Origin of the sequence: Martelella lutilitoris (genome assembly GCF_016598595.1) — a bacterium.
In the GTDB taxonomy this organism is placed as follows: Bacteria; Pseudomonadota; Alphaproteobacteria; order Rhizobiales; family Rhizobiaceae; genus Martelella; species Martelella lutilitoris_A.
Genome location: NZ_CP066786.1, coordinates 4,203,577 through 4,260,044, shown reverse-complemented (window position 1 = coordinate 4,260,044; position 56,468 = coordinate 4,203,577). Strand labels below are relative to the sequence as shown.

Below are 56,468 nucleotides of genomic sequence, written 5' to 3'. Positions count from 1 at the left end.
ACCAGACTCTTCAGGTCGGCAAAGTCGCGCGTGGTCTTGAAGATCGACAGCTGGCTCCAGCGGCCGAAACTGGCGTAATAGTTCGACGGCACGTCGAGGTTTTTGCCGAAGCTCCTGTAGGTCGTGCCCTTGCCGAGCATCGGGCTCACCACATTGTCGATGATGCGGTAGTCGAACATGTCGCCGGCCACGCCGACGCCGGAATGCGACAGGGGTTCGGCGGAAAGCTTGCCTGCGCTTTTCGAAAAGCGGATGATCGAATAGTCGGTAGTGCCGCCGCCGAAATCGGCGACCAGGACATTGGCATCGCTCTCAAGCCGGCTGGCGAAATACCAGGCGGCCGCCACCGGCTCCAGCACGAAGCGGATTTCCGGGAAACCGAAGCGTGAGAGCGCGTCATTGTAGCGCTCCAGCGCCAGCGTCTCGTCGGCGCCGATGCCGGCAAAGCGCACCGGGCGGCCGGCGACGACACGGGCAACATCGCGGGGCCAGCCATCGCCCGCATAGGCCATCAGCTTTTCCAGGAATACGGCCATCAGGTCGGCAAATGAGTGGCGGCGGCCGAGCACGGCCGTCTCCGAAAACAGCGGGCTTGCCGCATAGGTCTTGATCGACTGGAGGAAGCGGCACTCGCCGGGATGGTCGATCAGCGTGCGGATCGCCGCTGCGCCCGCTTCCGTGACAAGCGGCGCGCCGACGGCGGCCTGCCGGTCCTTCATGAAGGAAAGGCAGGTCCGCATCGTGTCGGTCGTTCCCGCCAGGCTCTCGAATGTCAGCGAACGGGTTTCGTTCTCACCATCCGCGGGAAGCGCGATCACGGTATTGGTCGTGCCGAAGTCCAAGCCGAGCGCGGTCATGACGCCGTCCTTTGATCTGAGGGAATGTCTTGCGAAGGGCGGCGGTTATACGCCTTTGGGGCGTCATGGCAAGACGCGGACATGAAAAAGCCGCCGCGGCTTTCGCCGCGGCGGCTTGGGAGTCGTCGGTTCGTCGCTGCTCAGAGCGCCGGGAAACGGCCGTTGCGGCGGGCATCCGCCATCAGGGCCGCAATCGCGCAGGAGCCGATACGGGCCTGCGCGCCATCGGCGCGGCTTGTCAGGATGATCGGAATGCGGGCGCCGAGGATGATGCCCGAGGAGGTGGCGCCGCCGAGAAGCACGAGCTGCTTGGCCAGCATGTTGCCGGATTCCAGATCAGGCGTCAGCAGGATATCGGCATCACCGGAAACGACCGACGAGATGCCCTTGATCTTGGCGGCCTCGAGGCTGATCGCATTGTCGAAGGCCAGCGGTCCGTCAACGATGGCATTGGTGATCTGTCCGCGATCGGCCATCTTCGACAGGCAGGCGGCGTCTATGGTCGACTGGATCGCGGGATTTACGGTTTCAACGGCCGAGAGCACGGCGACCTTCGGCGTGATCTCGACATCGGAGATCGCGATCATCAGATCGATGGCGTTCTGGGCAATGTCGACCTTGGCGGCAAGGTCCGGTTTGATGTTCATCGCCGCGTCGGTGATAAAGAAGGGCTTGGGATATTCCGGATCAACCATGGCGAAGACGTGGGATATGCGCCGGCCGGTCCTCAGCCCGGCATCCTTCTTGATGACGGCGCCCATATATTCATCCGTGTGCAGGCTGCCCTTCATCAGGGCTTCGGCCTCGCCCTTGCTGGCAAGGGCGACGGCCTGCGCGGCGGAGGCATGGCTGTGCGGCGTGTCGATCATCCTATAGCCGGAAATGTCGATCTCGTTCTCATCGGCGATGGCCTTGATCTTGCTTTCCGGGCCGACCAGAATCGGCTCGATCAGGTTTTCATGGGCGGCCTCGACGGCGCCCAAGAGCGCGTCGCGACTGCAGGGGTGCACAACGGCGGTCGCGATCGCCGGCTTCTGCGCGGCGCGCTCGATGAAATTCTTGTTGAAGCCTGCGACGTCGAATTTGTCGGCCATCGTGGAATACTCCTTGGGTGATCGGGTTATGCTCGGGAGGTTCGTGCTGAGAAGGGCTGAAAGGTGTTCATTGCGGACCCGTGCGTTCCCGCGTCCGCACTGCGTGCCGGGCAGACTGAGGCCTTTGGGAGGGCAAGGCTTTGGTCCGCTTCTTCTGCCATATCGGTCTCTTCCGGTTTCCGTCATGCGCAAGCCGGCCGGGTGGACTTCGGCAAAGCTGAGGGTTAACGTGAACCCGCTTCTGCCCGGATGCCGCCGCAAGACGCCTTCGACTTAAGGCTAAGTTTTTAGCGCGGCCTTGAGCAAGATCAATCTGGCATATTAGTCTGCCGCGGCTATCCGAAACGGCACCCCCAGCCGGTTGGGCGCTTCAAATCAGACCAATGATAGGGAAGGTTCATGTCGAGGAAAAGAAAAGTATTGATGTCCGTCATGTTTGCCGGGCTTATGGCCGGTGCGGCGCAGGCGCAGAGCGCGCTGTCGATCAAGGTGCCGGGCGGTCCGGACGCGATCGACACCGAGGCCGTGTACGATTGCGGCGGCTTCACGCTGAAGGCGCGTTACGTGACGAGCGGCGAGGTTTCGCTGGCGCGGCTCGAGTGGCCGGATCACCTGACCATCGCCGCCCAGGTGATTTCCGCTTCCGGCGCGCGCTATGCGGCCGGTCCCTATGTCTGGTGGACGAAGGGTGACGGGGCGACGCTCTATAACGTGATGAACGGCGAGAACGATCCGGGCATTGCCTGCGAAACCGCATCCTGAACGCCGGTGGAACGGTTCTTCGCCATTTCCGGCTGCTCGGGCGGCGGCAAGTCGAGCCTGATCGAGGCGCTTGCCGCCCTGGGCTTTTCCGTGGTTCCCGAGCCCGGCCGCCGGATTGTGGCGGAGGAACAGGCCGGCGAGGGCAAGGCGCTGCCGTGGGTGGACATGGCAGCCTTTGCCCGAAGAGCGGTCGCAATGGCCGCCGCCGACCACCGGGCAATGCACGATACAGCCGGGCCCGTTTTCTTCGATCGCGGCCTGGTTGATGCCGTGGCGGGCCTCGGCCATGCAACCGGAACAGTCGCAATCCCCGATATCGTCAGGCAGCTTCGCTACAACGAGACCGTTTTCATGGTCCCGCCGTGGCCGGAAATCTACGTCAACGACGCCGAACGTCGCCACGGGCTGGAGGAGGGAATCGCCGAATATGAGCGATTGCTGAATTTCTACCCGAAACTCGGTTACCGCCCGGTTCTCCTGCCCAAGGCCGATATCGAGACCCGCACGCGCTTCATTCTGCAACAGATCGGCGCCTACTGAAAGCGGCCGCCGCGTTCGAGCACCTCGATCTTGTAGCCGTCGGGGTCCGTCACGAAGAAGAAGCGGGCAAAGGGCGCGCCCTCGCGCTCCATGGCGACCAGCCTGCCGACGGGAATGCCGAGTTCGGTCAGACGCCGATGTTCGGCCTCGATGTCTGCCACGCTGACGGCGAGATGGCCATAGCCATCGCCGAGATCATAGGCCTCGCTCTGGCCTGCATTGACCGTCAGTTCCAGTTCGAAACCGGTCTCGGCATTGGCGAGATAGATGAGCGTGAAGCCGTCAAACGGGAAACGGTCCACCACCTCAAGGCCGAACAGCAGGTGGTAGAAATCGATCGACCGGGTCTCATCCAGCACGCGGATCATCGAATGGATCATCTTGGCCATGGCGACGGCTCCCTTGGTTTTGTCCTTCCATAGGTCATTTGCGATCGCCGGAAAAGGCCCGGAGGCATTTTCAGAAGGCGAACCGTTCTGCCCCTTCGACGGCTTGACCGCCCGAGGGACCGGGTCTATCGCCGGTGATTGAGCGCGCTGCCCGGAGAACCCCGGGCGCGTCGGCAAGGGGGAGAGCATGGCGTCACTGACCCGCACTTCGGGCATCGGCTTTGCGGTTGCGGCGGTCGCGACGCTGTCGGGCGTCGACGCGCTGGCGAAAAGCCTCGGGGCGGAGATGTCGAGCTTTCAGGTCACGTTCCTGCGCTACACGGTCTCGGCGCTGTTTCTTGGCCTGTTCGTTGCCGTCTTCGTGCGCCGGAGGCCGAAACCCGGCTTCATGAAGGACCATGCGCTGAAAGGGTTTCTCGCTGCCGCCACCGCCAGCCTGTTCTTCTACGGCATTGCCGGCATGCCGCTGGTCATGGCGCTCGCGCTGGCCATGACCGCGCCGATCTACATGGCCCTGCTCGGCGCGCTGGTCTTCGGCGAGCGGCCCGGGCGGGCGACCTATCTGGCGCTTCTGCTCGCGGTGTCGGGATCGGGGCTCATCGTTGCGGCGAGGGGCTCGGGGCTTGCCGGACCGCCAGTCTCGCTTGCCGCCATCGCAGCCGGGCTTGCCGCGCCGCTCGCCTATGCATTCACCGCGATCGCGATGAAGCGCTCGTCGGCCAATGACCATCCGATCACGCTCAGCATGATGCAGACAGCCTTTGCCGCGCTTTTCTCGGCGCCGATGGCGCTCTTGCTGTGGCAGGCGCCCGATCCGGCGCTTTCCTGGCAGATCGCCCTGATCGGGCTTTGCGGCGCGCTCGGCTTCATCTTTCTGGTCGCCGGGCTGAACCGCATGCCGGCCTCGCTTTATGCGGTGGTCGATTACTCCTCGCTTGTCTGGGCGGGGTTCTACGGTTTTGTCTTCTTCGACGAAATCCCCACATGGCCCACCCTCGCCGGCGGCGCGCTGATCGTGGCCGCCTGCGTGCTGTCTGCCGGGAGCCAGAGGAGCGCCCTGCCGGAAAGGTCTTGAACTTGACATCCGCCAGGGTCTAAAGCGGGTCCGGGAAAAGTGGAGATCGGTTTTCCGTCCGGACGCGCGGAAAAACAAAAGACAAGCGTGTCCGGCAAGCAAAGGGTGAAGCGTGAACGACATTCCGAGACATATCGACGATCAGCGGCGCGAGACGATCATGAAGGCCGTGAGCGAGATTCTGGCGGCGCTCGGCGAGGATCCTACGCGCGAGGGCCTCAGGGACACGCCCTCGCGGGTGGCGAAAATGTACATGGACGTCTTTTCCGGCCTTCATGAGGATGCTTCGGAACATCTGAAGACGGTCTTCACCGAAGACGGACACAACGAGATCGTCATCGTCAGGGAGATCGCCTTTCACACCATGTGCGAGCATCACCTCCTGCCGTTCTTCGGAAGGGCGCATATCGCCTATCTGCCGGATGGCGGACGACTGACCGGCCTTTCCAAGCTCGCCCGCGTGGTCGAAACGCTTGCCCGCCGGCCGCAGCTTCAGGAGCGGTTGACCGACCAGATTGCCGACGCGATCGAAACCGTCCTCAGGCCGAAGGGCGTCATGGTGCTGGCAGAAGCGCGCCACATGTGCATGGAGATGCGCGGCATCAAGGCTCATGGCGCCAATACCGTCACGCTGGTTTCGCGCGGCGTGTTCAAGACCGATCCCGCACAGCGCGCCGAGACCCTTGCCCTTCTGCGCGGCCCCGTCTGACGAAGACCGTCCGTCCTGTATCTTTTTTTGCCGCGCTGCAGGCAAAGACGCTTGAAAAACCCGCCAAGAGCCTGTAACAGCCCCATGCATCGCAACGCGCCAGCCGCGTTCGGGCCGCTTTAGCTCAGTTGGTAGAGCACATCATTCGTAATGATGGGGTCACGTGTTCGAGTCACGTAAGCGGCACCACCATAAGTTTGTATCTTTGCATCAAAGTTTCGCTGCCGTTTTCGGCGCCTCGCCCTGGAGCCTGAATTCCCCGGCGTTCCTTGCGCTTCCATGTGGTTGCAGCAAGGACGAAGCGCCAAAGCGGTTGCAGGAAAGGTGGATGCCGGTTTTCCATCCGCAACTGCACAAAACAAAGAGATAGAACGCCTGCGCGATTCAGAGAGAAGCGGAAGCGATCTAGCTCAGGAAGCAGGCAAGCCGCCTGGCGCCCGCGTCGGTGTGGCGGGCGGGCGGGCGGTCGTCCGCGCAGCGGCTTTCTGCAATGGGGCAGCGCGTGATGAAGGGACAGCCTTTCGGCGGATCGAGCGGGCTCGGCAGATCGCCTTCCAGAAGCTGAACGACCTTGTTGCGTTCGGCCACGGGGTCGGGCAACGGAATGGCGGCCAGGAGCGCCTGCGTGTAAGGGTGACGCGGGTCGGCAAAAAGCGTTGCCGCCGGTCCTTCCTCGACGATCGTGCCGAGATACATCACCACCACCCGGTCAGCGATATGGCGGACGACCGAGAGGTCGTGGGAGATGAAGATATAGGCAAGGCCCAACTCGCGCTGGAGCCGCATCAGGAGGTTCAGGATCTGCGACTGGATCGAGACGTCGAGGGCGGAGACCGCCTCGTCGCAAATGATCACGTCGGGCTTCAGCGCCAGCGCCCTTGCAATGACCACGCGCTGGCGCTGGCCGCCGGAAAGCTCGTTCGGGTAGCGGTCACGCTGGCCGGGATTGAGGCCGACCTGCTCCAGAAGCTCATCCACGCGCGCCTTGCGCTCGCGGGCGGGGACATTGTGGATGGCAAGCGGTTCGGCAATCGACTGAGCGATGGTGCGCTTGGGATCAAGGGCCGACACCGGATCCTGAAAGACGACCTGGAGATTGCGCCACATGGCGGCCCGCTCCATCGCATTCATCTCCGTCAGGTCGCGACCGCGGAAGAAGATGCGACCTTCGGTTGCCGGCTCCAGCCCCAGAATGGCGTTGCCGGTGGTCGACTTGCCGCATCCGGATTCCCCGACGATTGCCAGCGTCTCGCCTTCACAGACATGAAAAGACACGCCGTCGACGGCCTTCACCACCTGTTGCGGCTCCTTCGCAAACAGCGTCTTCCGGCCGGAAGGGAAGTGAACCTTCAGTTCCTCGATCCGGAGCAGAGGGGTGTGGCCGGTCTCGGTCTTCGCGCTCATATCAGTGTTCCGGTTTCTTCGTGACGCCAGCAGGCAACCTTGCGTCCGGTTTCGCCCTCGGAGGGGAAGGCGAGCGGCGGGGTCCGGGCGCAGATATCGGCCGCCAGTGGACAGCGGGTGCGAAAGCGACAGCCCTGCGGAAAGGCGCTGATATCCGGTACGGTGCCGCTGATGGAAAAGAGCTCGCGCTTCGGTTCGTCGGTGATCTTCGGGATCGTGGTCAGCAGGAGTTTCGTATAAGGATGGCGGGGCCCGGCAAACAGCGTCTCGACATCGGCCTGCTCGACGATCCGGCCGCCATACATGACGCAGACCCGGTCGGCGACGGAAGCGACCACGCCCATGTCGTGCGTTATGATCAGGATCGAAGTTCCGGTTTCATCGCGCAACCGCCGCATCAGCTGCAGGATCTGCGCCTGCACCGTGACATCGAGCGCGGTCGTCGGCTCGTCGGCAACCAGAAGGTCCGGGCGGGCAATGAGCGCCGAGGCGATCATCACGCGCTGGCACATGCCGCCCGAAAGGGAGGAGGGGAATTGCTTCGCGCGCTTTTCCGGTTCCGGAATGCCGACATCGGCGAGCATGGCGACGGCCTGCCGATAGGCGTCGCGCTCGCCGGCGCGGCCATGAACGACGAGGCTTTCGGCCACCTGCGCGCCGACGCTCATGAGGGGGTTGAGGGAGGCGACAGGCTCCTGGAAGATCATCGAAACCGCCGTTCCCCGCAGCTTTCGCATCGCGATATCATCAGCTGTATCGAGAGCGGCGCCGTTGAGGCGGATTGCACCGCCGGTCTGGGCGACGCGCCCGCCAAGCAGGCCCAGCAGCGAAAGCGCCGTCAGGCTCTTGCCGGACCCGGATTCGCCGACAAGCGCAACGATCTCGCCCTTGCCGATGTCGAGATCCACACCGTCGACCACGGAATAGGGGCCGACGGAGATTTCAAGGCCTGAGACTTCCAATGTGGGCGCTTTCCGGCTTTCAGCCATCCAGATCATCCTCCGCCACGGCCTTTGCCCACGGGTTGACCGGATGGACCATGCCGATATGCCCGTCTTCCCTCGCCATCACCGCGGACGGGATGGAGAAATTGACCGGGTGCAGGGTGTTGGTCACAAGGTTGACGGAAAAATCTTCGGCAATGGCGGCCGCGACATCGGCATCGGCCGCACGGTCGACGGCAATGGTCGGCGCGCTGGCGTCGATGCGCGGCGTGTGGAAGGCCGCGGAGAGATCCATGCCGCCATCAATCACATAGGAGAGAATTTGCGTCAGCGCCGGGAAGATCTGGCGCCCGCCGGCCGCGCCGATCGCCATCCACGGCCGACCCGCCTTGCGAACGATCACCGGCGCCATGTTGGCAAGCGGTTTCACATCCGGCGCGATGCGGTTGGGAACGCCGGGACGCGGATCGAACCACATCATGCCGTTGTTCATCAGCATGCCGCTTTCCGGCAGAACCACCTTGGAGCCGAAGCGCGACAGCAGCGTGTTGGTAAGCGAGACCATGTTGCCGGCGGCGTCGACCACGCAGAGATGGCTGGTGCAGTCCTGACCTTCCCCGGCATGGCCCATATGCGTCAGCCGGTCGGCATAGGTGGCGCGGATGGCGCGGGCATAGGCCTTTGCCGCAGGGGCGCCGGGAATGGCGGAAACCGGCAGCGTGGTTTCGAGCCGTTTCAGCGTATCAAGAAGGCTCGGCCCGCCGCCAAGGCCGGAGGCGACGTTGACCTCGTGGCCCCGGTAGTCAAGCGCCCTAGCCGCGATCCATTCAGGCCGGTAATCGGCAAGGTCTGCGGCATCGATCACAGAGCCGCCAGCATTGAGGTCGCGCACCAGGCCGGCGGCGATCTCGCCCTCGTAGAAGTCGCGCGCGCCGGCCTTGGCCAGTCGCTTCAGAAGCTTCGCCTTGGCGGGCATCGGCAGATAGGTCTCCGCGCCGTTCTTCGCCTTCAGCGCATGGCCGTCCTCATCGAGGAAGAGGCGGGCGGTCTCTGGAAACATCGAAAGGCCGCGTTGATCGATGGCCAGGCAGAGCGAGGTAAACCAGTCGACCAGCATGCCGCGCTCGGCAATCTCGATGGCCGGCTGCAGGGCTTCGGCAAGGCAGAGCGTTCCGTGTTTTTCAAGCGCTTCGGCAAGGCCTGCGACCGAGCCCGGCACGCAGATCGAGGAATAGCCGATAATGTTGCGATCGTCCTTTACCGCGGGCCAGTCGAACCAGTCGCCGTCATTGCCGCCGATCAGAGGATACTGTTCCGGGGCCATGTTTCGGCTGGAGCGCACGTTGAAATCGAGCGCTTCGACGGGGCCGCCATCGGCATCGCTCCAGAGCAGAAATCCGCCGCCGCCGATGCCGCTCAGCCAGGGCTCGACAATCGAGAGAACGAAGGCGGCCGTGACCGCCGCATCCATGGCGTTGCCGCCGGCAGCCAGCACCCTTGCGCCGGCTTCCGCCGCCTCGAAATGCTGGGCGGCGACAATGCCCTTGTCGCTCGCAACCGCCGATTTCTTGATATTCCAGGTTTGCATCATGCGCCTTTCCAGGCCGGGTGGTCAAAAAGCGAGGCCGGGATGTCCGGCGAAACGGCATCGCGGCCCGCGCCATGGTCACGGTAGTGGGCCGCGATCTCCCCTGCCGTCGCGACCCAGATGTTCCTGTCCGAAAGCACGTCTTCCAGAAGCCGGTCGAGCATGGTGATGCGTGAACCCCGACCCGAGATCCAGTCATGCACGGTCAGCATGAACAGCGTCGAGAATCGGCGGCTGGCGGCGAGCTCCTCTTTCCATGCTTCGAGCATCTGGTTGGTGCCGAGCGGCGCGCGCGCGTCGCGTCCGTCGAGAAACTTGAAGAAGATGGCATCGTCCGTTGCCCAGTTGACCGGCACTTCCGTGACGCCGTCAACCGAATAGGGTGTGTCGAAGCCCATCAGCGAGCTGTCGTAAAAGCCGTGGCGCTTGACCTCAGCCAGCATATGCGGCGTCATTTCCCAGGCCGGCGAGCGGAAGCCGGCCGGTTTCCTGCCCGTCTGGCTTTCAAACAGCGCGATGGACGCCTCGAGAACGCGGGTGAATTCCTCATCGCGCGTTTCGTTGACGATCTCGTGGAAATAGCCGTGCAGGCCGATTTCATGACCGGCTTCCGTGAGCGCCGGCAACATCCATGGATTTTCCTCGGCGACAGCGGCCGGCACGAAGAAGCTTGCCTTCACTCCATGACGGGCGAGAAGATCGGCAATGCGGCTGATGCCGATACGCGGCCCGTAGCGGCGCTGCTCCAGATGCGAAAGCAGTTCCGGCACATCTTTGCGGTTGCTCCACATCCACGGCGCATGGGCATCGACGTCGATGGAAAAGCAAAAGGCCGACTGCCTGCCGTCCGGCCAGGGATAGGGTTCAGGAAGGTCGAGCGGGCTCATAGCGGCGACTTCTTGTCCTGCGTGACTGTCATCGTGCCGGCGGAATTGCCGCCGTCGATCGTCAGCGTCGAACCGGTGACATAGGACGAGGCATCCGAGGCCAGATAGAAGAGCCCCGGCGCGATATCCTCGATCGTGCTGGCGCGTCCCAGGGGTATGTTGGAGACGGTGTTCCTCACATGCGCGTCGGTGAGCGGGCTGGCGGTGCTGCCGGCGGCAAAGCCGGGCTCCAGCGCGTTGACGCGGATGCCGAATTCGGCGAGTTCCAGCGCAAAACCCTTGGTCATTCGGTCCAGCGCGGTCTTTGAGGTGCAGTAGGGCACGACCGTGCGGCGCATCTTGCGGGCAGCGCCCGAGGAAATGTTGATGATAGAGCCCTTGGCACCCTTGTCGATCATCTGCCGGGCGAAGCCGCGCGTCAGGATGAAGGGAGCGCGCAGGTTGACGTCGAAGATGCGGTCCCATTCATCGGCGTCGATATCGAGCAGGAAACCGCTCGGATAGACGCCGGCATTGTTGATCAGCACATCGGCATGGCCCCATTTTTCGCCGACGGCGGCAATCAGGGTTTCGAGTTCCTCTTTCGAGGTCAGTTCGGCAGCGCAGCCGAACGAGCCTTCCGTGCCAAGTTCGCGAGCAAGCGCATCGAGGGCGGCCTGGTCGCGATCGGTGACGCAGACCTTCGCGCCGGCCTCGGCAAAGGCTTTGGCGATGCCGCGGCCGAAAACGCCGAGCGCGCCGGTGACGACGACGCCTTTTCCTGCAAACTGTTTCGCTGTTTCCATGATTTTCTACCGTGATTTCGGATTGAGATAGTCGCTGAGCGCGTCGCCGATCAGGTTGATCGACAGCACCAGGAGGAAGAGACAGATGCCGGGGAAGGTCGCGATCCACCAGGCATTGGAGACATAATTGCGCCCGACCGAGAGCATCGCGCCCCAGCTTGCCGTCGGCGGCTGCACGCCGAGGCCGAGGAAGGAGAGGCCGGCCTCGAACAGCACCATCAGCCCGAATTCCAGCGTGGCGACCACGGAAAGGGCGGCAACGATATTGGGCAGGACATGAAGGCCGAGCACCCGGATCCAGCTCGCCCCCATAGCGCGCGAAAGCCGGACATAGGGCATGTTGGCAACCGAGAGCGTCTGGCCATAGGCAACGCGCGCATAGCGCGGCCAGCGGGTGAGACCCAGAACCAGAACGACATTGATGAAACCGGGACCGAGAACGGCGACAGTGATGATGGCGAGAAGAATGGCCGGGATCGACAGGAAGATGTCGACCAGACGCATGATCACGGTCTCGACCGTGCCGCGGGAATAGCCGGCGGCCATGCCGAGCAGCGTGCCGGTGATGCCCGAGAGGAGGACCGAGAGCACGGCGACGGACAGTGAAATCCGCGTGCCGTAAATGACGCGGCTCAGGAGGTCGCGGCCGAGTTCGTCCGAACCGAGCAGGAAAGTGGTGCCGCGGATCTCCGTGCCCGGCGGTTTCAGCCGTCCGAGCAGGTTCTGCTTGTTGGGGTCGACCGGGGCAAGCCATGGCGCGAAGATCGCCATTGCGATAAGACAGAGCACGATGATGACGAAAACGCCGACCGGGATCGATCGGCCTGAGGCCGGCGCGAAGAGGGCCTTGAAGAAGCGGGAAGACGATTTCAACGGGTCGCTCCGTCAAGCCTGATCCTCGGGTCGACGAGGCTGTAGAGCAGGTCGGCGAGGAAATTCATGGCGATCGTCACCACCGCGCCGAGCATGACGACCCCCTGGACGATGACGAAGTCGCGGGCGACGACCGACTGCACGGTCAAAAGCCCAAGCCCCGGCCAGGCGAACACCGTCTCGACAATCACCGCGCCGGCAAGCAGCTGCGAAATCTCGATTGCGGTGATCGAGATCACCGGAATTGCGGAATTTCTCAGAAGGTGGCGGACCACAAGCCGTTTGGTGCCGACGCCGCGCGCGCGGGCCGAGCGGATATAATCCTTCGACATTTCGTCGATCACCGAGCTGCGCATGATCCGGGCGAAGGTCGCCATCGACAACAAACCGAGTGCTATGGACGGCATGATCAGATTGAGCCAGGACCCGGTGCCGGACGGCGGCAGCCAGCCGAGGAACACGCCGAAGAACATGATCATCAATATGCCGCTCCAGAAGGTCGGCAGGCTCTGGGCAGCCAGCACCACGCCCATCAGCGGGCTTGTCAGCCGCGAACGGTTGCCGATGGCCAGCAACAGGCCGAGCGGCAGACCGAGGGCGACGGCGACCAGAAGGGCGCCGCCGGCAAGCTGCAGCGTATAGGGCAGACGCGACAGGATGATGGTCGAGACCGGCACATTCTGGACATAGGAGGTGCCGAGATCGAACCGGACCATCTGCCAAAGGAAGTCGAGATATTGCACGACAAGCGGACGGTCGAGGCCCAGCGCGTGGCGAAGCGTCTCGATATCCTGCTGCGTCGCCGTTTCCGGCACCAGAAGATAGGTCGGATCGCCCGTCAGCCGCTGAATGAAGAAGATCAGCGTCATCACGCCGAAAAGCGTGATGAGGGATTGCCAGAGGCGACGCAGAAGGAAATAGCCCATGGAGAAAGCCTATTGCGACCAGCTCATGCGGTTCAGAAACATGCTTTCATTGGCCGTCGGCTGCCATTCCAGCGCATCGGCCGCACCGTAAAGGGCGGTCGCCTGATAGAGAGGCAGGATATAGGTGTTGTCCCTCACGATCTCGGCCACCCGGGCATAATCTTCGAGCCGCTGGTCGCTGTCGACCGTGGTGCGGGCATTTTCCAGGAGAGCGTCAAGTTCGGGATCGTTGACGCGCGACCAGTTGGATGAGGAGTGCAGAAGCGGGAACGCAACGCCGTCGACATCCTGGCAGGCGCAGGACCAGCGGCCGAAATTGAGCTGCGGACGCTGTTCGGGGTCCGCGTTCTGGGCCTTCTTCAGGTAGGTCGCCATGTCGGTGAGCCCGATGTCGACGTTGAAGCCCGCCTCGTTCAGCATCTGCTGGATGGCCTGGACGATGCGCTGGTCGAAGACCGGCGAGGTGGCGAAGGTCATCGGAACCGCGGCTGCATCGCCCTTGGCCGCGACGATTTCCGCCGCCTGTTCGGGATCGTAGGGGATCGGGTCGATACCATCGACATAGCCGAAATGCGCCGAGGTCGCCATCTGGCCGACGACCTGTTCGCCGCCGCCGAGCAGGCCGAGCGCGATGCCTTCGCGGTCCACCGCCATGGCGGCAGCGCGACGCAGTTCCGGATCGTCGAGCGGCGGCACCAGCGTGTTCATGCCCATGAAGGCGACCCGTTCGGTCGGCGCTGTCAGCACCTTCACGTTTGCCGCGCTCTCAAGTTGCATGGCCTGGTCGCTGTCGATGGAGACGATAAGATCGGCCGTGCCGGCGCGCAGATTGGCCACGCGGGTGGAGGCATCGGGAACGGCCATGAACTCGACAGTTTCGAATTCGCCCTGGTCGCCCCAGTAATCGTCATTCTTGTCAAGCGTGACGGAAACACCGCGGTCCCAGGTCTCGAACTTGTAGGGGCCGGAGCCGATCGGATTGGCGTTGAAGTCCTGCTCGCTCACGGTAGCGAGGACATGTTCGGGCACGACCGAGAGCTTGACGAGCTGGGCGAGAAGGACCGGATAGGGGCCATCTGTGGTCAGCACGACCTTGTTGTCAGCCGTCTTCCGCGCATCGATGATCGCGGCAAACTGGCCGAGCTGCGGGCTCGCGAGCTCGGGGTCGGTGATGCGCTTGACGGAATAGACCACGTCGTCGGCGGTCAGCGCCTCGCCGTCATGGAAGGTGATGCCGTCGCGGATGGTGAGCTCCAGTTCGGTGTCGGACAGCCAATTCCATTCCGTCGCGACCTGTGGCGCAATCTCGCCGCCATTGTCGCGGGTGACGATGTTGTCGAAGATATTGCGGTAGACGTAATAGCTGTCCGGATTCCACTGCATGTGGGGGTCGAGCGTCGACGGTTCGTTGACGAGGTCAACCACGAGTTGGTCTTTGGCCTGGGCAATGCCGGCGCTCAGCGCGGCTGCGACGGCGGCAATGGCTACAGTCGTTCTGATAGACAAGATCTGACTCCGTGTTTCTTCAAAAGGCGTCCAAGTGTTCGGGATCGATGATGACGATGGCCTGCGGCTTAGCGCATCGGCCCGAAAATCGGAATCGATTGTCGGAAAGCACGATGCGTAGATTCAATAGGTTAGAGCGCCCTTTGTGCGTCCGAATGGACGCACGGCGCTCTAGGCGGCCATCAAAACGGCAATCGAAGCGCTGCCGCAAAGACTGTTCCGACCGGCTCATGCGGTTGGGCGACACGCTTTTGCCCGAGGTCGCCTGCAGCGCCGGTATGGTGGCGGCCTGGTCGAGCCGCGAAAGAGCGGGCGCGGTGCGGCGCCATGCCGGATACATAGGTCATGAACTGTTCCCCTTGCTGACGGTCAAGCCGCGGGAGGCCGCGCGGTCTGTACCTTGTTTGAGAGAACCGTCATATTGTCTTTGTGTCGACGTTTTCTCCCGAGGTTTGGAGCCTCCGTCCAGTGCCAGTTCGCTCCGGTTGTTCAAGAGCGCGTTGCCGGCAAAGGTTCTGAACTGGTCGATCGCCTCATCGAGAAGCGTGCGGACCTCATCGGTGAGGCCGGCATCGAGGGCGCGGGCAATGGCCGCGGCTTTCAGCGGCGGCATCGGCGTTGCGCCCTCGCTCTCGAAGAAGCGGACGATCCGGTCCGAATGGTCCCAGAGCCGCTCCACGAAACCGGCGACGAAAGGATTGAGCCCGGAGGCGAGCTCGGTGCGGAAACGCCGTTCGTAGCCGCTGCACGTGCTGCGCGCCGCATCCTCCGCCGCAGCGCCCGCCGCCTCGATCATTCCGGCAAGCTCGAACAGGCGCGCATTTTTTCCGCGGTCGACCGCAAGCGTCGCCAGCGCCGGCTCGGCCATGCGACGGGCGTCGACAACCTGTCCCACAAGCGCGCCGCTCATCGGCAGCACCCGCCAGCCCTCGCGCGGGATCGGCAGCATGAAACCCAGTGTGGAAAGCTTCGCCAGGGCCACACGGGTTGCCGCCCGGCCAAGGCCGAAGCGTGTCGCAAGCGTTGCCTCGGCGATCATCAGCCCCGGCTCAAGCTCGCACCATAGAATGGCCTGCATCAGCCTTTCTTCGGCGAAGGCCGCTTTCTGCACGGGCTTCAGCGCTTCGGGCTTTCGGGTCCCGGGTGAAAACGGGGAATTATCGTCATACATCCGCGCGATCTCCTGCTGGAAACATGTTTGAATCCTGTTCAGGAAATGTCAAATGTTATGTACTGAAATCTTAACGCGCACAGGCCGGGGCGTTCGCGCCGGCATGATGACCGGCCCGCTGCACGATACGTCGTATCCGGCGCGTGACCTTCGTAATATCAGGAGGCGATCGCCGGCCCGCGTCTGGCATCGACAGCAAGCGGCGACGCCGCGCCGCCTTCGAGCAAGAGCATGCAGGGCGCGAGATTGATGACGACACAGGCGTGGTTGGGATAGATCAGCAGGCGCTGGCCGATTTCAAGGTCGCTGCTCTTGCGCGCGACCATGCCATGCTCCTCCGACAGCTTTTCGACGGAAAGCGGCCGATCAAGATCTGCGCTCCACGCCTCGCCGAAGCCTGTGCCAGAGCCCGTACTGTGCGCGCCGAGATCGGAGCTCAGCGTCTTCGAACCGGCGTCAATAATGTAATAATCGCGGTTTTTCGAGATAATCGTCGCCGAAACGGCGAGTGACAGGCTATCGCGTCCGACGATGCCGAGGCGGACGGCGGTCATGTCGTAGAAGACGTAATTGCCCGGCCGGACTTCATCGATGCCATCGAAACCGTCATTGGCGATGAGGGACGGCGTGCTGCCGACCGAAATCAGCGGCACTTCGATGCCGTGGCGCCGGAGCCTCTCCTTGAGGTCGAGAAGAATGCGCCGCTCCGTGGCGGCCACCGTGCGGATGCCATCCACATCGCCGGCGCCATAGGCCTGGCCGGCATGGGACAGGAGCCCGCAGAACGCCAACCGGGAAGCATCAAGCCGTTGCGCCAGCGCGATGCCGGTTTCGGCGAGAGGATCGACACCGCAGCGATGCAGGCCGACATCGACCTTGATGAAGACGTCGGCCGTCTGTCCGGCCTTTGCGGCGCCGGCCTCCAGTGCTTCCAGTCCCGTCATGCTGTCGGCGATGAAGCGGACCTGGACGCCGTGCGCGCCGGCAAGCGTGAGAAGGCGGGCCGCCGGTTCCGGGCGCACCAGCGGATAGGCGAGTGTGACCGGCGAGAAGCCGGCGCGGATGAAGACGGCCGCCTCGCCGGGATGCGAGGCCGTCACGCCGCTGGCGCCGGCATCGCGCTGCAGGCCGGCAATCGCCAGCGATTTATGCGTCTTGATATGCGGATGAAGCGCAACGCCGCCGTCTGCGGCAATCGCTTGCATGCGCGCGATATTGGCTTTCAGGCGCGTCGCGTCGACAACGACCGAGGGCGTTTCGAGCCGGTCGGCGCCAGAAAATGCCGGACGGCCGGCGGTTTCTGCAGTGATGCTCATGGCCTTACCAGACGATCCTGTGCGTTTCGCCCGTCGCCACATTGACGAGCCCCTCCGGCGCATAATCCGACGGCGCGACCAGAACCCAGCGCCAGGGCGCGCAGGTCAGCGTCGCGAAGGCGAGGCGTTCGGGGAAGCCGGCCCACCAGCGGGGCGAGGAGGACGGCTCGTACATCCATTCGATCTTTTCGCCTTCCGCATAGAGCTTCTGCATGTCGGCATCGAGGTCTTCGGCGGAGCGTTGCGACATCAGCCCGGCGATCTCGTAGCGCACGGTGGCGACCACACTGTTGTCGCGCACTAGCGCCCAGCCGCCGCCGGTTTCAATCAGCGCATTGACGGCCGTCGCCATTGCCTGATCGGAGGAGCCGACGCACCAGATGTTGTGCTTGTCATGGGCAAGTGTGCTCGCCAGCGCGCAGTCCGGCGTTTTCGGTCCCGTGCCGGCCCAGAACATTTTCGAGACGGATTTTTTCCCCGAAAACCGGTCCACGATCGCGAATTTGGTGATGTTGCGTGCCGTATCACGCTGTACCAGACCGCCCTCCACCGGCAGCTCATAGGTCAGGAAATCGTCTTCCCAGTGGAACGGGCGCAGCACCGCCGCCGTCATCATATGGCGACCGGCCTCGGCAGGAATTGCGAAGTCGGCGGCCTCGAAAGTTCCGCCGGTATTGACCGTGTCGCGGGCCCAGTCCGGCCAGTCGATTGCAGGGACGGGAAGAATGTAGTCCTTGCCGCGGGAGACCTGTTTTCCGTCGGCCCAGACTTCGGCAATCTCGAAGCTTTCAAGGTTCGACAGAAGCACGATATCGGCAAACCGGCCGGGCGCGATTGTGCCGACCCAGGGCGTGAGCCGCATGTGCCGTGCCGGGTTGATGGTGACGCACTGAATGGCGATTTCGGGCGCAAGGCCGGACTGGATCGCAAGGCGTACATTGTAATCGGTCGCGCCTTTCTGGAGCGTCTCGGACGCAGACCGGTCGTCGGTGGCGAAGGCGATCTGCGACCAGTCGGCAAGACCGCGTTCCAGGAGCCCCCTGATCACATCGGGCATGGAATGGGGCCGGAGCTCCGCAAACAGCCCGTGGGTGAGCTTGTCCCAGAATTCGTCCGCCGTCCACGCCTCATGGTCGGATGCCAGACCTGCGGCGGCAAAGGCATTGATCGTTGGCAGGTCCCGGATGCCCGCGGCATGGCCCTCGACGACGCCGCGGGCGGCGAAGGTGGCCTCGATCATGCCCCAGAGCCGTTCGTGGGACCCGTTTTCCGGGTTCCAGACCGCCGGCCAGTCCATCACCTCGTCGAGGCCCGCGACCATCAGGCTGCCGGCCATGAAGTCGCGCTGCTCGTCATGGCCGAGATAGCCGCCGCCATGTTCATAGGCCGTCGGCGGCACGGCGGAACCCGGAAGCGGAAAGATCTTCAGCGGCGATCCGTGCTGGCGCGCCGTCAACCAGAAATCGAGCGTCTTCGCGCCGCGCACATTGGAGAATTCGTGGCTCGCCTCGCAGGTCCAGGTATTGCCGCGCGGCATCACCAGCGCGGCCTCCCATTCCGGCGTCAGATGCGAGCTTTCGATATGCTTGTGCACTTCGCCGAGCCCGGGAACGGCCATCAGGTCGGGGCGCTCGTCAATGACATCGCAGGTTCCCGGCCACGACCCGGCGGGCCCGACATAGGCGATCCGGTCGCCGGCGATGACGATCTCCTGACGGTCGGCCCATGTGCGGGTTGCGGTGTCGAGCAGCCTGCCGACACGCAGGATACGGTCGGCCGGCGCCTTTCCAAGCGCGACAAGGGTCAGCCGCTGGCGCAGCCGGACTTCGGATTTTGCATCGATCATGATCACACCGTGAGGTGGTCCGGCGCCTCGCCGGAGCCGGAATAGCAGATGGACAGAATGCGGGCATTGCCGGGGCCGGCGGAATAGAAACCGTGCTCCGATGCCGCGTCGAAATAGACGGTGTCGCCCTCGGCGAGGATGACCGGCGCATAAGGGGCCATCTCGAAGATCACGTCGCCTGCGAGCACATAGACGAATTCCTCGCCGCTGTGGGCGCTGCGAGCAGGCTCGGAATTGTCTGCGCGCGGCGGGATGTCGATCACCATTGGCGTCAGGGCCTTGTCGGCAAGCTCGGTGGAAAGCAGGCGGTAGACGCCCATGTCGTTCTCAAGCCGCTTGCCCTCCCCCCGGCGATTGATGGTGCGGGCCGCGCGGGCGAAACGCGGGCGGGTTGACCGGCCCTCCAGAAGGTCGGCAAAGTCGAGGCCGAGCCCGCCCGCGAGTCGCGTCAGCACGGAATAGGCGGGTTGGCTCTGGCCGTTCTCGATCTTGGAAAGCGCCGAAATCGAAACGCCGGTGCGCCTTGAAAGCTCGGCAAGCGTCCAGCCGTTTTCGCGGCGCAGCTCCGACAGGAGGCGGGAAACAGAGCTTGTCTCGTTCTGCTCGCTCTTTTCCGCTGTGTCCGGCTCAATCAACTCTCTCTCCCCCACTCGATAAATCTGTCACGCGCTCAGCCTGTTACCGGTCCCCTGGTCTCGACGATCAGCCGGTAGGCTTCCGGTTCGCGGTGGCGGGCGAAGTCGAAAATCGTCTTGCGGTAAAGGGCCGCCATGTCGAGATCGCATTTCGCCACGATTACCTCGTCGGCGGTTGAGGTTGCCATGGCGACGATCTGGCCGGAAGGCGCCACGATCATCGACTGGCCGATCAGGTTGGAACCTTCCTCATGCCCCGCCTTTGCCGTGGCAACGACCCAGTTTGAATTCTGGTAGGCGCCGGCCTGGAGGGAAAGCTGGTTGTGGAACTGGGTCAGGCTGTCGAAATCGAAATCGCCGGTATGGTCGTCGGGCGTGTTGTAGCCGACGAGGATCATTTCCGAGCCCTTCAGCGCCATGACCCGATAGGTCTCCGGCCAGCGGCGGTCGTTGCAGATCGCCATGCCGATGCGCGTTCCCATGGTCTCGAAGACGTTGAAGCCGAGATTGCCGGGCTCGAAATAGTATTTTTCCAGATGCTGCGAGACCATGTCCGGCTGCGGCCTGTCCCAGCCCGGCAGGTGGATCTTGCGGTATTTGCCGACGATCTCGCCATTCCTGTCGATGAGGATGGCGGTGTTGTAGCGGTGCTTCACGCCGTTTTCGATGGCCAGTTCCGCATAACCGAGGTAAAAACCGATCTTCAGCCGTTTGGCAGCTTCAAACAGAGGCCGTGTGTCCGGCCCCGGCATCTCCGTCTCGTAAAAGGCGTCGATTTCATCCGGGTCGGTCATGTGCCAGCGCGGAAAGAAGGTCGTCAGCGTCAGTTCCGGAAAGATGACGAGCTCCGCGCCTCTGGCGGCAGCCTCGCCAAGAAGGGCGATCAGGCGTTCGACAACGGCCTTGCGGGTGTCTGAGCGGGCGATCGGGCCCATCTGGGCTGCGGCGGCGACAATCGACCGGCTCATGGCGTCTGCCCTTCGTCGTCCAGAATGCAGCAATGGGCGAAATCGAAGGCAAGGCCGACATTCCGCTCGGCTTCGATCGGGTTGGAGAGCGGGCCATTGGCGACCAGAATGCCCGTGGCGGTCTCGATCTTGTACTGGTAGGCGCGGCCGAGATAGGAGCGCATATGGGTCTTTCCGGCAATCGCATTGGCATTGCCCGCATCCGTCAGGGTCAGGCCTTCCGGGCGGGCGCCGATGACGAAGCGCTCCGGTAACGGACCGGTCTCGGTCTCATCAAGGTCGATCCGCTCGCCGCCTTCAAGCTCGGCCGTCGCCATCGCGCCATCGCGGGCGATGACGCGCATGGCGATCAGGTTGTCGAAGCCGACGAAGCGGGCGACGAAGGCGTTGACCGGGCGGGTGTAAAGCACTTCCGGCGTATCGAGCTGGACGATGTTGCCGGCGTTCATGATCGCCACGCGGTCGGAAATGGAAAAGGCCTCTTCCTGGTCGTGGGTCACATAGATGGCGGTGCGGCCGTTGGCCTTCTGCAATTCGCGGATTTCGACGCGCATGTCGACGCGCAGCTTGGCATCGAGGTTGGAAAGCGGCTCGTCGAACATCAGGAGCGGCGGGTCGATGGCGAGTGCGCGGGCGACGGCGACACGCTGGCGCTGGCCGCCGGAAAGGGCAGCCGGAAGGCGGTCGGCAAAGCTCGAAAGCCCGACGCGTTCCAGCATGCCGGCCACGCGTTTCTGCTGCTCGGCGGGCGCCACCTTGCGCTGCTTCAGCCCGAAGCCGACATTCTCGGCGACGGTCAGATGCGGGAACAGCGCATAGTTCTGGAACACGATTCCGGCATCGCGCTTGTGCGGCGGCAGGCCGGTGACATCGCGCCCGGCAACCGAAATCTGCCCGTCCGTCGGTTGCAGGAAGCCGGCGAGCAGCCGCAGCGTGGTGGTCTTGCCGCAGCCGCTCGAGCCCAGAAGCGACACGAGTTCGCCCTCGCCGACGGAAAGGTCCAGCCCGTGCAGGACCTGCGTCGCGCCGTAATGGGCGGTGACATTGTTCAGGATGACGGCGTTCTCAGCCATGGAAACTCCTATTGAACGGTCTTCGACAGACCGAGGCTGCGCTCGATCAGCATCATGACGAGAATGGTGACGCCCATCAGCAGCACGGATACGGCGCTGACGGTCGGATCGAAAAACTGCTGCACGTAAGTGAAGACCTCGATCGGCAGCGTCGAGATGCCGGGCCCTGTCAGGAACAGCGCCACGGCCATATCATTCAGCGAGGTGATGAAGGCGAGCACCATGCCGGCAATCACGCCCGAGCGGATATTGGGCAGGACGATGGTCCAGAAGGCCTTGACCGGATGCATGCCGAGGCTGATGGCGGCCTCCTGGATGGAGAAGTCGAAGCCTGCAAGGCTCGCCCCGATCACCCGCACCATATAGGGCAGGCACAGGATCGCGTGGCCGAGGATGAGCGACGGCAGGATCGGCAGTTGAAACTGGACGATCAGCGTCTTCAGGAGCGAAAAGCCGAAGACGATTTCCGGGATGAAGAACGGCAGGAAGAACACCGAGCCGTACCAGCCGGGGATCTTCATCCTGTACCGCGTCAACGCGTAGGCCGCCGCCAGACCGGTGACGAGAGCGATCAGCGTGCCGCCAATGGCCACCTGCATCGATATGATGAATGTATCGAGAAAGCCGCTGTGGTTGAACACATTGGCATACCATTTGAGCGTGAAGCCCTGCGGCGGGAAGGCAAGAAAGGGCGTATCGGACACGGACGTGCCGATGACGATCACGATCGGCCCCGCCAGGAACAGAATGACCAGCCAGCCGAACAGTTTTGACAGTGGATGAATGCGGCGTCCGGTCAATGCACTGCCCTCCGTGCAGAAATCCTGCCGGCAATGGTGCCGAGCACGACGACGCAGAAGATCGCGGTTCCCATCATGATCGCGGCGATGGTGTTGGCCACCCCCCAGTCGATCGAGATCATCGCCTTCTGGTACAGCAGCGTTGCCAGCGTCATCTGCGGCTCGCCGCCGAGAAGCGTCGGCGTCACGAAGGTGGCGAGCGACCCGGTGAACACCAGAACAGAGCCGACGATCATGCCGGGCACGGCCAGCGGCAGCGTCACCTGGAAGAAGACGGCGACCGGCGCGGCGCCGAGCGAGCCGGCCGCGAGATAAAGGTCATCCTCAATGTTCTCGAGTACGCCGACGAGCGACAGGATCATCAGCGGCGTGAACAGATAGGCGAGACCGGCAATCACGGCGCCCTGCGTGAACAGCATTTCGAGGGGTTCGCTGATAATGCCGAGCTTCATCAGCGCGGTATTGACCACACCGTTGCGCCCGAGGATCGCCATGAACGAAAAGGAACGGACGACCACGCTCGTCAGCAGCGGGAACACCGAAAGGATCAGCAGGACGCGCTTCAGACCTTGTGAAGAATTGGCGATCATGTAGGCGCCGCCGAAGCCGAGGATGAGCGCGGTCAGCGTCGACAGGAAGGCGATGCGGAAGGAGCGGACCATTACGGTGCGGTTATAGCTGTCGGCGAAGAAATCCCGGTAGTTGGCGAACAATCCGGCCGGATTGGAGAAGCTTTCGGCAAGGGTGCCCGCGACCGGAATGATCAGGATGAAAAGCAGAACCGCGGTTGCCGGCAGAACCAGCAACCACGGGCCAAGCGCGCTGAGGCGCTGCACGATGGAGACGCGGGACGACAATTTGGATTCCGTCAGCGCCCGAAGACTTCGTTCCAGCGGCGCTCCCAGTCGTCATTGACGTCGAGAAGTTTGTCGTAGGGCGTCGGCTGCATGCTGAGTACGGCCTTTTCGCCATAGACGAGCTGGGATGCCTGTTCAGGCGTCAGCTCCACGGTCTTGTTGACCGGGCCGGAACCGCTGACCAGTTCGATCGCCGCATCCTTCTGTGCCTGCATCGAAATCGAGCAATCGATGAAGGCGAGCGCCAGTTCCTTGTGCTTCGCGTTCTTCGGGATGTTGTAGGTGTTCATCATCCGGAAATCGCCTTCCGAAAGCTCGGCCCAGCCGATATTCGGGTTGGCGGCCTGGATCGCCGGAAATGCATAGTCCTGCGCAAGGCCGATAAAGGCCTCGCCGGTCGAAAGCAGATTGGTGAGCTCCGAGCCCGAGGAGAAGGTCTTGACGATGTTCGGCTTCAGCTCGGCCATCTTGGCGAAGGCGGTATCCGGATCCTCGAAGGCGTCGGAACCGGCGCATTTTCCGGCCATCATCACCGTCAGCGGGCCGCCGGTCGTGTTGAAGGCCGGCATGGCGATGGCGCCGGCGAAGTCGTCGCGCCACAGATCGCACCAGGATGTGATCGGCGTGTCGGTGCGGGTCTTGTCATAAACGATGCCATAGCGGCCGAAGGTATAGGCCGGGCCGTACTCGCCCTGCGGGTTCTTCGCGGCATCGTAGAGTTCATCGAAGTTGGAGAGCTTGGAGGAGTCGATCGTCTCGAAAGCGCCCTGATTGATGCCGATCTGGGAGAACTTGTCGGTCAGCAGGATGACGTCGACGCCGCCGCGAATGCGCGCCTTGTTGAGCCGCTCGGGAGCGCCGCCGGTCTCCGTGACGATCCTGACATTGTGTTCCTTTTCGAAAGGCTCGAAAATGAAGGGCTCATAGAAATCGTTGGAATAACCCCAGTTGGAAACGACGAAGGTTTCCTGAGCCTGGGCCGAAAAGACAGGCAGGCAGAACAGCGCGGCAAGCGCGCCGGCCTGGAGAAGAGACTTGGAGTGCGGCATTCGGGAGGTCCTTCATATCTCGAAAAGGAAATCTTTTTTCCAGTTAGAGAAATCCGGCTGGCCTGTCAATTTTTATGCATTGGAAAAATTGCCTAAAATGTAGGCTGCTCCCTTGCCCTGACCCGCCGCTGTCGAGAATCCGGCAAAGGAATGGCGTCGACGTTGACTTGTCCGCAGGCGATATGACTACATGTCCGGTCAAGTAATCATTGAGGAGCGCGAAATGCAACTTTCCATGTGGACCTATCCCTGGGACATTCAGGACCAGGGGCTTGAGCGGGCGTTTTCCGATCTGGCGGGTCGGGCGAGCCTGAATACGATCTCTCTGGCGTCGTCCTATCACGCCGGCCGTTTCCTGCAGCCGCGCAGCCCTGCACGGAAGGCCTATTTCCCGCAGGACGGCACGATCTATTTTCGCCCCGACGCGGCGCTTTGGGCGAGCAAGACGATCCGTCCCCTGATGGCCGACAATGTCGCGGAGCGCGGCGATATGCTGGAGGCGCTGACGACGGCGCGTGATGCCGGCGACGGCATGAAGGTCAATTGCTGGACGGTGTGCCTGCACAACACGCGGCTCGGCGCGCTTCATCCCGAGCATGTGACGCGCAATGCTTTCGGCAATCCCAACTATTACAACCTCTGCCCGTCGAGCCCGGCGGCGCGCGATTACGTCGTCACCCTGGTTCGGGATATGACGACGCGTTACAAGCCCGACATGGTCGAGCTCGAAAGCCCGAATTTCATGGGTTTTGCCCATGAGTTCCACCACGAAAAGGATGGCGTCGGGCTCAATGCCGAGGATGATTTCCTGCTGTCGCTCTGCTTCTGCGACCATTGCATGGCGCGCGGAAAGCTGGCCGGCGTGCCGATGGAGGAAGCCCGCGAGACGGTGCGCGGCTTCATCGCGGACATGTGCGAGCGCGAAGTGCCGGCGAAACAGTTTCCCGATTTCCCCGAGGCGGGCACTGATGCCTTCAGTGCCTATCCCGCTCTCAGGGCCTTTCTGGAATGGCGCTCCGAGCCCGTCACCAGCCTGATCGCCGAGATCCGCGCCGCGGCCGACCCGGCAAGCAGGGTCGTGCTCATCGATCTTGCCGATGGCTGGATGGGCGGCGTCGATCTGCAGGCGGTCGGCGAGGTCTGCGACGGCGCGATCCTGTGCTGCTATTTCATGGAGCCGGAGGCCGTAACCGCGCTGATGAAGGCCGGCCGCGCGGCGCTGGGGCCGAACAAGTATCTCGGCGCGGGCTACCGGGTCTTCTATCCGGAAGTGACCTCGGCCGACGCCCTTGCCGCGCGCGCCAAGGCCGCGATCGAAGCCGGCGCCGACGGCATCAACTTCTACAATTACGGCCTCATCCCGGAAAAGAGACTGGACTGGGTGCGCCGGGCCGTGGACGTCCTGCCGAAGTGACGGGCTGGTCGGCGAGCCGGGAGGGATTGGTCGGGCGTTAGGGATTCCAGCTTGACTACATGAGTATACAAGATAACAATAGGGCATAAGCAAAACAGGTTCTCTCGAAAAAGGGGAAAAGCATGAAACTGAAGAAACTGCTGCTCGTCGCCTCCGTCCTTGCGGGCATGGCGGCTCCCGCGATGGCCGAGGACAAGTTCACCATCGGCTATGACAATTATTTCAACGGCAATTCCTGGTCGGTTCAGCTCTCGAAGGAATTCGAGGCCGAAGCCGAACGGCATCAGGATACGGTCGATGTCGTCTACACGGAATCGGAGCTGAAGGCCGACAAGCAGGTCTCCAACATCGAGGACATGATCACGCGCGGCGTCGACGCCATCATCCTCACGCCGATCTCGCCGACCGCCGTCATTCCGGTTCTGAAGAAGGCGGAAGCCCAGGACATCAAGATCGTTCTGCTCGCCTCGACCATCCGCAGCGATGACTATGACGCTCTGGTCACCGTCGATGATGTCGATTTCGGCAAGGCCGGCGCCGAATGGCTGGCCGACAAGCTCGACGGCAAGGGCAGGATCATCGCGCTCAACGGCATTTCCGGCATTTCCGCCAGCGATGACCGCTGGAAGGGCGCCAAGGCGGTGTTCGACGAATATCCCGATATCGAGGTCATCAGCGTCGTCGACGCCGGCTGGGATTATGCCAAGGCCAAGGTCGCGGTTTCCAACCTTCTCGCCGCCAATCCGGAGATCGACGGCGTCTGGTCGCAGGGCGGCAGCATGACGCTCGGCGCGATCGATGCCTTTGAGGCGGCGCAGCGCCCGCTGGTGCCGATGACCGGCGAGGACAATAACGGCTATCTGAAGCGCTGGACCGCGCTTGAGGCCGACGGCTTTGAATCCGTTGCGCCGTCGAAGCCGACCTGGCTTGGCTCGGAGGCCCTCCTGGTCGCGCTTGATATGCTTCAGGGTGAAGAGGTGGAAAAGAACAAGTTCTACGAAGTGCCGATGATCACGTCGGAGAACCTGTCCGAGTTCACGCGCGACGACCTCTCCGACTCCTTCTGGGCCAACACCCGGCTCAGCGACGAACAGGTCCGGGCAACCTTCCAGGATTGAGCGGGCTTGGCGCATCGGCCCGAAAACCGGAAACGGTTTTCGGAAGGCACGATGCATGGATTCAATGAGTTGGAGCGTTCTTTGTGCGTTCGAATGGACGCTCGGCGCTCCAGCAAGCGAGAGAGAAACAGTGACGAGCCATACCTCCGCACAACGCCCCCCTCTGCTGGCGGTCACGGGTCTGTCGAAATCCTTTGGGCGCAACGCCGTCCTGCAGGACGTTTCTTTCTCGCTTGGTCGGGGGGAAGTTCTGGCGCTTGTCGGCGAAAACGGCGCCGGCAAGTCCACCCTCATGAACATCCTATCCGGCAATCTTCCTTATGACAGCGGCGAGATCCGCCTCGCCGGCGAGGGCTATCATCCGGCAAGCCCGGCTGAGGCAGCCGCGAAGGGCGTTGCCATCGCGCACCAGGAAACGGCGATCATGCCGGACCTGACGGTGGCCGAAAACACCTTCTTCCGCCGCGAGCCGCGCAATGCGCTCGGCCTGATCCGGCAGAAGCGGCTTCATGCCGATTTCGCCGACCTTTCCGCGTCTCTCGGCTTCACCCTGGACGGAAAGCGTCTCGGTCGCCGCCTGAGCGCGGCCGAACGGCAACTGGTCGAGATAGCGCGCGCGATCGCGGCCAAGCCCGATCTGCTGATCCTTGACGAGCCGACGGCATCGCTCTCCGCCGAAGCGGCGCAGTCCGTCTTGAGGCTGATGAACGAGCTGAAGCGGGACGGCACATCGATCATTTTCATCTCCCACCGCATGGGAGAGATCATGACGGCTGCCGACCGCGTCGTGGTGCTGAAGGATGGCGCGCTCACGCTGGAAGCGGAGCGCGGCGCCTTTGCCGAGGACGATCTGATCCAGGCCATGGTCGGCCGCAAGCTGGAAAACATCTTTCCGGAGCGCCCGGCGCTCGCCGATCTGCCGGTCCGCTTTTCCGTGACTGGCGGGACGAATGCGGATCTGCCGGAGATCGATTTTTCGGTGCGGCGCGGCGAGGTGCTCGGCATTGCCGGCCTCGAAGGGCAGGGGCAGAAACCGCTGGCGGATGCGCTGTGCGGCATCGCGCCGTTCCGTTCCGGCGCGGTGGAGCTCGACGGCAAGGCGGCGACGCTCAAATCGCCGGCGGCCGCCATCGGCGCCGGCATTGCCAGCATTCCCGATGACCGCAAGCATGAGGGCCTGGCGCTGTCATTGCCGATCCGCCTCAATATGAGCCTGTTTGCGATCTCGGAACGCGCGCGCGCCGGCCTCCTGCCGCTCGGTTACGAGCGGCAGTTCGTCGAGGGCGCGCGCGAGCGCTTCTCGATCCGCTCCACCGATATGGAACAGCCGGCCGGTGAACTCTCCGGCGGCAACCAGCAGAAGGTCGTCTTCGCCCGCTGGCTGGCGCATACGCCCAAGCTGCTGGTGCTCTACGAGCCGACCAAGGGCGTCGACGTCCAGTCGAAGAGCGAAATCTACCATCTGGTCGACGCGCTTTCGAAAAAAGGCGTCTCCGTCATTCTCATCTCCTCCGATCTGATGGAACTGATCGGCCTCTCCGATCGCATTCTGGCGCTCTATGAAGGTCGCATCACCGGCGAGATCGCCCGTCCAGACTTCTCCGAGGAAAAGATCATGCGCTATGCCGCAGGCCTGCCGTCTCACGGACTGGGCAGTGCTGAAAACGGGGAGGCAGCCCTTGTTTGAAGGTTCTCTTCGCTCCAACCTGCTCCTCAGCCTGCCGGCGCTTGCGCTCGCGGCTCTGCTGATCGCGGTGACGGGCTTTCTCTCGCCGAATTTCTTCAGCGATTCGAATCTGACCAACCTTTCCACCCGGCTTCTGCCGCTCGGGCTTGTTGCGCTGGGCGAGGCGCTGGTCCTGTTTGCCGGCCGCATCGATCTTTCCGTAGGCTCGATCATGAGCCTTGCGACGGCGATCATGGCGCTGACTTCGGCAAGCCTTGGCTGGCTCTCGGTTCCGCTGGCGCTTGCGGCAGGCCTTGCCTGTGGAATCTTCACGGCTTGCGGCGTCAACTTTCTCAAGATCAATCCGCTGGTGATGACGCTGGCGACGGCGGCCATCGTCAAGGGCATCACCATGCTCCTGCTGCCCTCGCCGGGCGGCGAGGTGGATTATGCCTTCTACGAGGCGCTTTTCGGCGCCGAGCGTCTGTTTTCCGCACCGCTTGTGATCTCGCTTGCCGTCTTCGTCGCAATCGCGATCGCCATGAACTGGACGCGGTTCGGCCGGTCGATCTACGCTTTCGGCTCCGATCCGCGCGCGGCCTTTGCCAACGGCATTTCGGCGTTGCGCGTCGATCTCGTTGTCTTCGGCCTGTCGGGCGTGCTGGCGTCGGCCGCCGGTATCGTGCTGTCCATTCGCATCCTCTCCGGGGATCCGCTGATCGGCGAATCCTATACGCTCGATGCCGTCTCGGCGGCGATCCTTGGCGGCGTGGCGCTGCAGGGCGGCCGCGGCAATGCCGTCGGCGTGTTCTGCGCAGCCCTCTCGCTCGTACTCATCAACAATATGTTCAACCTGCTCGATCTCGATACCAGCCTGCAAAACATCGCCAAGGGGCTGATCTTCATCGTCGCGCTGGTGTTCTTCATGCGCGGCAAGGAGAACTGAAATGGCGGTTTCGGCTTTCTTCTCCAACGCGAGGCCCGCAGGCGCAACCTGGCGCGCGCTGGCGCTTCTCGCAATCCTGCTTGTCGTGCTCTTCGTGTTTTCCGGGCGCGTCTCGGTGGTGCAGATCATGGACAATGCCCGCCAGGCCGCGCCCCTCGGGCTGATCGCGCTCGGTCAGGCGCTGATCCTGATGATGGGCCGGCTCGACCTTTCCGTCGGCGCGACGGCAGGGCTCGCCAATATCGTGCTTGCCGCAAGCTTTGCCGGCAACATGGACAATATGGCTGCAGCGCTTGCGATCACCGTGTTCTTCGGTCTTCTCGTCGGCCTTGCTAATGGCGTTCTGGTCGTGGTGCTGCGCATCCCGGCGTTTCTCGCCACGCTCGCCACCTCGCTGGTGCTCTCCGGCGCGATCCTCGTCTATACCGGCGGCAGCCCGCGCGGATCGATCCCGGCCGGTTTCCGGGTCATCTCCGAGGGCTGGCTGTTCGGCATCCTGCCGTGGTCGGTGGTGCTGTGGCTCATCTGCAGCCTGATCTTGCTTGCCTATGTGCATTACTCGCTCTCCGGCCGCAAAATGCTGCTTGCCGGCGCCAATGCCGCCGCCGCGCGCCGCAACGGCATCGCCGCCGACCGCATGGTAATTTTCTCCTTTGTGCTGGCGAGCTTCATGGCGACGCTCGGCGGCATCATGCTGTCGTCGATCACCGGCATGGCCTCGATCGGCATAGCCGACACCTATACGGTGGATTCGATCGCCGCGGCCGTCATCGGCGGGGCGCTGTTCACCGGCGGCGTATTCCTGCCGCTGGGGGCTGCTGCCGGCAGCCTCATCCTGTTCTTCCTTCAGAGCCTGCTCTACGTGCTGTCGCTGCCGCCGGCGGCGCGCTTCGTTCTCCAGGGCTCGATCATCATTCTCGCGCTTGCGCTCTCAAACTTCAAAAAGGATCGCTGAAGATGGAATTCATTCGCACACTCAATGGCGATATCGCGCCGGAGGACCTCGGCGTCACCTATTCGCATGATCACCTCTACTGCATTCCCCCGCTCTGGCAGGAAAAGAAAATCGACGATTTCATGATCGATGACATCGAAGCCTCGATCAAGGACGTCGAACTGTTCGTCGCGGAAGGCGGCCAGGCCGTCTATGACGCGACCGCGATCGACTACGGTCGCAAACCCGCGGAGCTGAAGGAAATCTCCGACCGTACCGGCGTCAAGATCATCGCCACCGCCGGCTTCAACAAGGCGATCATGTGGCCGGGCCAGATGGCGGGCACCGGCGGCACGTTCCAGGCCTGGATCGATGGGCACTCGCGCGCCGAAATCCGCGACCATGTGGTCGCGGAACTGACCGTCGGCATGGATGGCACGGACCTCAAGGGCGGCGTCGCCAAGTTCGGAACCGGCTACAACACGATCTCGGAGGCCGAGGACAAGGTCACCCGCGCCGTTCTGGACGCCCACAAGGAAACCGGCTGCCCGCTGCATTCCCATACCGAACTCGGCACGCTGATCCTCGAACAGCTTGCCATCCTGAAGCAGGAAGGCGTCGATCCGACCCGGCTCACCATGGCCCATGTCGACCGCAATCCGGACCACTGGCTGCATCTGAAGGCGGCCGAAACAGGCCTTTTCATGTGCTTCGACGGCATCAGCCGGATCAAGTACCACCCCGAAAGCGTGCTGATCGACTGCATCCTCAATCTCGTCCGTCATGGTCACGAAGACCAGATCGTCGTCGGCGGCGATATCGCCCGGCGCACCATGTACCGCAATTACGGCGAGGGCGGCCTCGGACTCGGTTATATCCTCGGCAGCTGGGCTCCGCGTTTCATGGAGCAGGCCGGCGACGCCGGGTTCGACGGCAAGGCGCTGTTTGAAAAATTCTTCGTCAAGAACCCGCAGCGCGCCTTTGTTTTCAAGCAGTGAGCATCCCCTTGGCATATGATAAGACCGATATCTCGCGACTGAACGACAGCGACATGGAAGCGGCGCTGGCCGAAAGTCCGGTGCTTCTTCTGCCCATCGGCGCGGTGGAAAGCCATGGCGACCACCTGCCGGCCGGCACCGATAATATTCTGGCGGCAAGGCTGGTCGAGGAACTGGTCAAGACGATTGACGGCGAAACGCCGGTGCTCAGGCTGCCGGTGCTGCCTTTCGGTCAGGTCTGGTCGCTTGCGGAGGCCGCCGGGTCTTTCGGCGTCAGCAACGAAACCGTCAGCAATACCATCGTCGAGATTGCTGAAAGCGCCGCGGGCAAGGGCATCCGCACCGTGGTCGTCGTCAACGCGCATCTCGGCAACGCCGTTGCCATTCGCGATGCGCAGCGGCGGCTGAGGGAGAAGGGCATCATGCTGGCGAATTTCTTCTATCCCGGCGCCGGTCCGGTGATCGAGGGGGTGCGCGAGAAACGCGAAGCCCACGCCTCCTACATGCATGCCTGCGAGATCGAGACGTCCTACGTGCTGCATCTGGCACCCGATTCCGTCGATATGGATAAGGCCATTGAAAACTATCCGGAATTTCCGGAGGATTTCGCGACGGTTGCCTATCGCTGGACCGATTTTTCCAAAAGCCCGGTTCTCGGCGATGCCCGTGCCGCGACCGCGGAAAAGGGCGAAAAAATCCTGAAGGCTGTCCTCGCCAATATGGCAAAGCAGATAGCCGTCCTTTATGCTAGGCAGTTCGACGGCAGTTCCTGAGAGCGCCGGATTTCTCCGGAACTGCGCCAAAGCATGAAATAGACGCTTTTTCAGGAGCCGCTCTTGCGCGCAGATGCCCCCGTGGCGAAGGACCATCGCCCGGTCTATATCCAGATTGCCGAAACGCTGAGAGCCCGGATCGTTTCAGGCTATTACGATGACAAGATCGACGGCGAACTGAAGCTTGCCGCGCAGTGGCAGGTCAGCCGCCGGACGATCCAGCAGGCGCTGGAAATCCTGGTGCGCGAGGGCCTGCTCGTGCGCCAGCACGGCATGGGCACCTTCATCAACCGCAAGGGCGTCGAAAAGCGCTATCACGCCATTGCCTCGATCACCGAAAGCCTTGTCGGCCAGGGGCTGAAGCCGGATTATTCGGTGCTGGAAAGCGGGCCGGTCGCGGCGGGCGAGCAGGAAAGGCGCTTCTTCGGGCTCGCCGGCGATGCCATGGTCTATCGCCACAAGCGGCTGGCGGTTACCGGCGGCAAGCCGCTTGCCGTGGTTTCCACCAGCCTCAATCTCGGCCTTCTGGAAGGCGTCGAACTCTCCGCGCTGTCCGGTTCGCTCTACAGGGTGTTGCGTGAGAAATTCGGCCGCACGGTCGTCGTGGCCGACGACAAGTACATGCCCGTCGCGGCCGATGCCGACATTGCTTCGCTTCTGAAGCTGGAAGAAGGCGCGCCTGTGTTTCTTGCCGTCAGGGAAGGACGCGACCAGACGGGTGCGCCGCTCGAAGTGTCACGCATCGTCATGCTGCCCGTGCCGCTCGACATTTCCATCCGCAATGTCGGTTTTCCCGCCGCCGAGCCGGACAACCGCAGTCCTGCCGCCAAGGAATGGACCTATACGGTCGGCTTCGGCGATTTTCGGCGAGACGGCGAAGAATAGGTTTTCGGCTTAATCGGCGACCGCCCTCAGCGCGCCGAGTGCGGCCTCGCTGCCGGCCTTGAACCGGGCAAAGCCGGCATCATAGGCCGGTCTGGTTTCCGCAGACGGTGCAAAGCGGGCCTTGAGCGCGAACGTCGTTTCACAGGCCTCGTCCAGGGAGGCATAGTCGCCAAGGGCAACGGCCGCGCAGAGCGCAGCACCCTTGGCGCCGAACTGCGTGCCCTCCGGCACTTCGACCGGCGCGCCGGTGACGTCGGCAATCATCTGCGACCAGAACGGGCTGCGCGCCCCGCCGCCGACAAGCCGAATGGAGGATTTGACGCCGCCGACTGCCACGAAACAATCCCGGATCGCATAGGCTAGTCCCTCATAGACGGCGCGGACCATATCGGCCCGGCGATGATGCGGCGCGAGACCATGGAAGCCGGCTCGGGCCTTAGGCTCGATACGCGGCGCGATGACGCCGGAAGCCGAGAGATAGGGGATGAAGGAGACACCGTTCGCGCCCGGCGGGCTTTGCTCGGCGAGTGCGCCAAGGGCCTCATAGGGCGCCTCGCCCGCGAGAATATCCGGGCAGAGCGTTTCGAGCGCCCAGTCGAGCACCGTCGTGCCGGCGACATTGACCATCGATTTCATCCAGCGCTTTCCCGGAACGATGAACAAGAGCCCGAGATCGCGCGGCTCATAGACGGCGTGGTCGAAGATGACGCCGTTGAGGCAGGTCGTGCCAAGCACGGTGACGGCCTGTCCCGGCTTGTGGGCGCCGGCGCCGAGCACGCAGGCGCTGGTGTCGCCGGTGCCGACGGCAACGGGCGTGCCGGCCTTCAGCCCGGTTGCCTGTGCTGCAGCCTCGGTCACTGCGCCGGCCAGCGTCTCTCCCCGGGCCACCGGCGAGAGCAGGCGGATATGATCCTCGATGCCGAGAAGCGCGGCCTGTTCCAGATGGAAATCGCGCGTCACCGCCGACCCGGGGGCCATGGCGGCTTCCGATTCATCGGTGGCGATCGCGCCGGTCAGCCGGAAGCGGATGAAATCCTTGGCCGTCAGGATATGGCGGGCCTTTGCCAGCACCTCCGGCTCGTGTTCGGCGAGCCAGGCCATCACCGGCAGCGTGCAGCCAAGCTGCATCACCGAGCCGGAATGGGCGAAGACGGCGGAGATCAGGCCCGGCTTTGCGGCTTGAAGCCTGTCAACGAGGTTCCGCGCGCGGGCATCGTTCCACAGGATTGGCGGGCGCAGAAGGCGATCATTCTCATCGAGCGCCCAGACCCCGACCATGACGCCGGTGATGCCGACCGACCTGATCGAAGACGGCGCGGCGGCGGCGTCGCGCAGAAGGCTGCGAATCACCCGAGCCGCGGTCTCCCAGGTCGCCTCGCCGTCGAGTTCCGACCAGCCGATGGGGGCCTCGAGCAGCGACATCCGTTCGCTTGCCTCGGCCTTCTGATGCCCTTTGCGATCGAAGAGCGCGGCCTTGATGACCGAGGTGCCGATGTCAATTCCAAGATACATGCCGGCCACTATGACTTGTCTATAAGTGTAGTCAAGTCAAATATGGCTGGCTTGAACCGCCCGGTCCCGGCCGGGCGGCCTGATGCGCCGTGCGGCGAGCGTCGTGGCCGTCTCAGGCCTCGCCCCAGAGATCCTCCGCCACCTTGACGACGAGTTCGAGCTTGCGGCGCTGGTCGTCCTCGGTCAGCGCATTGCCGTGTTCGGTGGAGGCGAAGCCGCATTGGGGCGCGATGCCGAGCTGGTCCATGTCGACATATTCGGCGGCCTTGTCGAACTGGCTGCGGATCCAGTCCATGTTCTCCAGTTCAGGCGTCTTGGTGGTGATGAAGCCGGCCATGACGCGCTTCTTTCCCTTGGGCAGAAGCTTCAGCGGCTCGAGGCCGCCGGCGCGGTCGGTGTCATATTCCATGAAATAGATGTCGACGCCGGTCTTGTTGAAGATCGCGTCCGCCGCTGCGTCGTACCCGCCGGATGCGGCATAGGTGGAGCGGAAATTGCCACGGCACATATGCATGCCGATCAGCATGTCGGCCGGGCGGTCCTTGATCGCCTCGTTCAGCATCCACGCATAGCGGTCGATCAGCCAGTCGGGGTCCTGGCCCATGGCCTTGCGCTCGGCGCGCTGCTCGGGATCGCCGAGATAGGCGAAGAAGATGTCGTCGAGCTGCAGGTAGCGACAGCCGATGGCATAATAGGCGTCGACGGCCTGTTTGTAGGTCGCCGCAATGTCGGCGAAGAGGACGTCCGGATCCTTGTACGCGGCAGGCATCACGTCGGCCGGATCGGTGCGGAAATGGACGCAGGACGGTCCGGGGATCGAGATCTTCGGGCAGACGGTCGTGTGGTCCTTCACGAAGGCGAAGTGCTCCAGCATCGGGTGATCGGCGGGGAACCCGAGCTTGCCGTTGATCACCGGACGGACCGGCGGGATCTTGGTCCCGTGAAACTGCACGCCTTCCTCGCGCGTCTGCATCTCCATGCCGTCAAGCATGCCCATGAAATCGAAGTGCCAGAAGGCGCGGCGCGCCTCGCCGTCGGTGACGACCTTCAGACCCACATCCTCCTGCATCCTGATCAGCGCCGGGATCGCCGCGTCTTCGATGGCGCGGCGTTCTTCGGCGGGAACATGTGCATTGCGCGCCTCCGCAACGGAGCGGGGGCGGAGAAGACTGCCGACATGATCGGCGCGGAAAGGCGGTGTGGGCATGGAGCGACCTGAGCTGCGTTGCGATATAAATGTCATACGGTCATTGGTCGAAAATGGAAAATGTCATTTCGTCATGTTTTGATGAAATGTATACATCCCGTCGGCGTCGCGTCGATCGCGAACGCCTGCCATACCGGTCGTGGGAACGGCCCAGAGGAGAGACGCCTATCGACGGCGCTTGACGTAGATCTCAAGTTTATGGCTGACGATGGAGAAGCCGTGTTTCTTCGCGATTTCTTCCTGAAGCCGCTCGATCTCGTCGGAGCGGAATTCGATGACCTCTCCGGTGTCGATATCGATCAGGTGGTCGTGGTGCGGATGGTCCGCGCTTTCGAAGCGTGCGGGACCGTCGCCGAACCTGTGCTTTTCCAGAATGCCCTTTTCTTCAAGCAGCCTGAGCGTGCGATAGACGGTCGCGAGCGCAATCCCCGGATCGATCTCGATCACGCGCCGGTGCAGCTCGGCGGCGTCGGGATGATCATCCATGCTTGCGAGCACCTGCAGAATGACCCGGCGGGGCTTGGTCAGGCGAAGGCCGTTTTCGGCGCACAGGGCTTCGATGTCCATTCGATCCTCTCTTCCATTGCCTGCGGGCCGGCGCCGCGCCTTTCGAACGAGCGCCGGCTTTCGCAACTAAGCCAGTTGCGTCGCAATTGCAATGTCATCGAGCCTATTGCGCCGTCGGCTGCTCTTGCCCGGCTTCCGTCCGCGCCGCCTTCCGGGTTGTATATATGAACACGGCGACAAAGACGGCGGACAGCAGAAGCACGATCGTCGGCGCCGGCGAACTATCGATGAAGAAGGACAGGTAGATGCCAAGAAAGGACGAGGCGACGGCGATGATGACCGACAGGAGCAGCATGGCCGAGAAGTTCCGCGTCAGCAGAAAGGCGATGGCGCCCGGCGCGATCATCATGGCGATGGCGAGAATGATGCCGACGGCCTTCAGTGCCGCCACCACGGTGAGCGAGATCATGCAGAGCAGGCCGTAATGCAGGAGATTGACGCGCAGCCCGACGGCGCGCGCCTGGGCGGGATCGAAGGCGTGGAGCAGAAAGTCCTTCCACTTGACGGCGAGCACGGCGGCGACAAGAACAGAAATCGCCGCAGTTTCGGCGATATCGGCCAACGACACGCCCAGCATGTCGCCGAACAGGATATGGTCGAGATGGACCGAGGACTGGATCTTCACATACATGACGAGGCCGAGGCCAAACATGCCGGCAAAGACGATGCCCATGACCGTGTCCTGCTTGATCCGGCTGTTCTCGCTGAGATAGCCGGTGGCGAGCGCGCAGGCCATGCCCGCCGCAAACGCCCCGATCGCGTATGGAAAGCCGATGATATAGGCGATGACGACGCCGGGAAAGACGGCATGCGAGATCGCGTCGCCCATCAGCGACCAGCCCTTGAGCACGAGAAAGCAGGAGAGCAGCGCCATGGGCACGGCGACCGTCATCGAGATGATCAGGGCGCGGACCATGAAAGAGAACTGGAACGGCATGAGGAGCGTGTCGACAATGGTCATTGGCCTGCCTCCAGGGCCTGTCGGGCGCGTCGTCTTGCAGCCCGCAGGCCGTGTTTGGGCGCCAGGAAGAAGGCGAGAAGGAAGATCGCCGTCTGCAGGACCACGATGATGCCGCCGGTCGCGCCGTCGAGGAAATAGCTCGCATAGGCCCCGAAAAAGCTGGTCAGCGTGCCGATGAGAACGGCGAGAACCAGAAGACGGGGAAAGCGGTCGGTCAGGAGATAGGCCGTGGCGCCCGGCGTGACCACCATGCAGATCACCAGAAAGGCGCCGACGGTCTGCAGCGCCGCGACGGTGGAGGCGGCGAGAAGCGTGAAGAAGACGGCCTTCAGCAGGCCCGGCCTCAGTCCGATGGAGCGCGCATGGTTCTCGTCAAAGAAGGTGACCATCATGTCCTTCCATTTGGCGAGAAGAATGGCCAGCGATACGAAACCGATGATAGCCAGCTGCAGCGTGTCTTCCGGCGTGATCGCCAGGATATTGCCGAGCACGATGGTCTGGATGTTGACCGATGTCGGAGAGACCGAGGCCATGAACAGGCCGAGACCGAAGAAGGAGGAGAAGATCAGGCCGATGATCGCATCCTCCTTCAGCTTTGTGCGCTGGTTGAGAAACAGCATCGCGGCCGCCGCCAGCCCGCCGGAGAAGAAGGCGCCGACCGAAAAGGGCAGGCCGAGCATGAAGGCGCCGGCAACGCCCGGCACGATCGAATGGGAAAGCGCATCGCCGATCAGCGACCAGCCCTTCAGCATCAGGAAGCAGGAGAGAAAGGCGCAGACCCCGCCGACGAGCGCGGAGACCCACATGGCATTCGTCATGTAGGCATAGCTGAAGGGTTCGAGGACTACGGACGTCATCGCCTGCCCTCCGCTTTCTCATCCTCGTCCCGCTTTTGCGCGATGCCGTCGCGAAAGATCAGCGGCCGTTCATCGTCGGAGAAGATGCCGACGGGGTTCGGCTGTTCGTGCTTCGCGCCGTTGTGGAGCATGAAATGACGCAGAACACCGCCGAAGGCCTTTTCCAGGTTCGCCTCGGTGAAGGTTTCCCCGGTCGGGCCATAGGCGAGCACGGTGCCCTTGACCAGCACCGTCTGGTCGCAGAATTCCGGCACGGAACCGAGGTTGTGGGTCGACACCAGCATCACCCGGCCCTCGTCGCGCAGGTCCCGCAGAAGCCTGATGATCTGGTCCTCGGTCTTGACGTCGACGCCGGTGAAGGGCTCGTCGAGGAGGATGACCCAGCCATCCTGCGCCAGCGCGCGGGCCAGGAAAACGCGCTTCTTCTGCCCGCCGGAAAGTTCGCCGATCTGGCGGTGGCGGAATTTGCTCATGTTGACGCGGGCAAGCGCCTTGTCGACGGCCTCGTGATCGGCCTTCTTCGCGCGTCGCAACGGGCCCATATGGCCGTAGCGGCCCATCATCACCACGTCTTCGACGAGAACCGGGAAATTCCAGTCAACCTCCTCCGACTGCGGTACATAGGCCACGAGGTTCTTCTTCAGCGCCGCGTTGACAGGCATGCCGAGAACGGAGATATCGCCCTTCGCCAGCCGGACGAAGCCCATGATCGCCTTGAACAGGGTGGATTTGCCTGCGCCGTTGACCCCGACAAGGGCGGCGATCGTGCCGGAGGGTATGGCGAAGGTGGCGTCGGTCAGCGCCGTATGGCCGTTGCGATAGGTCACGGTCGCATGGCTGACGGCAATACCGGTTCCGTGATCCTTCCCCGTCTGGTCGGGGCGCCGGTCCGCAAGATTGTTCATTCCGACAATACCTTTGGGTTAGAATGCGCGGCAACGCCGCATAAGGCGCGGCGTCGCAATTGCTGTCAAGGATAGGGCTAGGGCCCGGCAAGGAAAGGCTTGGCGCGCGGCCAGACCGTCCCGTGGACTACGAATGGGTCGAAAGTCCCTTGGCGATGCGGTCCGACGTCACCTTCAGAAGATCGATATAGGTCGGGACCGGGCCATCCGGGTCGCTCAGCGAATCCACATAGAGCACGCCGCCATATTCGGCGCCGGTCTCGCGGGCGACCTGCTGAGCCGGCGCCGGCGAGATCGTGCTTTCGGAGAAAACCACCGGGATATCATTCTCGCGTACGACGTCGATGACGTGGCGAACCTGCTGCGGCGTGCCCTGCTGGTCGGCATTGATCGGCCAGAGGTAGAGCTCCTTCAGGCCGAAATCGCGGGCAAGATAGGAGAATGCGCCTTCGCTGGAGACGAGCCAGCGCTTGTCCTCCGGAACGGCATCGATTTCCGCCTGGATCGGGTCGACAACGGCGCGGATCTTTTCCTTGTAGGCCTCGGCGTTGGCGGCATAGGCGTCCGCATTGTCCGGATCATACTCCACGAACGCATCGCGGATATTGTCGACATAGATCAGGGCGGAAGTCGGCGACATCCAGGCATGCGGATTGGGCTTGCCTTGATATGGGCCGTCGGCAATGCTCATCGGCTCCACGCCCTCGGAGACGATGACGCTCGGCACATCGTCGAGGTTCTGGAAGAATTTCTCGAACCAAAGTTCGAGGTTGAGACCGTTCCACAGAATAAGGTCGGCGCCCTGCGCCCGAAGGATATCGCGCGGCGTGGGAGCGTAGTTGTGGATCTCGGCGCCCGGCTTGGTGATCGATTCGACGATGGCCGCGTCGCCGGCGACATTGCGGGCGATATCGGCGATCACCGTAAAGGTGGTCACCGCCTTGAACTTGCCGTCTTCGGCGGCCGAAGCCGGCATGACGGCCGTGGCCGCTGTGACTGCCAGAGTTGCCATGGCGGTCAGTATCGACCGCCGGGTCGTATCGAACATCTTTCTCTCCCGTTGCAAATGGATTTTGGAAGCAATGACCAGCAAGACCCGCTTTTAATGTAATTGAGAATTATTTGCAATAAAATTCGCAAAAAGAATCCGGTTTGCGGTTTCCGGTTCGGCGCGCCCCGATGCACCGTGACATGACCCGGCCCTGTCCCGGGCCTCGTTCATCGTGTCCGGCTGATCCTTTTGTCGGTCCCAAAGGTCTCCGGCCCGGAGGCGCCTGAAAATTCATTTGCCATTACGCTATATATGCGTATATATGAAGAAACATATATTACAGGCGTATCGATATGACCAATGTGACGATTATCGGAACCGGGTTCGCGGCTCTCACCACCGCGCGCGAATTGCGCAGGCGCGACAGCGCCGTGACGATCAGGATGATCTCGCCGCGCGACGCGCTCCATTACCTTCCGAGCACGATCTGGCTGCCGGCGCATTTGCGGCAGGGCGAGAAGCTGAAAGTGCCGCTTACGGACTTCTTTGACAGGCATCGCATCGACTATGTGCCCGCCAGCGTCACCGGCCTTGCCGAGGACGGTCGAACGGTTCTGACCGACAACGGCACCTTCCGGGCCGACCATGTGGTGATCGCTTCCGGCGCGCGTTTCATCAGGAAACTGCCGGGCATCGAGCATGCGCTGGTGCCCTGCGAGGGCATCGCCGTCGGCGAAGAGATCGCCCGGCGGCTGGATTCGCTGGAGGGCGGCACGATCGCCGTCGGTTTTGCGTCCAACCCGAAGGAGCAGGGCGCGGTGCGCGGCGGGCCGATGTTCGAGTTCCTGTTCATCATCGACACCCTGCTCAGGAAACAGAAGCGGCGCCACAGGTTCCGCCTTGTCTTCTTCAATCCCTCCGACAGGCCGGGTCAGAGGCTTGGCGACAAGGCCGTCGACGGCCTCCTGAAGGAGATGAAGCGGCGCGATATCGAGACCCGTCTCGGACACAAGATGGTCCGGTTCGAGGAGGACCAGGTGGTGACCGAAGGCGGCGCCTTTGCCGCCGACCTGATCCTGTTCATGCCGGGACTGACCGGCCCGGCCTGGCTCGAAAACACCGATCTGCCGCTTTCGCCCGGCGGCATGATCGCGGCCGACGAGATGTGCAGGGTCAAGGGACGCGAAGGTCTTTGGGTCGTCGGTGACAGCGGCTCCTTTCCCGGTCCGGAATGGATGCCGAAACAGGCCCATCAGGCGGACCTGCAGGGCGTGGCGGCTGCGGAAAACATCGCCTGCGCGCTGAAGGGCGAGGCGCCGCGCCGCGCCTTCAAGCCGGAACTCATCTGTATCGTTGATACGCTCGATGCAGGCATACTCGTCTTCCGCAATCTGAAGCACAATATCGTCCTGCCGAAGAGCCGGGTGTTCCACTGGCTGAAGCGTTATTTCGAACGGCATTACCTCAAGGCCTTTCGCGACACCTCGCCGCAGCGTTGAGGTCGTCGCGCCGACCGAAAGCCCTTGTCGGCGCGAACGGCAAGGCCATATGTGTCTTACGATCGGTTCAACGGGGTCTTGCCGCAATGCGCCCTTTGGCGGGCGGCGACCACCGTGGACCGCCAACCGGGAAAGGATGACAGCGATGAAAAACACCAAATTGATCGAATATCTCCAGCGCGCGGTAAACATGGAGATGAGCGCTGCCCATCAGTATCAGCTGCATGCTCATACGCTCGAGGACTGGGGCCTGACGAAGATGGCGGCAAAGATGCGCGAGGAGATGTCGGAGGAGCTCGGCCATTCAGACCAGTTCATCGAGCGGCTGTTCTTCCTCAAGGCATCGCCGAAGATCGCCTTCGACAAGCCCCCGCAGAAGGCCGAAAGCCTGCCCGAGATGTTCAAGGCCGACAAGGCCGACGAGGAAGAGGCGATCGCCGTCTATACCGAGGCGGCGCTGCATGCCGCCGAGCTCGGCGATATCGGCACGCGCATGCTGTTCGAGAAGATCGTGCTTGACGAGGAAGGCCACAAGGACTGGCTCGAGCTGCAGCTCGACCTGATCGACCGTCTTGGCGAGAAGACCTACAGCTCCAAGCTGGTTTCCTTCGCCGACGACGAGGAAGACGAGGGCTGAGAAAGGCCCGGCCCCGCGCTATCGATCGAGCGCGGGACAAACGCCGGCAGCGCTGGCCGTCGCGGCTGTTCTGCCCTTCCGGCTTTGCGCTGCCGTTTGTTCCCGGTATCTGGCAAGAGGATTGAAACTCCTTCGGGCCTGATGCCTATCGTCAGCGCAGGGGAGGCAGCGTCCGCCACGATACACTGATGCCGACCCTCAAATCGCAACCAGGACCATCTCCCACCCGCTGCACTCGGGCTGCAAGGCAGGGTTGGTTGCGCCTCTCTGCATAAAGACCTCGATCCGTCACAACCGTTTTCTGCTCAACATGGGATCGCAAAGCTGGTAGGCCGTCTCGACGATGGGCGCGGATCCCGGCTGAATGCGTTTTTGACATTGCGGCGTTTTGCCGTAATACCGTTGAGATCGACGGTCCCGCCTTGTCGGGCAGCCTGATCGTCAGGCGCAGATTCGAACGGATTAGAGTGTATTTTGAAATGGAAATTGAGAAGACGCATATTCCTGATCTCGTCATACTGACGCCCAGGCGCTTCGGAGACGAGCGCGGTTTTTTCTCCGAGAGCTGGAACAGGAAGGTGATGTCCGGTCTCGGCGTCGATATCGATTTCGTGCAGGACAATCATTCCCTCTCGCGGACGGTCGGCACGGTGCGGGGACTTCACTATCAGTCGCCGCCGCATGCGCAGGCCAAGCTGGTTCGTTGCGGACGCGGGCGCATCTTTGACGTCGCCGTCGATGTCCGCGAAGGCTCGCCGACCTTCGGCCAGTGGTATGGCCTCGAACTTTCCTTCGAAAACGGCAGGCAATTGATGATCCCCGCCGGTTTCCTGCACGGTTTCATGACGCTCGAGCCCGACAGCGAGATCATCTACAAGTGCTCCGACTTTTACGCGCCGGACTGCGACGGATCCGTTCGCTTCGACGATCCGGATATTGGCATTGAATGGCCGCTTTCCGGCGTCCAGTTTACCGTTTCGGAAAAGGACCGGGACGCCCGGTCCTTCCGGGACTTCCAGAGCCCCTTCACCTATTGAGGTCGCGCCATGAAATTGCTCGTTACCGGCGGGGCCGGCTTTATCGGATCCGCGGTCGTGCGCCTTGCCGTCTCACGCGGCATGCATGTCGTCAATCTCGATGCGCTGACCTATGCGGCCTGCCTTGAGAATGTCGCAAGCGTTGCCGACAGCCCGCTCTATGCGTTCGAGCACGCCGATATCCGCGACCGCGCGGCGCTCGACAGGGTTTTCGAAATGCATGAGCCGGATGCGGTGATGCACCTTGCCGCCGAAAGCCATGTCGACCGCTCGATCGACGGGCCGGGCGATTTCATCGAGACCAATATCAACGGCACGTACAACATGCTGGAGGCCGCACGCAGCTACTGGGCCGGGAAGGGAAAGCCGGAGGGATTCCGCTTTCATCACATCTCCACCGACGAGGTTTTCGGTTCGCTCGGCTCGACCGGCATGTTCACCGAGACGACGCCCTACGACCCGCGTTCGCCGTACTCCGCCTCCAAGGCCGCCTCCGATCACCTCGTGCGCGCCTGGCACGAGACCTACGGCCTGCCGGTTCTTGTCACCAACTGTTCCAACAATTACGGGCCTTATCATTTTCCCGAAAAGCTGATCCCGGTCGTGATCATCAACGCGCTTGCCGGCAAGCCAATCCCGGTCTACGGCAAGGGCGAGAACATCCGCGACTGGCTGTTTGTCGAAGACCACGCCGAAGCGCTTCTGACGGTCATCGAAAAGGGAAAGCCCGGACGCAGCTATAACATCGGCGGCGAGAACGAGCGCACCAATCTCGATCTGGTCAGGACCATCTGCGCGCTTCTGGACGGGAAGCGTCCGCTTGCGCACGGATCCTATGCGGACCAGATCACCTTCGTGACCGATCGGCCCGGCCATGACTTGCGCTATGCCATCGATCCGAGCCGCGCACGGGACGAGCTTGGCTGGCGGCCTTCCGTGACGGTCGAGGAGGGGCTTGAGAAGACGGTGCAGTGGTATCTCGACAATGAAGACTGGTGGCGAGCCCTCCAAGGCCGAAAGGGCGTCGGCGCCAGACTGGGAGTGAAGGCATGATCCTCGTTTTCGGCAGCACCGGCCAGGTCGCGCGCGAACTGCGCGGCATTCTGCCCGACGCCCGTTTCCTCTCGCGCGAAGAGGCGGATCTTTCCGACCCGGCCGCTTGCGGTGAGGCGATCAGGCGCCTTGCGCCGGAGGCTGTCATCAATGCCGCCGCCTATACGGCCGTCGACAAGGCGGAAAGCGAAGAGGACATCGCGCTCCGCATCAACGGGGAAGCGCCCGGCGCGATGGCGCGCGCCTGCGCGGAACTGGGCATTCCGCTGGTCCATATCTCCACCGATTACGTCTTTGACGGAACGGGGGAGACGCCGTTTGCGACCGACCGGCAACCGGCGCCGCTTAGCGCCTATGGCCGGACAAAGCTTGCCGGCGAACGCGCCATCGCCGAAGCCGGACCTTCCCATGCGGTCCTGCGCACAAGCTGGGTGTTTTCCGCCCACGGCAGCAATTTCGTGAAAACCATGCTGCGTCTTTCCGAGACCCGCGACGCGCTCAATGTGGTCAGGGACCAGATCGGCGGGCCGACGTCGGCAAGGGCCATTGCCGCAGCCTGCAAGACGATCGCCGAGCAATTGATCACCGAGCCCGGAAAATCCGGCATCTACCATTTCTCCGGCGCGCCGGATGTCAGCTGGGCCGAATTCGCGCGCGCGATCTTCGCGGCCGCCGGCAAGGCCGTTGTCGTCAATGACATACCGACCTCCGATTATCCGACGCCTGCAGCCCGCCCGCTGAATTCCCGTCTCGACTGCGCGGCCCTGTCGGCCTTCGGCCTGCGGCGGCCGGACTGGAACGAGGACATGAACGCCGTTCTGGAAACGCTCGGAGCAAAGCGATGAACCAACGCAAAGGCATTATTCTCGCCGGCGGCTCCGGCACGCGGCTTTATCCGCTGACGCTGGCGATTTCCAAGCAGCTCATGCCGGTCTACGACAAGCCGATGATCTACTATCCGCTCTCCGTTCTGATGCTGAGCGGCATTCGCGAGATCGCGGTCATCACCACGCCGGACGACCAGGAGCAGTTCCGCCGGCTGCTGGGCGACGGCAGTCAGTGGGGACTTTCTTTGACCTACATCGCTCAACCCTCGCCCGACGGGCTTGCCCAGGCCTATATACTGGCCGAGGATTTCCTTGCCGGCGCGCCGTCTGCCATGGTGCTCGGCGACAACATCTATTTCGGTCATGGACTTCCGGATATCCTGAAAAGCGCCGATGCCAAGGTGAAGGGCGGAACGGTCTTCGGCTACTACGTCGCCGATCCCGAGCGCTACGGCGTCGTCGCGTTCGACAAGACCGGCAGCGTCAGAGAAATCATCGAGAAGCCGGAGGTGCCGCCGTCGAACTATGCGGTGACCGGGCTCTATTTCCTTGATGGCGAAGCCCCCGCGCGCGCGCGTTCGGTAAAGCCTTCGCCCCGCGGCGAACTCGAGATCGTCACGCTTCTGGAAAGCTATCTTCACGACGGAACGCTGAGCGTCGAGCGCATGGGCCGCGGCTATGCCTGGCTCGATACGGGTACCCATTCGAGCCTGCTCGACGCCGGCAATTTTGTCCGCACGCTTTCGGTTCGGCAGGGCATGCAGTCCGGCTGTCCGGAGGAGATCGCCTATCGCCAGGGCTGGATCGATGACGAAATGCTGGAAAAGCATGCGCAACGCTTCAAAAAGACGGATTACGGCGCCTATCTTTCCAATCTCTTGAGTGCAACGCCTGATCACCCAGTGGGGTAAGGCAAACAAGTGCGTCTATGCATCCCGGGCGCGCGTTCGCGAGACTGCGGGCCGGCGAGAAGGGAGCATGGAGGCCGGGCAAAAAGAGCCATCGTCCTTCTCGTTGCCGCCACGCCGACGGAATGCTAGTGTCAACGGATATTTAATGCGCTTTTTTTCAGGATTTCAGTTTGTGCTTCCTCAGGTCCCTGTTCGGCATCTGCGCCGTTCTTGCACTCATGCTTGGCGTACTGCCGTTATTGTCGCATGCATGGCCATTCGTCTTCTTCGGCGGCATGCGCTTGCATATCGTCATCGCGGCAGTGGTCTTCTCCCTTGCCTTTCTTGCGCTCGTCCGCTCGCCATGGTCGGCGATGCCCCTGCTGGCCGCTCTTTGGATGGCGACCTGGGTCGGCTGGCTGCATTACGGCCTCGTGCAGCCCGGGCGTGACGCCGATCAGCCCCATGTCACGCTGAAGCTCATCGAATTCAACATGCTTCACAGCAACAGAAACGGGGCTGCAATCGCCGACTGGCTTGAAGCCCAGGATGCCGATATCGTCTATGCGCTGGAATCAAACCCGATCTGGCGCCACCTCGACACGCTCTCTGAAACATATCCCTATTGCGCGGGCTGCGCCCGCGCGGGGTTCGGCGACGACCTGCTTGTCCTTTCGAAGTTTCCGCTGCAGGACGTGAGCACAATGTCGCTTGGCAAGCTCGCGTCCAATCGCTTCATCCGTTCAAGGATAGATGTCGAAGGCAGGCAGGTCACGCTCGTGGCGATGCATCTGACCAAGCCTTACTTCGATGATCTCCAGCAAGAGGAACTGGCGCTGGCGAGGCGTCTTCTCAGGACGGTCGAGGGACCGGTCATTCTCGGAGGCGATTTCAATTCATCGCTGCTTTCTCCTGATATCCAGGCATTCGCCAAGTCGACCGGCCTGCGCTCCCATGCGCATGAACCCCGAACCTGGCCGGTCAGTGCGCCCTCGATCGGTCTCCCGATCGACCATATCCTTGTCAGGCCGCCTGCGCACATCGACACACTCGCTCGCATGGAGGAAAGTCTCGGCTCCAATCATTTTGGGTTGATCGCCGAGATTTCGGTTCCCGTCGGGCCGCTCGCCGAAACCGGCGGGGCCAAGGCCGCCGATCCCTGATCCCGCGCGGCAGACCAAAGCCTGAAACTTTCAAATATCAGTTCCGTGTTTGCGCTGTCAGGAAGGGTGGCTTTCTGGCAAGCTGCTTCCGTTGCTGTTCAAAAAGGGGCAGGGGGCCCGACAACAATGAAAGCAGTAGGTCGATCTCTGGGGTGCGCATTGCTGGTTCTTTCCGCCGTGGGGATATCCCCGGCGATGGCGGATGAACCGACGGATGAGAATTTCTGTGACTGGTACTCCGCCTTTTCGGCGGCGATCGCCCATGAGGCGATCATCAAGAATCCGGACTGTCTCGATTTCGGGCGAGGCCTGCACGACAAAAAGGACATGCATTTTTCGTGGTGCATGCGCAACACGAAGGACACGGTGACCGGCGCCGGACGGCATATCGCCGATCTTGCCGAGCAGTGCAGCGCGCCGTCAAACCCGCGCCCGGCACAGAACAACCCGGACGCGTTTGCAGCGAGGGTGGCGGCCGGCGGCCAGACATGGATGGTCGAACGCCTGATCCCCGGCGTCTGCTACGCCGAACTGATCGACAATTCGAAACAGGAGTATTTCGGCCGGATGATCCGGTTCGAGTTCTCCGACGGGCAGTATCGTCTGGTTTCCGACTTCAGCCGTGCGGAAGGCATGCATAATGTCCTTGTCGACGGGCGTGGCTTCCGCACGCATTTCGAACAGGTTTCCGATGCCGTCACGGCCACGGTCGGCCAGGATTTCATCGCGGCGGTCAAGCGCGGCAGCCGGCTGAACCTCAATTTCGAGCCGGACGGGCCGGAATATTCGCTTTCGGGTTCCGCCGCCGCGCTCGACATGATGCTCGATTGCGCCAGCGGTCGCCAAGCCGCCGCCCGCCAGACGGCGGCGGCGCAGCCGGCGCCTCAGCCCGCCTCCCCGCCGACAAGGGAGCCCACCGTCATTCAGGGAAGCTGCAGGCTGATCGTCGATGGCATGACCTATATCGACCGGCGCGGCGACTGCCCGATCTGGATGGAAAATGACGGGTCCGGAAGGCTCTGGATCAACACCAACCGCGTGAATGACATGCCGGACTATTTTGCCGAGCTCAGTCCCGACGGAAACGGTTTTGCCTCGGGCCACTGGAACGGCGAGCCGGGCGCGACCCATGCCCAGGGCTGGCTGGGCGACGATTTTCAGCTGGGCAAGGGCGGGTGCTGGTCGAACAGCCGCGCCACCATCTGCGCGGCGCGCTGAGAAAAAAAGGCCGGTCATGTGCTGACCGGCCTTCACCCCTCTCCGTCATGTTGACTTGCCTGCCGGGGCTCACGCCGCCTTTGAAAGGGCGGGCCGTTCCGGCTCGGCCAGCGCGCGGTGCAGCGCGATGATGACCGGATCGAGCGCGTCGCGGTCAACGATGAACTGGACGTCGACATTGCGCGGACCCTGGCTCGCGCCGATCGCTTCGTGGCCGGCGGCGGCAATCGCCTGAAGGCCGCGCGTCAGCACCGAAAGGCCGTTCAGATCCCGGCCGACGACCGAGGCCATGGCGATCGCGCGAGAGGATACCTCGGCCGATGGGCAGCGCTCGGCAAGATCCTTCTCAACGCGGCGCAGCACCTTGAGGGAACTGTCGACATAATGGGTGATCGTGTTGGCGTTGGAGACCTTTGACACGATCCGGACCTTGTGACGAGTCAGCACCTCGAGGATCGCCGCATCATAGCCCTTCACGCCGACCATGTCCTGCTCGAACAGTTCCAGCGCGTAAAGCTCCAGGCCCGTGACGATCTCGACGCCGGGCTTGTCGGCCGGCTGGTCGTCGATCAGCGTGCCCGGATCCTTCGGCTCGAAGGCGTTGGTGACGCGCAGCGGCACGGCAGCCCGGCGCAGCGTCTTCGCCGCCTTCGGATGGATCGCCTCCATGCCGAGATTGGAAAGCTGGTCGGCCACATCGTAATTGGTGCGGCCGAGCTTGCGCACGGCATCGGCGCCCACAAGCGCCGGATCGGCGGAGGACAGGTGGAATTCCTTGTGAATGATCGCCTCGCTGGCGCCGGAAAGGGCGGCAAGGCGCGAAAAGGTCACTTCGGAATAGCCGCGGTCGAACTCGCTCATCAGCCCTTCGATGCACTGCGCATAGCCGGTGACGATCGGCATCTCGCTTTTGAGGTCGATACCGTCGATTCCCTGGCGGATGCGGTCATCAAGTGACAGATCACCCTCGTCATGCCAGCCGGAAAGGTCGACGAAACGGGCATTCACGCCGGCGCGCTTCAACAGCAGCGTCGTGGCGAAGGCCGAATGCGCCTCGCCGAGGCCCGACAGCAGTTCGCGGATCTGGCTCATATGCTCCGACAGGCGGAAGTGGCCGTAGGAGCAAAGGCGCTGCAGATCGATCAGGCAGTTGCGGGCGCCCAGAATGCGCTCCTGCACGAAGGCATCGGCGCGCTCGATATCGGCCGGATTGTCGAGCACCTTGAAATGCGCTTCCTTCATGGCGTCGGCGACGCGATCGAGCGCGTCATGCCAGCCATGATGGCTCTGGTTGTTGACGAAAGCGGCGTAGACGCCGTTTTCACCGGTCTTCTTGTGCTCCAGGAGCAGGTTGGTGATGCCGCCAAAGGCGGAGACAACGAAGATTCGGCCGTAAAGCTCGTCCTTCTTGCGGTCGCCGATGATCAGCGTGTCGCGCAGTTCATTGATGCGGGACATGGATGTCCCGCCAATCTTTTCGACTGTATGGGCCATGGTTTCAGGCATTTTCCTCCGCCGGGGCATAGGATCCGTCTTCCCGGTGCACTTCCGTGCCGGTGACCGGGGGATTGAAGCAGCAGGCCATCACCAACTCCTCCTCGGAGCGCAGGATGTGGCGATCGTGCTCGTTCAGCGCATACATCACGCCGGGCTTGATCTGATGCGTTTCGCCGGTGGCGATATCGGTGATCGAGCCCTTGCCGCTGATGCAGTAGACGCTTTCGAAATGGTGCTTGTATTCGAACGTGTGCTCGGAGCCGGCTTCCAGAATGGTGATGTGGAAGGAGAAACCCATGCCATCGCCGGCGAGCAACATGCGGATCGAACGCCATTTGGCGTCGGCAACCACGCGGTCCTTGTCGTTCTCCATGATGTCGTTCAGGTCACGTACAATCATTTTGAATTACTCCGCTGCAATCTGGGTTTTGGACGCGATCGTCTCGCGCACGGCTTCAAGAAGAATGTCGAAGCCTTCGGCGAAGGTTTCTTCCGAGGTGGTGAGCGGCGCCAGGACCTTGACCACCTGGTCCTCATTGCCGGAGGTCTCGATGATCAGGCCATTGTCGAAGGCGCGGGCACAAATCTCTTCCGCCAGCGCGCCGGTGCCGACATCGACGCCCTGCATCAGACCGCGGCCTTTCAGCGTCGCGCCCGGGATTTCGGCGGCAATTCGCGACAGAGCGCCGGTCAGGAACGTGCTCTTGTCCGCAAGCTCCGTCTGGAATGCGTCACCGGCCCAGAATTTCTCGATTGCGACGCGGGCGGTGACGAAGGCGTGGGTGTTGCCGCGGAACGTACCGTTATGCTCGGCCGGGCCGAAGACATCGTGTTCGGGGCGGACCAGAACCAGGGCCATCGGCAGGCCGAAGCCGGAAACCGATTTCGCCATGGTGATGATATCCGGCGTGACGCCCATTTCCTCGAACGAGAAGAAATGACCGGTGCGGCCGGAGCCTGCCTGGATGTCGTCGATGATCAGCAGAGCGCCGTGGTTGCGGGCGATCTCGGCCATGCGGCGGACCCATTCGGGAGAGGCGGCATTGAGCCCGCCTTCGCCCTGCACGGTCTCGAACATGATCGCGGCCGGCTCGTCGACGCCGCTGGACGGGTCGGCAAGCATCTGCTCGAGAAGCGCCGCGCTGTCGACGCCCTCGGCATAGTCGTCATAGGGGATGCGCGTCACGCCCGAAGTGTCCATCGAAGCGCCGCCGCGGTGGTAGCCATTGCCGGTCGCGGCAAGGGCGCCCATGGTGACGCCGTGGAAGCCGTTGGTGAAGGCGATGATATTGGTGCGGCCGGTCGATTTGCGGGCGATCTTCATCGCCGCCTCGACGGCGTTGGCGCCGGTCGGGCCGGTGAACATCACCTTGTGGTCCATGCCGCGCGGCTTCAGGATGTGGGTTTCCATCGCCTTCAGGAAGTCGCTCTTGGCATCGGTGTGCAGGTCAAGACCCTGGGCAATGCCGTCAGAGGAAATGTGCTCGATCAGCGCTTCCTTCATGTCGGCATCGTTATGGCCATAGTTCAGCGAGGAACAGCCGGCGAGGAAATCGATCCAGCGGTTGCCGTCCTTGTCGAAGATTTCGGAGCCGCTGGCGCGGGTGAAGGTGGCCGGCATGCTGCGGCAATAGGAGCGCGCGGCGCTTTCGCGGCGTTTGAAAACATCGTTCGTGATCATGTCCATAGGCATGAGTCGTCCTTTCGCTTGAAGCGATTGTTCGGGAAAAGGGTTCGGGCTCTTGGCTCAGGCGGCGTTTGCCAGCGCGCGGGCTTCCGGCAGGGTGATGGTCACCATGTGCTCGGTATCGTGATGCCCGTCGAAATGAACGTCGCGCTCGTAATGCGGCTCGTCGGCCAGCTTTCCGCCGAGCGCGCGCGTGAAGCTCTTGAACAGGCCCCAGGAGGCGTCGTTGTCCTCGGTAATGGTCGTCTTCAGGTGGGTGATGTCGTCGCAGACATCGCGTTCGATCAGTTCGAACAGCATCTTCTTGCCAAGGCCGAGACCGCGCGCCTTTTCGCCGACGGCAACCTGCCAGACGAACAGTTCCTGCCTGGCGGGAATGAGGTGGCCGGAGATCCAGCCGACGATCTCTCCGTCGAGTTCCGCGACAACACAGGTATCGGCGAAATGTTCGGCCTGAATGAGATTGCAATACATCGAATTTTCGTCGAGCGGCTTGCAGCTCTTCACGAGCGACCAGATCTGGGCCCCGTCCGCTGCAGTGGGCTTGCGCAGGCGGGGCATGCTGGATCGGGGCTTGGCAACATTCCGGGACATCGTATGACCTCGTTTCAATTAGTTAGGCTTCCTAAGTAAATAACTCTGCCGGAAACATCAACCCTTAGGTCGGCATCGTCACAAAACCATAAAAATAAGCAAAAACAGCAAAATCATCCGAAAGCCTATGAATCTCAAGGGCCTTGGAAGATTCATTATGGCTAATTATTTAGGGCGATTTTTTTGCTGTTGAAGGCGTTTTCCTTCGTGCAATAATGGAGACATGACGACGACACCCGTTGACCGCGTTGATCAGAGCCTGATCGCACTCAGGCGGATTCTCCGCGCCACAGAAAATTACGAACGCGATCTGGCGCAGTCGGCCCGGCTGACGCCGGCGCAGTTGCGCGTGCTGCAGATCGTGGAGGAGCGCGGCAGCGTGACGCCGAAGGCGCTGGCAACCCAGATGGGCATCCGCCAGGCCTCCGTCACCACGCTGGTCGACAAGCTTGTCACGCGCGGCATGGTGGAGCGGGTGCCGTCGAGGACAGATCGCCGACAGACCAATGTCACCGTCACCGATGCCGGTCGCGCGATGGTCGAAAGCGCGCCGGATGCCCTCCAGCAGCGCTATGTCCAGGCTTTCGAATCGCTGAAGGACTGGGAACAGGCCCAACTGATCGCCTCGCTCGAGCGGGTCGCGACCATGCTGGACGCCGAGGGAATCGACGCCTCGCCGGTTCTGGCGACGGGCGAGCTTCATGCGGAAAAGCGGCCACGCTGAAATGTTCTGCGGTCAGAGGCCTTGGGCGTCGTGAGTCCGATCGGACGCACAAGGGGCGATGCGCTAGGTCGAAAATTCCCGGCGCAAGGCGTTGACGCGGAAATCCGTCATTGTGGTCTGTTCCGGCAGCAAGCCGTCGCTGTTTCGCAAAGCGAGTCCGATATGACGGTCCGCCTGCGTCGTGACCGCCAGATAGAGGGTGACGAAAAGCCGCCGCGCCGCGTTCGCCGGCCAGTCAGCCGGCAGCGCTTGCGCCGGAAGGCGCGGATCGGCAAGGGCCGCAGCGCGGAAATGATCGACAAGCCGCAATCTCAGCGCCAGCGCGGTGGCGCCGTCAGGGGGCGCGCCGGTGGAAAGCGCGGCATGGATCGGCGAAAATCTCTCGATGAAATCGCGATAGGCCGCGCCGACGGCCTCAAGCGGCCAGAGCTTCCGGGTAAGGTCCGGAAGACTCTCTACGCCTGCAAGCGTTTCCGTCGCCAGTATGGCGCAGTCTCCTGGGCGTGCCATGCCTTCCGGCGCAAGCGCCGCCTCCGGGCCGATCCGCGCCCAGCCGTCCGGCAGGTCGCGCGCGCCGAGCGCCAGCAGAAGGCGTTTCGGCGATGGCGGTGGCGAATAGAGGATTTCGGCGGCGCGGGAGAACTCTGCCTCGGCCGCCTTTGTCAGCCGATAATAGCTCTTGCGGCCGATGCGCTCGCCTGCCAGCCGGCCGTTTTCGACGAGCCGTGAAACGGCGGTGCGCACCAGGCTTTCGGAAATGCCCTGCGCCGCGCAGCTTTCGATCAGCGTGCCCATCCACAAGATGCCGCCGCGCGGCGCGGCGACATCGCCGTAAAGCGTGACGATGAAGCCGCTGGCGCGCGGACTGCCTGCGCCCAGGAAATCCTGGACCATGCCTCTTTCGCCCTGCCGAAGGCCTGAAACTTTCCCCATGTCCCCCTGCCTGTGATAGGCCGTCAGTGAAAAATGCCGCAGCGCGGTTTGCCCCTTATAGGCCGAGGCTGCGTCGATCGCCAGTGAGGCTGACAGAGGCGAGCTTGCTCTTTTGCGATCCGCTGCTATCGTTTGCGCGTATTTCGGACATGGTGATATCCATTTGCGCATGGCGTTGGTCACGCCTTGCGGATCGGGAGGCAGTTTGGGCAAACTTTCGGGACCACGCGATCCATCGCGAGTAACCATCTCAGTGGAGCGCTATCCGGCGACGTCGCGCATCTTCCACTGGCTGATTGCCGTCCTGGTGCTGGCGACATGGCCGCTCGGCATGGTCATCAAATTCGTCAAGAACGAGGTCTCGCTCGATTTCTACATGATCCACGAAAGCCTCGGCTTCCTGGTGCTGTGGTTGATGCTCTTGAGGGTCGGCAACCGGCTTTTGACGCGCAAGCCGGAGGAAGACGGACCACGGATCGAACGGATCGCCGCGGCATCGGTGCACGGGCTGTTTTACCTGTTTCTGATCATCATGCCGTTGAGCGGCTTTCTTGCCACCAACGCCCATGGCTTTCCCTTCAGCTGGTTCGGCGTCCTGCCGATCTGGAGCCCGATCGGCAAGGCGCCAGACATCGCCTGGACGCTGTCGGCGATCCATCTCGCGAGCGCCTGGATCCTCGCCGTCCTGTTCGTGCTCCACATGGGCGCGGTGCTGATGCATCACGTGATTCGGCGTGATTTCACCCTCTATCGGATCCTCTAGGGCATGAAGACAATCGACATGACCGATGCCGTCTGGCAGCGGGTTCTTTCCCTTCGCGAAGGAGAAAGGGGCGAGGACGACGAGGCGGCGATGGCACTCTACGGGCCGATCGCCGGCGCAAGCGGCCGGGTCGTCATCGCCCAGGTCGGCCAGTCGCTCGACGGGCGGATCGCAACGCCTTCGGGCGATGCGATGGATGTCTCCGGCCCGGACGGCCTTGCCCATCTTCACCGTTGCCGCGCGCTCGTCGACGCGGTGATCGTCGGCGTCAACACGGTGACGGCCGACAATCCCCGCCTCTCCGTCCGGCTTGTCGATGGCCCCTCGCCGGTGCGCGTGGTCATCGATTGCAATGGCGCGCTCAGTGGCGATGAGGGCCTGTTTCACGACGGCGGCGCGCCCGTGATCGTGGTGATGAGCGCCGCAGCGCCCGAGAAAGGCCTGCCCAACGCCGAGACGATCCGCCTGCAATCTTCCGGCAAGGGCCTGGCGACGGGCGCAATTCTCGATGCGCTGGCCGCGCGCGGACTTCATCGTGTTCTCGTGGAAGGCGGCGCGCGCACCATTGCCCGTTTCGTCGAAGAGAGACAGGTCGACCGGCTGCATGTCGCCATTTCGCCGCTGATCATCGGCGCGGGCCCGAGCGGCATCAATCTGCCGCCGGTCGCGCGGCTTGCCGACGCATTGCGCCCGCCGGCAGCCGTCTACAATCTGGGCAGCGATGTCCTCTTCGATTGCGCGCTGTCAGACCGGCAGGGCTAGTAGGTCGGTGTGGCCGACCATGCAATGACTGCCGGGCTTCTCGGCGGCGGCGAGCCGGAAGGCGATCCAGTCGTCGATATCGCGCGACGTCAGTCCGCCGATCTCCTGCAATGGCTGGCGGAACCCTTCAATGAAGGCCTTCTGAAGAGGGGCGCTGTCGCTTGAAAGGCGCCAGGTGCTGTCGGCCGTTTCAACCCGGAAACCATGATTGCCGAAACGAACCGCAAGGCGCGCCGCCGCTTCGGGTCCGAGCGCCACGCCAAAACCCTTGTCCGTCTGCTGGTGCCGGTTGAAGGCCGAGACGACGGCCTCATCCAGCGGATGAGCCTTCGACCAGGCGATGCGGCCGTCGTAGTTGAGCGCAGCGTAAAGCCCGACCGAACAGACGGCGAGCCGCTCGGCAAACCGCGCCGAGAAATCCTCCGAGCAGAGGTCGAACAGCGCCGATGCGGTGACGATCGCGGCATCTTCCAGCGGCAGCCCGACAAGATCGTTGAGGTCATGCCTGCGCAGGGAAACCCCGGATTGCGCTTTGCTCCGGCGTTCGGCTTCCGCGAGAAGCAGAGGGTCGTTGTCGAGCAGCAGCCAGTTCCCGTCCGCGGGCACGGCATGCGCCAGGCATCGAAGCGTCGAGCCGGTCCCGCATCCGATATCGATGACGAGGGACTTGTCGGCGCCTGAAAGGTGGTGGGCAAATGCTTCGACAAGCCTTTCGTCCCGGGCGGCCCTGTCCGCCGGTTCGCGCAGGGTCAGCCAGTCGGCATCAAAACTCATGTCAGTTTCTCCAGCATGTCCGAAACAATGAGGCCGGTCTCGTCCCAGCGGGGAAGGGCGCTTCCCGCGCGGCAGGCTGCCTCCATCTTGCGGCGGCGGATATCCGGATCGGAAAGCAGGGCGCGCAGGGCCGCGGCGAAGGCGTCGACGTCATCGACCTCCACGAGGAAGCCTGCCTCCTCGGGCACCACGTCGGGCACGGCTCCGGCCCGGCAGGCAATGATCGGCAGTCCGTGCGAAAGCGCCTCGGCGAAGACCATGCCATAGCCCTCATAGCGGCTGGCGAGGGCGAAGACGTCGGCCCCTGCATAAAGCGGGCCCGTCTCCTCCACCGCACCGGCAAGGCGAACCCTTCCGCCAAGCCCCAAAGCGTCGATTTGCCTTTCGATCGCAGCAGCGGTTCCGCCATCGAGGTTGCGACTGCCGGCAATCGTCGCGGTCCAGGCAAGGTCTTCGACCCGTTTCAGCGCGGCAACGAGGATGTCATGCCCCTTGCGCGGCGTCAGCGAGCCGATGGAAAGAACATGCGCCGCGCCGCCGCTTCCGCGTGCCTGCGGCGCGGGATCGGTGCCGGGCACGGCGACGGTAATCCTGTCGCGGCTGGTTGCGAAACCCCTTTCCA

Annotated in this window: 58 protein-coding genes and 1 tRNA gene (2 of these 59 only partly in view); 24 read left to right on the top strand and 35 right to left on the bottom strand. The window is 62.9% G+C overall.

Annotated features, from left to right (window positions below; genetic code table 11):
• Nucleotides 1–857: the 5' portion of an Hsp70 family protein gene (locus JET14_RS20125; RefSeq protein ID WP_200335979.1), read on the bottom strand. It extends 436 nt beyond the left edge of the window; only the first 857 of its 1,293 coding nucleotides appear in the window; it begins with the start codon at nt 855–857; its stop codon lies beyond the left edge, outside the window.
• Nucleotides 858–997: 140 nt separating this feature from the next.
• The gene (locus JET14_RS20120) at nt 998–1,951 is read right to left on the bottom strand and encodes a bifunctional enoyl-CoA hydratase/phosphate acetyltransferase (RefSeq protein WP_024707597.1); all 954 of its coding nucleotides are present in this window, start codon (nt 1,949–1,951) and stop codon (nt 998–1,000) included.
• A 423-nt stretch (nt 1,952–2,374) separates the two neighbouring features.
• On the opposite strand from JET14_RS20120, the gene JET14_RS20115 reads away from it, so the two are divergent.
• Both JET14_RS20115 and JET14_RS20110 read left to right on the top strand, forming a co-directional pair.
• A complete protein-coding gene (locus JET14_RS20115) occupies nt 2,375–2,713 on the top strand; it encodes an MliC family protein (RefSeq protein WP_024707596.1) in 339 nt (112 codons plus the stop codon).
• 6 nt (nt 2,714–2,719) lie between these two features.
• Entirely contained in the window at nt 2,720–3,253 is a 534-nt protein-coding gene (locus JET14_RS20110) for an AAA family ATPase (protein WP_200335978.1), read from the top strand.
• Here JET14_RS20110 and JET14_RS20105 read toward each other — a convergent pair.
• On the bottom strand, nt 3,247–3,642 hold the full coding sequence (locus JET14_RS20105) for a VOC family protein (protein ID WP_200335977.1): 396 nt from the start codon (nt 3,640–3,642) through the stop codon (nt 3,247–3,249). The two genes, JET14_RS20110 and JET14_RS20105, sit on opposite strands and share 7 nt — an antisense overlap.
• Nucleotides 3,643–3,829: 187 nt before the next feature.
• On the opposite strand from JET14_RS20105, the gene JET14_RS20100 reads away from it, so the two are divergent.
• From JET14_RS20100 to JET14_RS20090, 3 genes are all read left to right on the top strand, one after another.
• A complete protein-coding gene (locus tag JET14_RS20100; protein WP_200335973.1) occupies nt 3,830–4,717 on the top strand; it encodes a DMT family transporter in 888 nt (295 codons plus the stop codon).
• A 112-nt stretch (nt 4,718–4,829) separates the two neighbouring features.
• Nucleotides 4,830–5,426, top strand: coding sequence for a GTP cyclohydrolase I FolE (gene folE / locus JET14_RS20095; protein WP_246750410.1), 597 nt, complete (start codon nt 4,830–4,832; stop codon nt 5,424–5,426).
• Nucleotides 5,427–5,539: 113 nt separating this feature from the next.
• Nucleotides 5,540–5,615 (top strand) — tRNA-Thr (locus tag JET14_RS20090).
• Nucleotides 5,616–5,831: 216 nt separating this feature from the next.
• Here JET14_RS20090 and JET14_RS20085 read toward each other — a convergent pair.
• The 18 genes from JET14_RS20085 to JET14_RS20000 all read right to left on the bottom strand — a co-directional run bounded on the left by JET14_RS20085 (nt 5,832) and on the right by JET14_RS20000 (nt 24,054).
• The gene (locus JET14_RS20085; protein WP_200335971.1) at nt 5,832–6,830 is read right to left on the bottom strand and encodes an ABC transporter ATP-binding protein; all 999 of its coding nucleotides are present in this window, start codon (nt 6,828–6,830) and stop codon (nt 5,832–5,834) included.
• On the bottom strand, nt 6,827–7,819 hold the full coding sequence (locus JET14_RS20080) for an ABC transporter ATP-binding protein (protein ID WP_200335964.1): 993 nt from the start codon (nt 7,817–7,819) through the stop codon (nt 6,827–6,829). The genes JET14_RS20085 and JET14_RS20080 overlap by 4 nt, the downstream gene beginning before the upstream one ends.
• Nucleotides 7,812–9,365 carry a gamma-glutamyltransferase family protein gene (locus JET14_RS20075; RefSeq protein ID WP_246750407.1) on the bottom strand — a complete coding sequence of 518 codons (1,554 nt, stop codon included), beginning with the start codon at nt 9,363–9,365 and terminating at the stop codon, nt 7,812–7,814. Before JET14_RS20075 ends, JET14_RS20080 begins: the two co-directional genes overlap by 8 nt.
• Nucleotides 9,362–10,249, bottom strand: coding sequence for a polysaccharide deacetylase family protein (locus JET14_RS20070; protein ID WP_200335962.1), 888 nt, complete (start codon nt 10,247–10,249; stop codon nt 9,362–9,364). Before JET14_RS20070 ends, JET14_RS20075 begins: the two co-directional genes overlap by 4 nt.
• Nucleotides 10,246–11,034, bottom strand: coding sequence for an SDR family NAD(P)-dependent oxidoreductase (locus JET14_RS20065; protein ID WP_200335957.1), 789 nt, complete (start codon nt 11,032–11,034; stop codon nt 10,246–10,248). Before JET14_RS20065 ends, JET14_RS20070 begins: the two co-directional genes overlap by 4 nt.
• Before the next feature lie 6 nt (nt 11,035–11,040).
• A complete protein-coding gene (locus tag JET14_RS20060) occupies nt 11,041–11,907 on the bottom strand; it encodes an ABC transporter permease (protein ID WP_246750406.1) in 867 nt (288 codons plus the stop codon).
• Nucleotides 11,904–12,833, bottom strand: a complete 930-nt coding sequence (locus JET14_RS20055) for an ABC transporter permease (RefSeq protein WP_200335956.1) — start codon at nt 12,831–12,833, stop codon at nt 11,904–11,906. The genes JET14_RS20060 and JET14_RS20055 overlap by 4 nt, the downstream gene beginning before the upstream one ends.
• Before the next feature lie 9 nt (nt 12,834–12,842).
• Nucleotides 12,843–14,339, bottom strand: a complete 1,497-nt coding sequence (locus JET14_RS20050) for an ABC transporter substrate-binding protein (protein WP_246750405.1) — start codon at nt 14,337–14,339, stop codon at nt 12,843–12,845.
• A gap of 19 nt (nt 14,340–14,358) precedes the next feature.
• Entirely contained in the window at nt 14,359–14,679 is a 321-nt protein-coding gene (locus JET14_RS20045; protein WP_200335955.1) for a hypothetical protein, read from the bottom strand.
• 3 nt (nt 14,680–14,682) lie between these two features.
• A complete protein-coding gene (locus tag JET14_RS20040; RefSeq protein ID WP_200335954.1) occupies nt 14,683–15,510 on the bottom strand; it encodes a GntR family transcriptional regulator in 828 nt (275 codons plus the stop codon).
• A gap of 158 nt (nt 15,511–15,668) precedes the next feature.
• On the bottom strand, nt 15,669–16,826 hold the full coding sequence (locus JET14_RS20035) for an alanine racemase (RefSeq protein ID WP_200335952.1): 1,158 nt from the start codon (nt 16,824–16,826) through the stop codon (nt 15,669–15,671).
• Nucleotides 16,827–16,830: 4 nt separating this feature from the next.
• A complete protein-coding gene (locus JET14_RS20030) occupies nt 16,831–18,672 on the bottom strand; it encodes an adenine deaminase (RefSeq protein WP_200335950.1) in 1,842 nt (613 codons plus the stop codon).
• Between the two features lie 2 nt (nt 18,673–18,674).
• Complete coding sequence (locus JET14_RS20025) at nt 18,675–19,307, bottom strand: helix-turn-helix domain-containing protein (RefSeq protein ID WP_246750402.1); 633 nt, start codon at nt 19,305–19,307, stop codon at nt 18,675–18,677.
• A 35-nt stretch (nt 19,308–19,342) separates the two neighbouring features.
• Nucleotides 19,343–20,275 carry an N-carbamoyl-D-amino-acid hydrolase gene (locus JET14_RS20020; RefSeq protein WP_200335947.1) on the bottom strand — a complete coding sequence of 311 codons (933 nt, stop codon included), beginning with the start codon at nt 20,273–20,275 and terminating at the stop codon, nt 19,343–19,345.
• On the bottom strand, nt 20,272–21,348 hold the full coding sequence (locus JET14_RS20015; protein ID WP_200335945.1) for an ABC transporter ATP-binding protein: 1,077 nt from the start codon (nt 21,346–21,348) through the stop codon (nt 20,272–20,274). Before JET14_RS20015 ends, JET14_RS20020 begins: the two co-directional genes overlap by 4 nt.
• 8 nt (nt 21,349–21,356) lie before the next feature.
• Nucleotides 21,357–22,148, bottom strand: coding sequence for an ABC transporter permease (locus JET14_RS20010; protein ID WP_200335939.1), 792 nt, complete (start codon nt 22,146–22,148; stop codon nt 21,357–21,359).
• Nucleotides 22,145–23,005: an ABC transporter permease gene (locus JET14_RS20005; RefSeq protein ID WP_200335938.1), complete on the bottom strand. Its 861-nt coding sequence runs from the start codon at nt 23,003–23,005 to the stop codon at nt 22,145–22,147. Before JET14_RS20005 ends, JET14_RS20010 begins: the two co-directional genes overlap by 4 nt.
• Nucleotides 23,006–23,016: 11 nt before the next feature.
• Nucleotides 23,017–24,054, bottom strand: coding sequence for an ABC transporter substrate-binding protein (locus JET14_RS20000; protein WP_200335937.1), 1,038 nt, complete (start codon nt 24,052–24,054; stop codon nt 23,017–23,019).
• 223 nt (nt 24,055–24,277) lie between these two features.
• On the opposite strand from JET14_RS20000, the gene JET14_RS19995 reads away from it, so the two are divergent.
• The 8 genes from JET14_RS19995 (at nt 24,278) to JET14_RS19960 (ending at nt 32,788) form a co-directional block, all read left to right on the top strand.
• Nucleotides 24,278–25,468 (top strand): hypothetical protein, encoded by a 1,191-nt coding sequence (locus JET14_RS19995; protein ID WP_200335936.1) that lies wholly within the window; start codon nt 24,278–24,280, stop codon nt 25,466–25,468.
• 122 nt (nt 25,469–25,590) lie between these two features.
• The gene (locus JET14_RS19990; protein ID WP_200335935.1) at nt 25,591–26,586 is read left to right on the top strand and encodes an ABC transporter substrate-binding protein; all 996 of its coding nucleotides are present in this window, start codon (nt 25,591–25,593) and stop codon (nt 26,584–26,586) included.
• 130 nt (nt 26,587–26,716) lie between these two features.
• Nucleotides 26,717–28,273: a sugar ABC transporter ATP-binding protein gene (locus JET14_RS19985; protein ID WP_200335934.1), complete on the top strand. Its 1,557-nt coding sequence runs from the start codon at nt 26,717–26,719 to the stop codon at nt 28,271–28,273.
• Entirely contained in the window at nt 28,266–29,198 is a 933-nt protein-coding gene (locus JET14_RS19980) for an ABC transporter permease (protein ID WP_200335933.1), read from the top strand. The genes JET14_RS19985 and JET14_RS19980 overlap by 8 nt, the downstream gene beginning before the upstream one ends.
• Nucleotide 29,199: 1 nt before the next feature.
• Nucleotides 29,200–30,153, top strand: coding sequence for an ABC transporter permease (locus tag JET14_RS19975; RefSeq protein WP_200335931.1), 954 nt, complete (start codon nt 29,200–29,202; stop codon nt 30,151–30,153).
• 2 nt (nt 30,154–30,155) lie between these two features.
• Nucleotides 30,156–31,130: a phosphotriesterase family protein gene (locus JET14_RS19970; RefSeq protein WP_200335929.1), complete on the top strand. Its 975-nt coding sequence runs from the start codon at nt 30,156–30,158 to the stop codon at nt 31,128–31,130.
• Between the two features lie 8 nt (nt 31,131–31,138).
• The gene (locus JET14_RS19965) at nt 31,139–31,903 is read left to right on the top strand and encodes a creatininase family protein (protein ID WP_200335927.1); all 765 of its coding nucleotides are present in this window, start codon (nt 31,139–31,141) and stop codon (nt 31,901–31,903) included.
• A gap of 63 nt (nt 31,904–31,966) precedes the next feature.
• A complete protein-coding gene (locus JET14_RS19960) occupies nt 31,967–32,788 on the top strand; it encodes a GntR family transcriptional regulator (RefSeq protein WP_200335925.1) in 822 nt (273 codons plus the stop codon).
• Nucleotides 32,789–32,797: 9 nt separating this feature from the next.
• Here the strand turns inward: JET14_RS19960 and JET14_RS19955 are convergent, their stop codons facing one another.
• From JET14_RS19955 to JET14_RS19925, 7 genes are all read right to left on the bottom strand, one after another.
• Nucleotides 32,798–34,300: an FGGY-family carbohydrate kinase gene (locus JET14_RS19955; protein WP_200335923.1), complete on the bottom strand. Its 1,503-nt coding sequence runs from the start codon at nt 34,298–34,300 to the stop codon at nt 32,798–32,800.
• A 112-nt stretch (nt 34,301–34,412) separates the two neighbouring features.
• Complete coding sequence (locus JET14_RS19950) at nt 34,413–35,507, bottom strand: 5-methyltetrahydropteroyltriglutamate--homocysteine S-methyltransferase (protein ID WP_200335921.1); 1,095 nt, start codon at nt 35,505–35,507, stop codon at nt 34,413–34,415.
• 165 nt (nt 35,508–35,672) lie between these two features.
• Entirely contained in the window at nt 35,673–36,074 is a 402-nt protein-coding gene (locus JET14_RS19945; protein WP_200335919.1) for a Fur family transcriptional regulator, read from the bottom strand.
• 103 nt (nt 36,075–36,177) lie between these two features.
• Complete coding sequence (locus JET14_RS19940; RefSeq protein ID WP_200335918.1) at nt 36,178–37,035, bottom strand: metal ABC transporter permease; 858 nt, start codon at nt 37,033–37,035, stop codon at nt 36,178–36,180.
• Entirely contained in the window at nt 37,032–37,892 is an 861-nt protein-coding gene (locus JET14_RS19935; protein WP_200335917.1) for a metal ABC transporter permease, read from the bottom strand. The genes JET14_RS19940 and JET14_RS19935 overlap by 4 nt, the downstream gene beginning before the upstream one ends.
• Nucleotides 37,889–38,797, bottom strand: a complete 909-nt coding sequence (locus JET14_RS19930) for a manganese/iron ABC transporter ATP-binding protein (RefSeq protein WP_200335916.1) — start codon at nt 38,795–38,797, stop codon at nt 37,889–37,891. The genes JET14_RS19935 and JET14_RS19930 overlap by 4 nt, the downstream gene beginning before the upstream one ends.
• 127 nt (nt 38,798–38,924) lie before the next feature.
• Nucleotides 38,925–39,845 (bottom strand): metal ABC transporter substrate-binding protein, encoded by a 921-nt coding sequence (locus tag JET14_RS19925; RefSeq protein WP_200335915.1) that lies wholly within the window; start codon nt 39,843–39,845, stop codon nt 38,925–38,927.
• 296 nt (nt 39,846–40,141) lie between these two features.
• On the opposite strand from JET14_RS19925, the gene JET14_RS19920 reads away from it, so the two are divergent.
• The 8 genes from JET14_RS19920 to JET14_RS19885 all read left to right on the top strand — a co-directional run bounded on the left by JET14_RS19920 (nt 40,142) and on the right by JET14_RS19885 (nt 48,112).
• Entirely contained in the window at nt 40,142–41,287 is a 1,146-nt protein-coding gene (locus JET14_RS19920) for an NAD(P)/FAD-dependent oxidoreductase (RefSeq protein WP_200335914.1), read from the top strand.
• Nucleotides 41,288–41,432: 145 nt separating this feature from the next.
• On the top strand, nt 41,433–41,924 hold the full coding sequence (locus tag JET14_RS19915) for a bacterioferritin (RefSeq protein WP_200335912.1): 492 nt from the start codon (nt 41,433–41,435) through the stop codon (nt 41,922–41,924).
• A gap of 479 nt (nt 41,925–42,403) precedes the next feature.
• The gene (gene rfbC, locus JET14_RS19910; RefSeq protein WP_200335910.1) at nt 42,404–42,961 is read left to right on the top strand and encodes a dTDP-4-dehydrorhamnose 3,5-epimerase; all 558 of its coding nucleotides are present in this window, start codon (nt 42,404–42,406) and stop codon (nt 42,959–42,961) included.
• A 9-nt stretch (nt 42,962–42,970) separates the two neighbouring features.
• Nucleotides 42,971–44,014, top strand: coding sequence for a dTDP-glucose 4,6-dehydratase (gene rfbB, locus JET14_RS19905; RefSeq protein WP_200335908.1), 1,044 nt, complete (start codon nt 42,971–42,973; stop codon nt 44,012–44,014).
• Entirely contained in the window at nt 44,011–44,859 is an 849-nt protein-coding gene (rfbD, locus tag JET14_RS19900) for a dTDP-4-dehydrorhamnose reductase (RefSeq protein ID WP_200335906.1), read from the top strand. The genes rfbB and rfbD overlap by 4 nt, the downstream gene beginning before the upstream one ends.
• On the top strand, nt 44,856–45,752 hold the full coding sequence (gene rfbA, locus JET14_RS19895; protein ID WP_200335904.1) for a glucose-1-phosphate thymidylyltransferase RfbA: 897 nt from the start codon (nt 44,856–44,858) through the stop codon (nt 45,750–45,752). Before rfbD ends, rfbA begins: the two co-directional genes overlap by 4 nt.
• Before the next feature lie 170 nt (nt 45,753–45,922).
• Nucleotides 45,923–46,894 carry an endonuclease/exonuclease/phosphatase family protein gene (locus JET14_RS19890; RefSeq protein WP_200335896.1) on the top strand — a complete coding sequence of 324 codons (972 nt, stop codon included), beginning with the start codon at nt 45,923–45,925 and terminating at the stop codon, nt 46,892–46,894.
• 195 nt (nt 46,895–47,089) lie between these two features.
• Entirely contained in the window at nt 47,090–48,112 is a 1,023-nt protein-coding gene (locus JET14_RS19885; protein WP_200335894.1) for a hypothetical protein, read from the top strand.
• Nucleotides 48,113–48,181: 69 nt separating this feature from the next.
• Here the strand turns inward: JET14_RS19885 and JET14_RS19880 are convergent, their stop codons facing one another.
• Genes JET14_RS19880 through ectA form a run of 4 tightly spaced genes read right to left on the bottom strand, consistent with a single transcriptional unit; the run spans nt 48,182 to nt 51,890 of the window.
• On the bottom strand, nt 48,182–49,570 hold the full coding sequence (locus tag JET14_RS19880) for an aspartate kinase (RefSeq protein WP_246750400.1): 1,389 nt from the start codon (nt 49,568–49,570) through the stop codon (nt 48,182–48,184).
• A gap of 40 nt (nt 49,571–49,610) precedes the next feature.
• Nucleotides 49,611–50,009 (bottom strand): ectoine synthase, encoded by a 399-nt coding sequence (locus JET14_RS19875; protein ID WP_024708691.1) that lies wholly within the window; start codon nt 50,007–50,009, stop codon nt 49,611–49,613.
• A gap of 6 nt (nt 50,010–50,015) precedes the next feature.
• Entirely contained in the window at nt 50,016–51,296 is a 1,281-nt protein-coding gene (gene ectB, locus JET14_RS19870; protein WP_200335890.1) for a diaminobutyrate--2-oxoglutarate transaminase, read from the bottom strand.
• Nucleotides 51,297–51,356: 60 nt separating this feature from the next.
• Nucleotides 51,357–51,890: a diaminobutyrate acetyltransferase gene (gene ectA / locus JET14_RS19865; protein ID WP_200335888.1), complete on the bottom strand. Its 534-nt coding sequence runs from the start codon at nt 51,888–51,890 to the stop codon at nt 51,357–51,359.
• 223 nt (nt 51,891–52,113) lie between these two features.
• On the opposite strand from ectA, the gene JET14_RS19860 reads away from it, so the two are divergent.
• Nucleotides 52,114–52,614 (top strand): MarR family winged helix-turn-helix transcriptional regulator, encoded by a 501-nt coding sequence (locus JET14_RS19860; protein WP_200335886.1) that lies wholly within the window; start codon nt 52,114–52,116, stop codon nt 52,612–52,614.
• 63 nt (nt 52,615–52,677) lie between these two features.
• On the opposite strand, the gene JET14_RS19855 is transcribed toward JET14_RS19860, so the two are convergent.
• Complete coding sequence (locus JET14_RS19855) at nt 52,678–53,508, bottom strand: PaaX family transcriptional regulator C-terminal domain-containing protein (RefSeq protein ID WP_200335884.1); 831 nt, start codon at nt 53,506–53,508, stop codon at nt 52,678–52,680.
• 244 nt (nt 53,509–53,752) lie between these two features.
• Between JET14_RS19855 and JET14_RS19850 the strand changes: the two genes are divergently transcribed.
• Nucleotides 53,753–54,310: a cytochrome b gene (locus tag JET14_RS19850; RefSeq protein ID WP_246750399.1), complete on the top strand. Its 558-nt coding sequence runs from the start codon at nt 53,753–53,755 to the stop codon at nt 54,308–54,310.
• A gap of 3 nt (nt 54,311–54,313) precedes the next feature.
• A complete protein-coding gene (locus JET14_RS19845) occupies nt 54,314–55,072 on the top strand; it encodes a RibD family protein (protein ID WP_200335881.1) in 759 nt (252 codons plus the stop codon).
• Here JET14_RS19845 and JET14_RS19840 read toward each other — a convergent pair.
• The gene (locus tag JET14_RS19840) at nt 55,055–55,846 is read right to left on the bottom strand and encodes a methyltransferase domain-containing protein (RefSeq protein ID WP_200335880.1); all 792 of its coding nucleotides are present in this window, start codon (nt 55,844–55,846) and stop codon (nt 55,055–55,057) included. The genes JET14_RS19845 and JET14_RS19840 overlap by 18 nt on opposite strands.
• Nucleotides 55,843–56,468, bottom strand: the 3' portion of a protein-coding gene (locus JET14_RS19835) for a glycosyltransferase family 4 protein (RefSeq protein WP_246750398.1). 412 nt of this gene lie beyond the right edge of the window; the window shows 626 of its 1,038 coding nt (coding positions 413–1,038); the start codon falls outside the window, past its right edge — the gene reads right to left on this strand; the stop codon is at nt 55,843–55,845. Before JET14_RS19835 ends, JET14_RS19840 begins: the two co-directional genes overlap by 4 nt.

Coding starts and splice junctions, on each gene's coding strand:
- JET14_RS20085 (WP_200335971.1), bottom strand. CDS start 6,830: ATGAGCGCGAAGACCGAGACCGGCCACACCCCTCTGCTCCGGATCGAG.
- JET14_RS19935 (WP_200335917.1), bottom strand. CDS start 37,892: ATGACGTCCGTAGTCCTCGAACCCTTCAGCTATGCCTACATGACGAAT.
- JET14_RS19875 (WP_024708691.1), bottom strand. CDS start 50,009: ATGATTGTACGTGACCTGAACGACATCATGGAGAACGACAAGGACCGC.
- JET14_RS19995 (WP_200335936.1), top strand. CDS start 24,278: ATGCAACTTTCCATGTGGACCTATCCCTGGGACATTCAGGACCAGGGG.
- rfbD (WP_200335906.1), top strand. CDS start 44,011: ATGATCCTCGTTTTCGGCAGCACCGGCCAGGTCGCGCGCGAACTGCGC.
- JET14_RS20030 (WP_200335950.1), bottom strand. CDS start 18,672: ATGATCGATGCAAAATCCGAAGTCCGGCTGCGCCAGCGGCTGACCCTT.
- JET14_RS19940 (WP_200335918.1), bottom strand. CDS start 37,035: ATGACCATTGTCGACACGCTCCTCATGCCGTTCCAGTTCTCTTTCATG.
- JET14_RS20105 (WP_200335977.1), bottom strand. CDS start 3,642: ATGGCCAAGATGATCCATTCGATGATCCGCGTGCTGGATGAGACCCGG.
- JET14_RS20020 (WP_200335947.1), bottom strand. CDS start 20,275: ATGAGCCGGTCGATTGTCGCCGCCGCAGCCCAGATGGGCCCGATCGCC.
- JET14_RS19975 (WP_200335931.1), top strand. CDS start 29,200: ATGGCGGTTTCGGCTTTCTTCTCCAACGCGAGGCCCGCAGGCGCAACC.
- JET14_RS19945 (WP_200335919.1), bottom strand. CDS start 36,074: ATGGACATCGAAGCCCTGTGCGCCGAAAACGGCCTTCGCCTGACCAAG.
- ectB (WP_200335890.1), bottom strand. CDS start 51,296: ATGGACATGATCACGAACGATGTTTTCAAACGCCGCGAAAGCGCCGCG.
- JET14_RS19915 (WP_200335912.1), top strand. CDS start 41,433: ATGAAAAACACCAAATTGATCGAATATCTCCAGCGCGCGGTAAACATG.
- JET14_RS19840 (WP_200335880.1), bottom strand. CDS start 55,846: ATGAGTTTTGATGCCGACTGGCTGACCCTGCGCGAACCGGCGGACAGG.
- JET14_RS19950 (WP_200335921.1), bottom strand. CDS start 35,507: ATGCCCACACCGCCTTTCCGCGCCGATCATGTCGGCAGTCTTCTCCGC.
- JET14_RS19855 (WP_200335884.1), bottom strand. CDS start 53,508: ATGGTCCAGGATTTCCTGGGCGCAGGCAGTCCGCGCGCCAGCGGCTTC.
- rfbA (WP_200335904.1), top strand. CDS start 44,856: ATGAACCAACGCAAAGGCATTATTCTCGCCGGCGGCTCCGGCACGCGG.
- rfbB (WP_200335908.1), top strand. CDS start 42,971: ATGAAATTGCTCGTTACCGGCGGGGCCGGCTTTATCGGATCCGCGGTC.
- JET14_RS19955 (WP_200335923.1), bottom strand. CDS start 34,300: ATGTATCTTGGAATTGACATCGGCACCTCGGTCATCAAGGCCGCGCTC.
- JET14_RS20075 (WP_246750407.1), bottom strand. CDS start 9,365: ATGATGCAAACCTGGAATATCAAGAAATCGGCGGTTGCGAGCGACAAG.
- JET14_RS19925 (WP_200335915.1), bottom strand. CDS start 39,845: ATGTTCGATACGACCCGGCGGTCGATACTGACCGCCATGGCAACTCTG.
- ectA (WP_200335888.1), bottom strand. CDS start 51,890: ATGTCCCGGAATGTTGCCAAGCCCCGATCCAGCATGCCCCGCCTGCGC.
- JET14_RS19860 (WP_200335886.1), top strand. CDS start 52,114: ATGACGACGACACCCGTTGACCGCGTTGATCAGAGCCTGATCGCACTC.
- JET14_RS20120 (WP_024707597.1), bottom strand. CDS start 1,951: ATGGCCGACAAATTCGACGTCGCAGGCTTCAACAAGAATTTCATCGAG.
- JET14_RS19930 (WP_200335916.1), bottom strand. CDS start 38,797: ATGAACAATCTTGCGGACCGGCGCCCCGACCAGACGGGGAAGGATCAC.
- JET14_RS19880 (WP_246750400.1), bottom strand. CDS start 49,570: ATGTCCCGCATCAATGAACTGCGCGACACGCTGATCATCGGCGACCGC.
- JET14_RS20115 (WP_024707596.1), top strand. CDS start 2,375: ATGTCCGTCATGTTTGCCGGGCTTATGGCCGGTGCGGCGCAGGCGCAG.
- JET14_RS20015 (WP_200335945.1), bottom strand. CDS start 21,348: ATGGCTGAGAACGCCGTCATCCTGAACAATGTCACCGCCCATTACGGC.
- JET14_RS20040 (WP_200335954.1), bottom strand. CDS start 15,510: ATGTATGACGATAATTCCCCGTTTTCACCCGGGACCCGAAAGCCCGAA.
- JET14_RS20000 (WP_200335937.1), bottom strand. CDS start 24,054: ATGCCGCACTCCAAGTCTCTTCTCCAGGCCGGCGCGCTTGCCGCGCTG.
- JET14_RS20065 (WP_200335957.1), bottom strand. CDS start 11,034: ATGGAAACAGCGAAACAGTTTGCAGGAAAAGGCGTCGTCGTCACCGGC.
- JET14_RS20035 (WP_200335952.1), bottom strand. CDS start 16,826: ATGAGCATCACTGCAGAAACCGCCGGCCGTCCGGCATTTTCTGGCGCC.
- JET14_RS19920 (WP_200335914.1), top strand. CDS start 40,142: ATGACCAATGTGACGATTATCGGAACCGGGTTCGCGGCTCTCACCACC.
- JET14_RS20100 (WP_200335973.1), top strand. CDS start 3,830: ATGGCGTCACTGACCCGCACTTCGGGCATCGGCTTTGCGGTTGCGGCG.
- JET14_RS19845 (WP_200335881.1), top strand. CDS start 54,314: ATGAAGACAATCGACATGACCGATGCCGTCTGGCAGCGGGTTCTTTCC.
- rfbC (WP_200335910.1), top strand. CDS start 42,404: ATGGAAATTGAGAAGACGCATATTCCTGATCTCGTCATACTGACGCCC.
- JET14_RS19970 (WP_200335929.1), top strand. CDS start 30,156: ATGGAATTCATTCGCACACTCAATGGCGATATCGCGCCGGAGGACCTC.
- JET14_RS19990 (WP_200335935.1), top strand. CDS start 25,591: ATGAAACTGAAGAAACTGCTGCTCGTCGCCTCCGTCCTTGCGGGCATG.
- JET14_RS20080 (WP_200335964.1), bottom strand. CDS start 7,819: ATGGCTGAAAGCCGGAAAGCGCCCACATTGGAAGTCTCAGGCCTTGAA.
- JET14_RS19885 (WP_200335894.1), top strand. CDS start 47,090: ATGGCGGATGAACCGACGGATGAGAATTTCTGTGACTGGTACTCCGCC.
- JET14_RS20055 (WP_200335956.1), bottom strand. CDS start 12,833: ATGGGCTATTTCCTTCTGCGTCGCCTCTGGCAATCCCTCATCACGCTT.
- JET14_RS20045 (WP_200335955.1), bottom strand. CDS start 14,679: ATGTATCCGGCATGGCGCCGCACCGCGCCCGCTCTTTCGCGGCTCGAC.
- JET14_RS20070 (WP_200335962.1), bottom strand. CDS start 10,249: ATGAGCCCGCTCGACCTTCCTGAACCCTATCCCTGGCCGGACGGCAGG.